42 protein-coding genes and 1 pseudogene (2 of these 43 only partly in view) are annotated in these 57,671 nt (G+C 59.5%); 20 read left to right on the top strand and 23 right to left on the bottom strand.

What is annotated here, in order from left to right:
- Positions 1 to 586 carry the 5' portion of a hydroxyectoine utilization dehydratase EutB gene (gene eutB / locus FP026_RS06810; RefSeq protein ID WP_188112522.1) on the bottom strand. It extends 401 nt beyond the left edge of the window, so only the first 586 of its 987 coding nucleotides appear in the window; the start codon lies at positions 584 to 586; its stop codon lies beyond the left edge, outside the window.
- Between the two features lie 269 nt (positions 587 to 855).
- Complete coding sequence (locus FP026_RS06805; protein WP_149633864.1) at positions 856 to 1,698, bottom strand: oxidoreductase; 843 nt, start codon at positions 1,696 to 1,698, stop codon at positions 856 to 858.
- Positions 1,699 to 1,856: 158 nt separating this feature from the next.
- On the opposite strand from FP026_RS06805, the gene FP026_RS06800 reads away from it, so the two are divergent.
- Positions 1,857 to 2,720 (top strand): AraC family transcriptional regulator, encoded by an 864-nt coding sequence (locus FP026_RS06800; RefSeq protein ID WP_149633863.1) that lies wholly within the window; start codon positions 1,857 to 1,859, stop codon positions 2,718 to 2,720.
- A 247-nt stretch (positions 2,721 to 2,967) separates the two neighbouring features.
- Here the strand turns inward: FP026_RS06800 and FP026_RS06795 are convergent, their stop codons facing one another.
- Positions 2,968 to 4,608: an FAD-binding dehydrogenase gene (locus tag FP026_RS06795; RefSeq protein WP_149633862.1), complete on the bottom strand. Its 1,641-nt coding sequence runs from the start codon at positions 4,606 to 4,608 to the stop codon at positions 2,968 to 2,970.
- A 111-nt stretch (positions 4,609 to 4,719) separates the two neighbouring features.
- Entirely contained in the window at positions 4,720 to 7,746 is a 3,027-nt protein-coding gene (locus tag FP026_RS06790; protein WP_149633861.1) for an alpha-mannosidase, read from the bottom strand.
- A gap of 402 nt (positions 7,747 to 8,148) precedes the next feature.
- Between FP026_RS06790 and FP026_RS30925 the strand changes: the two are divergent.
- Both FP026_RS30925 and FP026_RS06770 read left to right on the top strand, forming a co-directional pair.
- Positions 8,149 to 8,369 (top strand): annotated as a pseudogene (locus FP026_RS30925) (IS30 family transposase); the annotation flags it as partial.
- Between the two features lie 687 nt (positions 8,370 to 9,056).
- Positions 9,057 to 10,193 carry an ROK family transcriptional regulator gene (locus FP026_RS06770; RefSeq protein ID WP_149633859.1) on the top strand — a complete coding sequence of 379 codons (1,137 nt, stop codon included), beginning with the start codon at positions 9,057 to 9,059 and terminating at the stop codon, positions 10,191 to 10,193.
- 115 nt (positions 10,194 to 10,308) lie between these two features.
- Here the strand turns inward: FP026_RS06770 and FP026_RS06765 are convergent, their stop codons facing one another.
- Positions 10,309 to 11,355: a Gfo/Idh/MocA family protein gene (locus FP026_RS06765; protein ID WP_149633858.1), complete on the bottom strand. Its 1,047-nt coding sequence runs from the start codon at positions 11,353 to 11,355 to the stop codon at positions 10,309 to 10,311.
- A 276-nt stretch (positions 11,356 to 11,631) separates the two neighbouring features.
- Between FP026_RS06765 and FP026_RS06760 the strand changes: the two genes are divergently transcribed.
- The 6 genes from FP026_RS06760 (at position 11,632) to FP026_RS06735 (ending at position 18,019) form a co-directional block, all read left to right on the top strand.
- Positions 11,632 to 12,930 carry an extracellular solute-binding protein gene (locus FP026_RS06760; protein ID WP_149633857.1) on the top strand — a complete coding sequence of 433 codons (1,299 nt, stop codon included), beginning with the start codon at positions 11,632 to 11,634 and terminating at the stop codon, positions 12,928 to 12,930.
- A gap of 67 nt (positions 12,931 to 12,997) precedes the next feature.
- Entirely contained in the window at positions 12,998 to 13,927 is a 930-nt protein-coding gene (locus tag FP026_RS06755; RefSeq protein WP_149633856.1) for a carbohydrate ABC transporter permease, read from the top strand.
- A complete protein-coding gene (locus tag FP026_RS06750; RefSeq protein ID WP_149633855.1) occupies positions 13,924 to 14,766 on the top strand; it encodes a carbohydrate ABC transporter permease in 843 nt (280 codons plus the stop codon). Before FP026_RS06755 ends, FP026_RS06750 begins: the two co-directional genes overlap by 4 nt.
- A 37-nt stretch (positions 14,767 to 14,803) precedes the next feature.
- Positions 14,804 to 16,042, top strand: a complete 1,239-nt coding sequence (locus FP026_RS06745; protein ID WP_149633854.1) for an ROK family transcriptional regulator — start codon at positions 14,804 to 14,806, stop codon at positions 16,040 to 16,042.
- A gap of 44 nt (positions 16,043 to 16,086) precedes the next feature.
- Positions 16,087 to 16,941 (top strand): sugar phosphate isomerase/epimerase family protein, encoded by an 855-nt coding sequence (locus tag FP026_RS06740; RefSeq protein ID WP_149633853.1) that lies wholly within the window; start codon positions 16,087 to 16,089, stop codon positions 16,939 to 16,941.
- Positions 16,942 to 16,963: 22 nt separating this feature from the next.
- Entirely contained in the window at positions 16,964 to 18,019 is a 1,056-nt protein-coding gene (locus FP026_RS06735; RefSeq protein ID WP_149633852.1) for an ABC transporter ATP-binding protein, read from the top strand.
- A 27-nt stretch (positions 18,020 to 18,046) separates the two neighbouring features.
- On the opposite strand, the gene FP026_RS06730 is transcribed toward FP026_RS06735, so the two are convergent.
- Positions 18,047 to 18,679, bottom strand: coding sequence for an invasion associated locus B family protein (locus tag FP026_RS06730; protein WP_188112521.1), 633 nt, complete (start codon positions 18,677 to 18,679; stop codon positions 18,047 to 18,049).
- Positions 18,680 to 18,844: 165 nt separating this feature from the next.
- On the opposite strand from FP026_RS06730, the gene FP026_RS06725 reads away from it, so the two are divergent.
- Positions 18,845 to 19,186 carry a hypothetical protein gene (locus tag FP026_RS06725; protein WP_149633850.1) on the top strand — a complete coding sequence of 114 codons (342 nt, stop codon included), beginning with the start codon at positions 18,845 to 18,847 and terminating at the stop codon, positions 19,184 to 19,186.
- A gap of 178 nt (positions 19,187 to 19,364) precedes the next feature.
- The gene (locus tag FP026_RS06720) at positions 19,365 to 19,655 is read left to right on the top strand and encodes a hypothetical protein (RefSeq protein WP_149633849.1); all 291 of its coding nucleotides are present in this window, start codon (positions 19,365 to 19,367) and stop codon (positions 19,653 to 19,655) included.
- Between the two features lie 14 nt (positions 19,656 to 19,669).
- On the opposite strand, the gene FP026_RS06715 is transcribed toward FP026_RS06720, so the two are convergent.
- From FP026_RS06715 to FP026_RS06695, 5 genes are all read right to left on the bottom strand, one after another.
- A complete protein-coding gene (locus FP026_RS06715) occupies positions 19,670 to 20,563 on the bottom strand; it encodes a CsgG/HfaB family protein (RefSeq protein ID WP_246665274.1) in 894 nt (297 codons plus the stop codon).
- A gap of 142 nt (positions 20,564 to 20,705) precedes the next feature.
- Positions 20,706 to 21,014 carry a curli assembly protein CsgF gene (locus FP026_RS06710; protein WP_246665273.1) on the bottom strand — a complete coding sequence of 103 codons (309 nt, stop codon included), beginning with the start codon at positions 21,012 to 21,014 and terminating at the stop codon, positions 20,706 to 20,708.
- A 40-nt stretch (positions 21,015 to 21,054) separates the two neighbouring features.
- On the bottom strand, positions 21,055 to 21,558 hold the full coding sequence (locus tag FP026_RS06705; protein WP_149633847.1) for a hypothetical protein: 504 nt from the start codon (positions 21,556 to 21,558) through the stop codon (positions 21,055 to 21,057).
- Complete coding sequence (gene csgH / locus FP026_RS06700; RefSeq protein ID WP_149633846.1) at positions 21,555 to 21,995, bottom strand: curli-like amyloid fiber formation chaperone CsgH; 441 nt, start codon at positions 21,993 to 21,995, stop codon at positions 21,555 to 21,557. The genes FP026_RS06705 and csgH overlap by 4 nt, the downstream gene beginning before the upstream one ends.
- Before the next feature lie 27 nt (positions 21,996 to 22,022).
- A complete protein-coding gene (locus FP026_RS06695) occupies positions 22,023 to 23,117 on the bottom strand; it encodes a hypothetical protein (RefSeq protein ID WP_149633845.1) in 1,095 nt (364 codons plus the stop codon).
- A gap of 327 nt (positions 23,118 to 23,444) precedes the next feature.
- Here FP026_RS06695 and FP026_RS06690 point away from each other — a divergent pair, with 327 nt between their 5' ends.
- From FP026_RS06690 to FP026_RS06680, 3 genes are read left to right on the top strand one after another with little or no spacing between them, the layout of a single operon-like run.
- A complete protein-coding gene (locus tag FP026_RS06690; protein WP_149634105.1) occupies positions 23,445 to 23,930 on the top strand; it encodes a hypothetical protein in 486 nt (161 codons plus the stop codon).
- Positions 23,914 to 24,357: a helix-turn-helix domain-containing protein gene (locus FP026_RS30920; protein ID WP_149633844.1), complete on the top strand. Its 444-nt coding sequence runs from the start codon at positions 23,914 to 23,916 to the stop codon at positions 24,355 to 24,357. The genes FP026_RS06690 and FP026_RS30920 overlap by 17 nt, the downstream gene beginning before the upstream one ends.
- Before the next feature lie 5 nt (positions 24,358 to 24,362).
- On the top strand, positions 24,363 to 24,788 hold the full coding sequence (locus tag FP026_RS06680) for a DUF6941 family protein (RefSeq protein ID WP_149633843.1): 426 nt from the start codon (positions 24,363 to 24,365) through the stop codon (positions 24,786 to 24,788).
- A 400-nt stretch (positions 24,789 to 25,188) separates the two neighbouring features.
- On the opposite strand, the gene FP026_RS06675 is transcribed toward FP026_RS06680, so the two are convergent.
- From FP026_RS06675 to FP026_RS06660, 4 genes are all read right to left on the bottom strand, one after another.
- A complete protein-coding gene (locus FP026_RS06675) occupies positions 25,189 to 25,956 on the bottom strand; it encodes a response regulator transcription factor (protein WP_149633842.1) in 768 nt (255 codons plus the stop codon).
- Positions 25,957 to 26,216: 260 nt separating this feature from the next.
- Entirely contained in the window at positions 26,217 to 26,888 is a 672-nt protein-coding gene (locus tag FP026_RS06670) for a Crp/Fnr family transcriptional regulator (RefSeq protein ID WP_188112520.1), read from the bottom strand.
- A 257-nt stretch (positions 26,889 to 27,145) separates the two neighbouring features.
- Positions 27,146 to 28,366 carry a polysaccharide pyruvyl transferase family protein gene (locus FP026_RS06665; RefSeq protein WP_149633840.1) on the bottom strand — a complete coding sequence of 407 codons (1,221 nt, stop codon included), beginning with the start codon at positions 28,364 to 28,366 and terminating at the stop codon, positions 27,146 to 27,148.
- Positions 28,363 to 29,778 (bottom strand): hypothetical protein, encoded by a 1,416-nt coding sequence (locus FP026_RS06660; RefSeq protein ID WP_246665271.1) that lies wholly within the window; start codon positions 29,776 to 29,778, stop codon positions 28,363 to 28,365. The genes FP026_RS06665 and FP026_RS06660 overlap by 4 nt, the downstream gene beginning before the upstream one ends.
- Positions 29,779 to 29,982: 204 nt before the next feature.
- Between FP026_RS06660 and FP026_RS06655 the strand changes: the two genes are divergently transcribed.
- From FP026_RS06655 to FP026_RS06635, 5 genes are all read left to right on the top strand, one after another.
- Positions 29,983 to 30,789: a glycoside hydrolase family 16 protein gene (locus tag FP026_RS06655; protein WP_149633839.1), complete on the top strand. Its 807-nt coding sequence runs from the start codon at positions 29,983 to 29,985 to the stop codon at positions 30,787 to 30,789.
- 314 nt (positions 30,790 to 31,103) lie between these two features.
- Positions 31,104 to 33,017, top strand: a complete 1,914-nt coding sequence (locus tag FP026_RS06650) for a non-ribosomal peptide synthetase (protein ID WP_149633838.1) — start codon at positions 31,104 to 31,106, stop codon at positions 33,015 to 33,017.
- Positions 33,014 to 41,092, top strand: coding sequence for a non-ribosomal peptide synthetase/type I polyketide synthase (locus FP026_RS06645; protein ID WP_149633837.1), 8,079 nt, complete (start codon positions 33,014 to 33,016; stop codon positions 41,090 to 41,092). Before FP026_RS06650 ends, FP026_RS06645 begins: the two co-directional genes overlap by 4 nt.
- Positions 41,089 to 43,572, top strand: coding sequence for a condensation domain-containing protein (locus FP026_RS06640; RefSeq protein ID WP_149633836.1), 2,484 nt, complete (start codon positions 41,089 to 41,091; stop codon positions 43,570 to 43,572). The genes FP026_RS06645 and FP026_RS06640 overlap by 4 nt, the downstream gene beginning before the upstream one ends.
- Positions 43,573 to 43,597: 25 nt before the next feature.
- Positions 43,598 to 45,199: a glucosamine inositolphosphorylceramide transferase family protein gene (locus tag FP026_RS06635; RefSeq protein WP_149633835.1), complete on the top strand. Its 1,602-nt coding sequence runs from the start codon at positions 43,598 to 43,600 to the stop codon at positions 45,197 to 45,199.
- Here FP026_RS06635 and FP026_RS06630 read toward each other — a convergent pair.
- Positions 45,169 to 45,906, bottom strand: coding sequence for a 4'-phosphopantetheinyl transferase family protein (locus tag FP026_RS06630; protein ID WP_149633834.1), 738 nt, complete (start codon positions 45,904 to 45,906; stop codon positions 45,169 to 45,171). The genes FP026_RS06635 and FP026_RS06630 overlap by 31 nt on opposite strands.
- A gap of 1 nt (position 45,907) precedes the next feature.
- Positions 45,908 to 47,092: a DegT/DnrJ/EryC1/StrS family aminotransferase gene (locus tag FP026_RS06625; RefSeq protein ID WP_149633833.1), complete on the bottom strand. Its 1,185-nt coding sequence runs from the start codon at positions 47,090 to 47,092 to the stop codon at positions 45,908 to 45,910.
- A 213-nt stretch (positions 47,093 to 47,305) separates the two neighbouring features.
- On the opposite strand from FP026_RS06625, the gene FP026_RS06620 reads away from it, so the two are divergent.
- A complete protein-coding gene (locus tag FP026_RS06620; protein ID WP_149633832.1) occupies positions 47,306 to 49,036 on the top strand; it encodes a GMC oxidoreductase in 1,731 nt (576 codons plus the stop codon).
- Here the strand turns inward: FP026_RS06620 and FP026_RS06615 are convergent.
- The 6 genes from FP026_RS06615 to FP026_RS06585 form a co-directional block, all read right to left on the bottom strand.
- Positions 49,018 to 49,854 carry a methyltransferase, TIGR04325 family gene (locus FP026_RS06615; RefSeq protein ID WP_149633831.1) on the bottom strand — a complete coding sequence of 279 codons (837 nt, stop codon included), beginning with the start codon at positions 49,852 to 49,854 and terminating at the stop codon, positions 49,018 to 49,020. The genes FP026_RS06620 and FP026_RS06615 overlap by 19 nt on opposite strands.
- Positions 49,855 to 49,891: 37 nt before the next feature.
- Positions 49,892 to 51,409: an oligosaccharide flippase family protein gene (locus tag FP026_RS06610; protein ID WP_149633830.1), complete on the bottom strand. Its 1,518-nt coding sequence runs from the start codon at positions 51,407 to 51,409 to the stop codon at positions 49,892 to 49,894.
- A 433-nt stretch (positions 51,410 to 51,842) separates the two neighbouring features.
- Positions 51,843 to 52,535, bottom strand: a complete 693-nt coding sequence (locus FP026_RS06605; RefSeq protein ID WP_149633829.1) for a sugar transferase — start codon at positions 52,533 to 52,535, stop codon at positions 51,843 to 51,845.
- Between the two features lie 131 nt (positions 52,536 to 52,666).
- A complete protein-coding gene (locus FP026_RS06600; protein ID WP_149633828.1) occupies positions 52,667 to 53,974 on the bottom strand; it encodes a glycosyltransferase family 4 protein in 1,308 nt (435 codons plus the stop codon).
- A gap of 4 nt (positions 53,975 to 53,978) precedes the next feature.
- Complete coding sequence (locus FP026_RS06590; protein ID WP_246665270.1) at positions 53,979 to 57,233, bottom strand: GNVR domain-containing protein; 3,255 nt, start codon at positions 57,231 to 57,233, stop codon at positions 53,979 to 53,981.
- Between the two features lie 28 nt (positions 57,234 to 57,261).
- A protein-coding gene (locus tag FP026_RS06585) for a polysaccharide biosynthesis/export family protein (RefSeq protein WP_149633827.1) crosses the window boundary here: on the bottom strand, positions 57,262 to 57,671 show its final stretch. 931 nt of this gene lie beyond the right edge of the window; the window shows 410 of its 1,341 coding nt (coding positions 932-1,341); the start codon falls outside the window, past its right edge; the stop codon is at positions 57,262 to 57,264.

The raw sequence follows: 57,671 nt of genomic DNA, 5'->3' as shown, positions 1-57,671 counted from the left end.
GACGGCCCTTGATCGCGGCGGCGACGCCTGAGGCCAGCCCGCCTCCCGACAGCGGCACGAGAACAAGTGTCGTCTCCGGCAGATCGTCGGCGATCTCGAGCCCGAGCGTGCCCTGGCCGGCAATGACGGCGGCGTCATCGAAGGGTGGTACGAAACACATGCCCTCTTCACGGACCAGACGTTCGACCTCCCGCATGGCGTCATCCTGCGAATGCCCAACAATACGGATGTCTGCCCCAAGGCTTCGGATGGCCTCGACCTTGTTGGCAGGAACAAGCGCAGACAGGCAGATGGTCGCGCGTGCATCCATTGCCTTGGTGGCATGGGCGACAGCCCGGCCGTGGTTGCCGGTCGATGCCGTCACCAGGCCGCGCAAGCGTGCTTCGGCGCTCAGGCATTGAAGCGCGTTGGTGGCGCCGCGAAGTTTGAAACTGCCGGTCTCCTGATGATTTTCCAGCTTGAGATGGATGGGGACGCCCATGCGCTGAGACAATGCGTGTGAAGGCAGCAGCGGCGTGCGCTGCACATATCCGGCAATGCGCCGCTGCGCTGCCTCGATATCCCGCAGCGTCACCATCGTCGTCATGGCGTGCACCGGTGCTTCTCTGTGAGCGATACCATCACGATTTTCATTCCTCTCTCGCGCTGGATGTTCATGGCATCAGCGTGAAAGAGGTAATGGATCATGTCAATCTGTATATTGTTTCATTACAATTATAAGCGTTCTTTTCGACGCAGGTCATAGCGGTAACTCCCGCAAAGCGTTGCGCAGCGGCAAATTATAGGAGGACATCACCCACGCCGTTTCCAGCGAGGCACTATCGCACGACCTTAAATGGCCGGTTGCGCAAGCCATCAGCTTTCGAAGTCAACGCTTGTCGTCACCTCGGCCAAGGCTTCGAATTCAGCCTTCAGCGTCTCCATCCGTGCCTTGGCGACCTTTAGCGCGGATGTCCCAAGGAGAAGCCGAAGCGGCGTTTGCTCGGCTTTGACCGCGTTCAGGATCGCTTGCGCTGCCTTCTTTGGATCTCCCGGCTGCGAACCAGAGACCGCGCGCGTTGCGGTCCGCCTCATCCCCGCCGTATCGGCATAGTCATCGATGATGACGGGGGACTCGATCATCGAACGCCCAGCCCAATCGGTGCGAAAGGCACCGGGTTCCACGATCAGAACCTTGATGCCGAGCGGCCCGACTTCATAAGACAACGATTCCGAGAGCGCTTCGACGGCAAATTTCGTTGCATGATAATATCCTGTTGCCGCGAATGCGACCAATCCTCCGAGCGATGAAAGATTGACGATGCACCCGCACCGCCTTGCGCGCATGCCCGGAAGCACCGCCTTAGTGACATCAAGCAGACCGAAGACGTTGGTTTCGAATTGGCGGCGTATCCCAACATCCTCTCCCTCCTCGATCGCCGCGAGATAGCCGTAGCCTGCCGCATTAACGAGCACATCGATCCGACCGAAACGCCGCTCGGCCTCGCCGACCACCTGCTCGATGGTTGCGCGATCGGTTACGTCAAGCCGCGCGGCAACGACCTGATCCGGAAATCTTTCAACGAGTTCGCGGATTGTCGACGGGTCGCGTGCGGTTGCAATCGCGATATCGCCCGCCTCCAGCACCGCCTGAGCAATCGCGCGTCCAAGTCCTGATGAGGCTCCGCTGATGAGCCATATCGATCGGTGATCTCTCATTCTATTATCCTTCCAAATGCTGCGATCATGGTGATCTCGCTTGCGGAAGAGATACGCTCGGCAATGACGGTGGCTTAGGCCGATCCTTTCGAAGCTTTGCACAATCCTACCATCCTGGCCTATCTTGATCTCGACGACGCGAGAAGACGGGAAAAGCGATGGAAACCACACGACAAAGCTTGATCGAGTTGATGCGCTTTCATTGCGCCGCGCCCAAGCAAAAAACGCCGGTTCCGGGTTTGACGCTCTTTCGCAGCGAAGCACCGACCGAACCGGTCCGCAGCCTTTATGATCCGCGCCTTTGCGTCGTCCTGCAGGGTCGAAAGGAGCTCATCCTGGATCGGCAGCACATTGAAATCGGGCCGCACGACTATCTCGTCGTCGTACTCGATCTTCCGGTGACGGCGCGTGTTGCCGAGGCGAGCCCTGGTCACCCGCACTATGCGATAACGTTTGACCTCGATCCGGCGATCATTGCCGAGCTGGTGGCAGGCAAAAGGGAGCGCAGATCGGTGACCAGGACAAAGGGCGCCGCAATTGCCGGCCTCACCGCCGACATTTTGGAGCCTCTTGAGCGACTGGTACGGCTGCTGGATCGGCCCACGGACATCGAGACGCTGGCGCCGCTTGCTCAACGCGAGCTTGTCTATAGGCTCGTCCAGGGCAGCCTCGGCGACATGGTCATCGAAAGCGGAATAGGACATTCCCGCCTGTCACGCATCGCCCGCACGACCGCCTGGATCAAAGCCAACTTCGATCAGCCGGTCGATGTCGCGACCTTGGCTGATATCGCCGGCATGAGCCAGACCTCCTATTATCGCGCATTCAAGGCCGCTACCGCGATGAGTCCCTTGCAATTCCGGACACGGCTGCGATTGCACGAAGCACGACGAAGGCTGCAGCTGGGCGTCGACAAGATTGGACCCGTCGCCTTTGCGGTTGGCTACGAAAATCAGTCGCAGTTCAATCGGGAGTACCGAAAACTATTCGGGAAACCGCCCGGTGCGGACCTGTCTCGCTGAGACGCAGGCCAGCCGTCCATTCGGGTAGGTTCACTAAACCGTCGTGGCCGCTATTGTTTCCGCTGTCGGCTCGGACGCCACCCCCGAACCGATCACTACAACGTCCGACGAGACTGCATGCCCTCGCAGTGTCGTCGGACATCCCATCGACATGGATGCCACTGACAAAGGCTGCAGAGACCATCGATATCGATGGCATTGAGCGGATTGCCTCTACCGGAAAGAACCGCGCCCAATAGGCTGATCCTCATGCCGCGCGCCCGGCATTGCGTCCCGAAAAAATGCAGCCCCCTAGGAACGTTCCCTCCAACGCATTGTAGCCATGATATCCACCGCCGCCGAAGCCTGACGCTTCGCCGCAGGCGAACAGTCCCGGTATGAGCGCGCCGCCCTGACCGAGCGCCTGGCTGTTCAGATCGGTTTCGAGCCCGCCAAGGGATTTGCGGGTGAGAATATTGAGACGCACGGCAATCAAGGGACCCGCCTTTGGATCCAGGATCCGGTGCGGCGGTGCGGTACGCATGAACCGATCACCGAGATAGCCACGCGCTTGTCTCAGGGCAACGATCTGGGCATCCTTGGCAAAGGGATTGTCCAATTCGCGATCACGGGCTTCGATCTGGCTGCGCAGATGGACAGGGTCGACCGGACAATCCCCGATGCGGTTCATGCCGCCGACCAGTTCTTCCAGCGTTTCGGCGACGATGAAATCCTCGCCCTTCTCCTTGAAGGCTTCCACCGGCGGAGGGGCCGAGCGGCCGAGCCGGCTGCGCAGGAGCAGGCCGATGTCACGGCCAGTGAGATCGGGATTCTGTTCGGACCCCGAAAGCGCGAACTCTTTCTTGATGATCTTCTGGGTGGTTACGAACCAGCTATAACTATGCCCGAGCTTGCAGATATGCTCTAGCGTCGCAAGACTGTCGAAACCCGGCAGGCAGGGGGCGGGCATACGGTTGCCATTGGCGTCGAACCAGAGAGAGGACGGCCCTGGCAGGATACGAATGCCATGGTTCGGCCAGATAGGATCCCAGTTGCGGATACCCTCGGTATAGTGCCACATCCTGTCGCCGTTGATGAGCCGTGCGCCCGCCGCTTCGGCATGGCCGATCATCAAGCCGTCGACATGGTGAGGCACCCCGCTCAGCATCCGTTCCGGCGGTGGACCGAGGCGTTCGGCAGGCCAGGCGCGGCGAACCAGTTCCGGATTGCCGCCGATGCCGCCGCTCGCCACGATCACGGCGCCCTGAATGCGAAAATCCCCGACGACATCGCGGTTCGATTGTTGACCGCGCCGAATATTGTCCTCGGCCAGGATCTCGCCTTCCACGCCGGTAATGCCGCTGCCGTCGCCGATCAGCCGCGTCACTCGTCGGCGGAACAACAGCTCGATCTTTCCCTCCCTCTCGGCGGCCAGCACCCGCTTCACAAATGGCTCGATCACCCCCGGACCCGTCCCCCAGGTGACATGAAAGCGCGGCACGGAGTTGCCGTGGCCATGGGCAAGGCGTCCGCCGCGCTCGGCCCAGCCGACGACGGGGAACCAGCGCATGCCGAGCCCATGCAGCCAGCCACGCATCTCGCCGGCGGCGAAATCGAGATAGGCGTCCGCCCAGGCGCGCGGCCAGAAATCCTCGGCCCGGTCGAAGGCGGCGGAGCCCAGCCAATCCTGGCGGGCAAGTTCGATACTGTCGCGAATTCGCATGCGCCGTTGCTCTGGCGTATCGATCATGAACAGCCCGCCGAGAGACCAGAAGGCTTGGCCGCCGAGGCTTGCCCGCGGTTCCTGATCGACGAGGATCACCCGTTTTCCACGCTCAATCAGCTCCGAGGCAGCTACAAGACCAGACAGGCCCGCCCCAACGACGACGACATCCGCGCAACTGCCCATTCGACCTCCCCAGCGAATAGTTATTTGCCAGGAACTTTAGCGACACTTACGTAAAAGTAAAATGGAGAACAACATCCATCCCGGCTGGTCCATAGAGGCCGATTTCCGCTATCAGCTTCTCTGCAGCCTCCACGTCCGGATCTCGAACGGCATGATGTCGGTGGGTCCCTCGCGTTCGATAGGCTCTTCGAGGATATTCAGCGGCCTTGATGCCTTCCATCCCGGCGCCAGGTTCAGCGACAGGCGGCCACGCCGGCCGGCAGGCTCGTAGAGCCGCAGGACAAGGCCCTCGCCCTCCTCCGCCGGTTTCAAGCCCGAGAAGGCAACCGGTATGCCCTCGACGCCAAGAGGCGAGAGCGTGCCCTGCGAAAGCCCGCTTGCCTCCATGGTGACGAGCGGTTGGTTGAGATCGATCGCCTCCGGCAGAACGCCTCCTTCATGCCAGGCGCCTTCATGCGGCATCAGCGCATAGGTGAAACTCTGCTGGCCTTCGTCGGCAAGCGGATCGGGATAGATCGGTGACCGCACGAGGCTCATCCCGATGACATTGCCGCGGGAACTGTGCCCGTATTTGGCGTTATTGAGCAAGGCGACGCCGAAGCCGGGTTCGCTGAGATCGACGAAGCGATGGGCCGCTGCCTCGAACATCGCCTGCTCCCAAGGGGTGTTCGTATGCGTCTGCCGCTCGACGATGCCGAAGGCACATTCGAACGTCGCTACGCGCGAACGCACGGCGACCGGATTCAGGGTCCTAAGCAGGGTGCGCCGGTCGTGCCAGTCGATCGTCGTCTCGATATCGAGCCGGCGGGCATTGGCCGTCAAAACATAAAGCTGAGTGACGGCCGAGTTGCGATATCGATAGACGACGCGGATCGCAGCACGATGCTGCCCTTCCTCGACCAGAGCGATGCTCTCGGGCTGATCGAGGCGGATAGCTTTTTCGGCATAATCGGCGTCGACATCCCAGGCATCCCAGTTGCGGGGCTTGTCGGCGGGATAGGCCCAGAGCTGATTGGCAGCCCCTTCGATTGCCTCCCGTCCCGTCGCCTTGTGAACGAGGCTCGACACGGACCCATCCTGGCCGATGACAACAGATAGATGCTCGTTCTCAAGGTGATGGGCGTCGGCTTTCAGCATGCCGGCGGGGTTGAGCACCTTGCGGTCGAAGATTGCGACGGAAAGAGGCGCGACAAGATCGGCGGATGACAGGTCCGTTCCGTCGGACAGTGTGGCGGTGAGTGGCCGCGGTGAAAGGGACGGGTTGACGACAATCAATGCGTCCGTGATGCCGCCTGTCGGAAGATGGACCGATAGCGCCTTGAGCGCCTTGCCCTGCTCCGCCTTGGCATTGTCGATCACACCATCAAGTTCCCGCTCGGCATCGACGTAGACCTCGCGAATGCTCGATCCGGGCAGGATGTCATGAAACTCGTTCTTCAGGACGGTGCGCCAATCTGCTTCGAGGCTTTGCGGTTTTGCAGCTCCGAGCATGTGGGCGAGCGAAGCCAGCGTCTCGGCCGTGATCAGCGCGCGTTCGGCCTGGCGGTGCTTGCGCTTGACGCCGCTTTGCGTCGTCAGCGTGGCGCGATGCAGTTCGAGGTAGATTTCTCCGTCCCATACCGGCAGGTCCTTTTCCGCCGCCGTGCGATGCGCCTTGTCATAATAGCCCTTCACCGTGCCCCAGCGTGCTCTAGGGATTGCCGGAAAATCGCGCAGCTGTACTTCGCGCTCGACCATTTCCGGCGTGACGCCGCCGCCACCGTCGCCGTAGCCGACAGCCAATAGCGATGTGTCGTGCTTAGTCTTGCCGCGGAAATTCCTCCATGTCGGCACGAAGCAATCCGGCTGCACGAAGCCATTATAGCCTTGCATGGGATTGTCGAAGGTATGCGTCAGTACCTTGCTGCCGTCGAGCCCCTTCCACCAGAAGAGGTCGGACGGGATGCGATTGGTCTCGCTCCAGTTCACCTTTATCGTGAAGAAGCTATTCATGCCTGCGAGCCGGAGGATCTGCGGCAGGGCACCGGAAAAACCGAAGCAATCCGGCAGCCAGCAGACGGTATGGCGCAGGCCGAAATGCTTTTCGAAATAGCGCTGCCCATAAAGCACTTGGCGAGCGAGGCTCTCACCCGTCGGCATGTTGGTGTCGGGCTCGACCCACATCCCGCCGACGGTTTCCCACTTGCCTTCGGCCACCTTCTTTTTGATCCGTTCGAGGAGCTCCGGATCATCCTCTTCCATCTGCGCGTAATAATGTGCGGTCGATTGATTGAAGCGGAAATCGTCGGAGCGTTCCATCAGCGAAAGCGCCGTATTGAAGGTGCGGCGCATCTTCCGGCGCGTCTCGCCATAGGGCCAAAGCCATGCGAGATCGATATGGGCATGGCCGGTCAGCAGCAGTTCGCCGTTTTGCGGAAAGCGCTTCTGAAGCTCTTTCAATTGCTCAAGCAGCCGATCATGGGCGGCTGAGGCAGAAGCGCTCTCAGCTTCGCTCAGGCCGGCTGGATTGTCCTGAAGTTCCGGCAACTCCCATATCTTTTGCTGCATTTCCGCGCCTGATACGCGCGCGATGTAGGCAGCCGTGTCGGAAGGCCAATCGAGGCTGCGCAATGCCCGTTCCGCCGCATCGATGAGATGTGGCACGGCTTCGTGACCGTCGAGCACATCGGCAGCCTCGGCGATCTGTTGCAACAGGAGATGCAGCCGGTGGACCGGCTCATCCAGCCAGATCAGCCGCGCCTTGTTCAACCGTGGAGCCCGGTTCGGCTCCCCAAAAGGGAACCGAGCAACGCTCTCGGTCGCGATCGAGAAGGCCCTATCCCTGATCGGAAACTCCTGGTGATAGGGATCCAGTCCGAAGGTCTCGGTTCGGTCATCGAGATAGCGCAAGGTCAGCAGGCTTTCGCCGCCAAGATCGAGCTGCAGACGGGTCTGCTCAAGTGGCCAGTCATGCGGAGCCTTTGCCGCCGCGGCGAAACGAACCATTCCCTTGCGGTGCGGCCAGTCCTGACGATGCGCGATCGGCTCGCCATCAAACGTCCAGCCGTCGATCTCTCGGCTCTGTCTGTCGCGCCAATGGGCGAGCTCGGCTATGCGGACCTTGAGGCGATCGAGGCGTTGGGCAATGGTGAGAGACATGGCGGGTCCTATCGGAAAATCGGCAACTGATGGCGGGGAGAACATATCAACGCGAACAGGTCGCAAGCGCCACGTCCCGTCTCCTCCAGGAGGGATCGCATCACCGAATTTTAGATTAAGTAACTTTGTTTTCGCGTCAAGCGGCCAAGAATAAGTTGCTAGAGTTTTTGGCTGGCGGTATCTCGGTCAATCCTCCAAAAACTTCCATATTCCGTCGGAATGCTCCCTTAAAGCTTCCTCTGCTCTGGGCGCTTCGAGTGCTTGCCAGCCTATGCTCCGCATGCGCTTTGCACGCTTGCGCAGTCCGAGAGATCCCGCTTACCTTGGGGGCACATCATCACGCTTGTTTTTGGGGGCTGCGCCCGGGAACAGGTGATAGCTAGGAGATAGGATTTGCGGTTCGCCGTTGGGATCATCGCCGAGAAGCTCGGCCGGCAGTGCTCTAAGATGCTTCGGGAGATCAGCGCAACATGTTCGTTGACAAGATCATTCCTGAGCTCGACGGCCACTACCGTGTAACGGCGCATGACATGGCTTACGAACGGTGGGCGAAACTTCGGAAGCTGGCGTGCTTCTCGCATGTCCGGCAATCCGTGGTCGACTGGATAATGCACGGTTGGTCGAAGCATTGCTCAGAGCATGCATTTTAAGTTCGCAACTGTTGCAGGATGCGGCGTCGATGGTGCGGATCGCCAGACTGCGACCGGACAGGCTCGGGAACTTCCACCACCTTTCGCTGCGTCAGACCTCAGCTAACTAGCGGCCGCTCTCTCAACATAGCGCAAGATTCTGGTTACGGTCGCTCGGCTGACACCAGCCTCTCTTGCTATATCATCGGTTGATCTGCCATCAGCTTTTAAACGCAGCACGTTTTCGGATTTGCGTCTTGTCGTGGCGGCACACGGATGGGTTAAAGGGATCATGCCTGGGGAAACCATATGTTTTCCGGCCGATGTTTCGAAAAGCTCACTATCAACAGGCATGGTGACATCCTCCTGCAAATCGCTATCGACAGGAAGAATGGCGCCAACCCAAGACTGAGTAAATTCCCATATAAGCAGTATGTGAGCTAAGCCAATTTACGATGCCACAGCCACATGGGCAGAACCAATGGGTCAATAGACAGACAAATCGTCCGATTGGCTAGCTCTAAACCCGCTCCAATTCCGGATAGCTCGAAAACGCTGGATCTGGCGAAAAGCCCGACTCGTTGGGCTTTTCCGCAGCTTGCAAGAGCCGATTGGAAAATAGTTAGGGGCGTCGACATTTGCCGTGTTACACAAGCATGAAGGCGCTCAGGGAAGTCGGTTATGCGGTATCTTCGATCCGGGCCGCGGCGGCGTCCGCCGGAGGAAACGGACGTTACGCGGGGGAAAACACTTGGTCTGCGGTCGGGAGAAATCGCCGACAGAAATATCCGCGTCATCCTGGAGGCAATCCGCCGCCACGGCCCATTGACCCGCATGGAGCTTGGCCGGCACTCCGGGCTGACTGGTCCGGGGATTACCAACATCCTGCGCCGCCTTGGCGAGGAAGGATTGGTGACGTCGTATCGCCGCAACGGTGCGGGCAGCGGCGCGACCGCGACCGAATTTGCCCTGCGGCCCGAGGGCGCCTTCTCGATCGGCGTCCGGGTCCGTCAAAGCCGGGGCGAGGCCGTCCTCGTCGATCTCAGCGGCCAGGTTCACGACCGTGTTTATTTCACCCTCGTTCGAACGACGAGAGTAGAATCCGTCCTTTCGACCATCGAAGCCATGATCGGCCGCCATGCCGGCCTGCCGATCATCGGCGTCGGGATCGGCTCGAATGACTGGACCGCGGAAGAGACGGGCGCGCTTGATGCGGCGTTAAAACTTCCGCGCAGTTATGTCGAGAACGAGTGCACGGCAAGCTTGCTCGCCGAACGGACGATCGGCACGCCCGCCCCCGAAGGGGGGCTGGCGATGATCATCGTCGATGACGATGTCCAGGCCGGCTTCCTCGTTCGCGGCATTCCCTATTCGGGTGTCCACGGGCGCGCCGGCAATATCGGCGACATGCGCACCGGCCCCGACAATGTCCCGTTGAGCACCGTTGTCGGCTTCGCCGCCCTGCGCGCCCTCATCGGTGATGACGAATTCGCCCGCCTTTTGGAGGGCCAGGAGCCGTCTTCTCCGCTGCTGGCACAATGGATCCGCGAGGCGGCAAGCCACCTGCTCGACCCGATCATCGCAATTGCCGGCTTCATCGCGCCGAGTATCATCATGATCGGCAGCGACCTGCCGAGAGGCGTCATCGAAGCGCTAATCCATCAGCTTTCCGTCGAGCGGCGCGACACGTCAAAGCGGCCCTTCCTGACGCCATGGATTTCGCCGATGAAGCCCGCAAGCTTCCGTGGCGGCGGCGTGGCGCTTGGGGCAGCATTCCTGCCATTCCTCAACACCCTGCTGCCGCCGGTCTCCGCCTGACCAGACATGCCGGCTTAGAGCAATTCCAGGAAAAGTGCGTAGCGGTTTTCCGTCCGGAATTACGCAAAAACAAAGGATGGAGCGTTTCCGCGATTCGAAGAAATGTGGAAAGGCTCTAGGCAAGCGCCTCGTCCGCATGGCTGATGTCCGAGGCGATCGCCTTGTCCAGAACCTTCTGGATATTCGCGGCACGGCGAAATGAAGGTTCCTGCGTCTTGCCCATCCTGACCGCCTGGACGAACCGCTGATAATTTGTCTCCACTTCGTCGAAGGGAACGTCGCGCCATGTCGCGGTATGGACGTCGTCGCCAAGGCAGGCGCGCAACGTCGACTTTCCGGTGTCATAGATCATCTCGATCGAACCTGTCTCGCCATAGACCCTGAGACGAAGCTGGTCCATCTGGCCGGCGGCGGTGCGTGACGCCTGGATGGTACCGATCGCTCCGGTCGCGAAATCGACGTTCATGGTAAAGCTGTCATTCGCATCGAGATCATAGTCGCCGATCTTGTGACCCGGTGCCTTGTTGAAGGTCTTCAGCCGCGCAAAAACATGGGCAGCGTCGAGGCCAGAACCATAGGAGGCGAAATCGACGATATGGATGCCGATGTCGCCGAGTGCGCCGTTCGAGCCATGTTTCTTGCTCAGGCGCCACAGCCATTTGCTTTCGGTCTTCCAGTCTCCCCAATGCCGCCCGACGAGCCAGCTCTGCAGATGGGAAGCTTCCACATGTCTCACCTCGCCTATCTTGCCGGCAAGCACCATCTGCCGGCCCTTCTGCAGGGCGGGAGAGTTGCGATAGGTGAAGTTCACCATGCCGACTTTGCCCGCTTTCTCGATCGCCTCGGTCATTTCCATCGCCTTGATCGCATCGGTCGCGAGCGGCTTTTCACAGAAGACGTGCTTGCCGGCCGCAATCGCCTGAAGCGTCGTGGCATGATGGACACTGTCGGGCGTCACGTTGGCGACGGCGTCGAACTCGCCCCAGGCAAGGGCCTCCTCAAGCGAGCTGAAATGATTGGGGATGCCATGTTCCGTACAAAAGGCAGCGAGCCGCTCGGGAACGACGTCGACTCCACCCACGACGCTGACGCCTTCGATCTCCTTGAAACTTGCAGCATGCTTATTGGCCATTCCGCCCGTGCCGAGAATGAGTAAGCGCATATGATCCTCCATAGATGTCAGGGTCGGCCGGCTCTCGCCAACCAAATCAAACCTCCCCGCCCATCGCGGACGCCCACGATGGCTCGATTCTTCCGTAATCGGGAAATGCGGCTGCACGCCGCTAGCTGCTGTTGAATGTCGCCGGCATCTTGATCCTCCGAAGCTGCGGCTTGACATCAAATCAAAGTAACTTAATCTATTTAATGCACCATGGAAATGAGGAGAGGTCAACCGGCCACCAGGCTGTATCCGTTTAAAATGGGGAGGAGACCCATCATGAAGAGAGCGTTCGTCAGCGCGCTAGCGCTGAGCACGATGTTGTTTTCAGTGCCTGCCGCATTTGCCCAGGAAATCGCGACAAAGGATCGGATCGGCCTTGCCGATGCGCCGAAAACCCTCACCGTCCGGCTGACGAACGATAGTCCCAACAACGCCAATCCGGAGATCGCCAAGGGCTATCAGTCGCTGTTCATCGACTTCATCAAGAAGCATCCCGACTGGAAGCTGCAGATGCAGTTCATGTCGACGGATATCGGTACCGAACAGGCAAAGATGCTCGAGCAGGCAAAGGCCGGCAACGCTCCGGACTGCGCCGCCGTCGACTCCTTCGTTCTCTCTCAGTTCATGGTCAACCACGTACTGGCCGACTTCACTCCCTATTTCTCGAAGGACGAGGTTGCCGACCTGTTTCCCTTCATCCGCAGCGGCATCACCGACAAGGACCAGACGATCCGTGCCTGGTGGTGGGATACCGATCTTCGCGTCCTCTACCGCAACAAGTCGATCGTCCCGGATGCGCCGCAGACCTGGGACGATCTGAAGAAGGCCGGCATCGCCTCCGTCAAGGAGGGCATGGAAGGCATCCTCTTCAACGCCGGCCGCTACGAGGGCTCTACCTTCGACTGGCTCGCGAATTATTGGGCGCTCGGCGGCAAGCTCGTCGACGATAGCGGCAAGCCGGTCTTTGGCGAGGCCGAAAACAAGGAGAAGTTCCTTAAGGCCCTGACCTATTACAAGGATCTCGTCGATTCCGGCGCCGCTCCCAAGCGCGTGACCACGATTGCCAATTATGACGACCTGAATGCGGCCGCGGCCGCGGGAACCACGGCACTCTTCATCGGCGGCAACTGGCAGCTTGCCCAGTTGAAGGTCACGCTGGACGAGGATGAGTTCGCCAACTGGACCTTCTCGCCGATCCCCGGCCCGACGGCCGATCAGCGCTCCACTGGTACCGGCGGCTGGACGATCGCCTCGTTCAGCAAGGACAAGGATAAGATCGAGATGTGCGCCAATCTTGCCCGCGACATCTATATGGGACCGGGTAACGCGCTTCAGCAGCAACTGCCGACGCGTAAATCTCTTTTCGACAAGTATCAGGTCTTCGCGACCGACGCCAACAAGACCTTTGCCGAAGCACTCGCCAACGGTCAGGCCCGCCCGGGAGCTCCGATCTATCCGGAAATCTCCAACCAGATCCAGATCATGATGGGCGACGTCCTGTCGGGCACCAAGCAGCCCGAACAAGCGCTCGACGCCGCCTTCAGCGCGACGATGGAGGCTTACAAGCGTCTCTAACGATTGTGATCGCGGTGGTGCCTGCAACGGGCGCCACCGGTAGCGTCAAACCCGGACAGAGAAGCCCATGACCCCTATCGCCATCGAGGCTGCCGACCGGCCGCACAGCAGATCGTTCATGCGTCGTTTCGCCGGGGCACCCCTGCCCTGGATGCTGCCCGTGATCATCGTCATCGGCATCTTCTATCTCTATCCGATGGTCGACGTGTTCCGACTGTCGTTTACCAACGCCACGCTCATCGGCAACAATCAGGACTATACGCTCGGCTCGATCGCCAACATGCTGAGCTCGCCGCAGCTTCCCGATATCCTATGGGCAACTCTGGTCTTCGTCGGCGGCAGCGTCATCGGCCAGCAGATCCTCGGCCTTGCGGTTGCCGTCGTCGTTGTCCGTGGAGAAAAGCGCGGCCTGTTCGGCACGACGATTTTGCGAACCACGGCGCTTGTTGCCTGGGTGGTTCCGGGGATTGCCGGAGGCATCATCTGGCAGATGCTGTTTTCGGAAGCTCCCTATGGTGCGCTGAACAGCATCTTGCGGCTCATTCACCTGCCCGTCGTCGCCTGGCTGTCTGATCCGGCAATCGCCCCCTGGTCGGCCCTGATTTCGAACATCTGGCGCGGCACAGCCTTTTCGATGGTGGTCATGTACGCCGCTCTCAAGGCGATCGATCCCTCGCTCTACGAAGCGGCTGAGGTCGATGGCGCAACAGGCTCACAGCAGTTCTTCTTCATCACCATGCCGCAGTTGCGCGCGGCTATTCTCGTCAACATGATCCTGATTACGATCATGACGTTGAATACTTTCGACGCGATCATCACGCTGACGGGCGGCGGGCCTGGGCGCGCGACCGAAGTCATATCGCTCTATGTCTTCAACATCGTCTTTCGTAACTACGACCTATCAGGCGGAAGCGTGCTTTCCGTGCTGATGCTGATCATAAGCCTCGGACTGGCGCTTGTTTATGCATCGTTCCTGCCGAAGGAGGAAGAGAAATGAGCAGGCGCACCGGCACACGTTTCGGCGATTTCCTGAGCTACCTCTTCATGCTGGCGATGTTCATCTTCTTCGCCGGCCCGCTCACCTATCTCCTGTCGATGGCACTGCGTGACCGGCGGGAGATCTACCGTGGCGTGGCGCGCTATATCCCGCATAATCCGACCATCGACAATTTCGTCACCGTTCTCAACAATAGCTATTTCCCGCTCTATCTCTGGAATGGCCTGAAGCTTGCAACGCTCAGCGGCTTCGGGGTTCTGATCGTCGCATTGCCGGCCGCCTATGCCTTCTCCCGCTTCCAGTTCCGGGGCAAGGGCCTGTCCATGATGGGTCTTCTGCTGTTCCAAATGATTTCGCCGCTGGTCATCATGGTGCCGCTCTACCGCTACATGAACCGTCTCGGCCTGCTCGACACGCATTTCGCCGTGACTATGGTCTATATTGCGCTCGGCGTGCCGCTTGCGACATGGCTCCTGAAGAGCACGGTGGACGGTATCCCGCGCAGTCTCGACGAGGCGGCGATGATCGACGGATGCAACCGGTTTTCTGTCTTCTGGCGTATCGTCCTGCCACTATCGGCGCCGGGCATAGCCTCCGTCTTCATCATCACCGTGATTGCCGGCTGGTCGCAGTTCCTCGTGCCTTTTCTGCTCTTGACGCAAAACAATTTGATGCCGATCGGCGTCGGAATCTTTAACTTCCGTGGGATGCAAACCGACTCGTCCATCCAGTTGCTGGCGGCCGCCTGCCTCATCTCCGTCGTACCGGCGATCGTGGCGTTCCTATCTCTCCAGCGGTTGATCCTTGGTTCCATGACCAGCGGCTCGGTGAAGGGTTAAGGCGGTTGCGTGGCATGGCTGACAGAGGATCCCGACCATGAACCAAACGACCGGCGTCAAACTCTCTCCCGACCTGACGGGCGCCAATGTCGGGGATGCGGGCGAGTACAACAGGGCCGTTGTTCTGCGCTGCATTCATCGGCAAGCGCCGATCTCGCGGGCCGAGATCGCGAGGCAGACCGGCTTCACCAAGCCGGCGATCGCCCGGATCGTCGACCGCCTGCTCGATGAGGGCCTGATCATAGAAGCCCGCCGGCGTCACGGCCTCAGGGGACAGCCGGCGATCGAACTTGAGATCAACCCGGATGCATTCTTCGCCATCGGCATCAACATCGATCGCGATCATCTGACGATCCTCGCCGTCGATGCGGTCGGCAATGTACGCGCCCGCGTGCATCACGAGAAACGCTACATCCTGCCCGCCGAGTTCATGCAGCTGACGGCAGACGCGATATCGCACTTCCAGCGAAGCCGTCTGATCGACGATGCGCATCTGGCGGGCATCGGCCTTGCCATGCCCGACTGGCTTGGCGAGATCGCCTTCATGGGCAAGCCTGACGACTACGGCGAGTGGATGGAATTCGACGTTAGGGCAGCACTGGAAAACCTTACGCCGCATCCGGTCTTCATCGAAAACGAAACCAATGCCGCAGCACTCGCGGAGCTCGACTATGGGCTCGGCGCCGAAAGCCGCAGCTTCTTCTACATTTCGGTCAATGCCTGCCCCGGCGGCGGGCTCGTGCTCGATGGCAACGGTCATCGCGGCGCCATGGGCCTCAGCGGCGAAATCGGCTGGCTTCCGATCGCGAACCCAAGGGACAAGAAGGCGCAGAAGGTCGAACTCCTTGGCGAGATATTCTCGCTCTTCTTCCTTTACAAGTTTCTGGGAGAGCATGGCATCGAGGCAAGCGTACCCCAGGACCTCCTCGCGCTGGACGCCAGCGGCAGGAAGCTGGTGTCCCAATGGCTGAAGACCATGAGCGCGCATCTCGCCGTCGCGGTAAAGCACATCGGCATGATCGTCGACCCCGACGCCATTATCCTTGGCGGCCGGTTGCCCATCCGCATGGTCGATGAGCTGCTGCGTTACGTTCACGAGCATCTCGATACCGGAGACGCTGCGCTTCCCACGCTCCATCGCGCTTCGCTCGGAGAGGACGCCTGCGCGATCGGTGCAGCGGCGATGCCGATGGCAGCGGCCCTGATGCTCGCATCGGCCGACCAGGTTCAACGCACACGTTCACCACTCAAATTCATGGATCGCCTGAACAACTGAACATGAACGACTGAATTGGCCGTCAAGGCTCCAGGGAGGTTTTGATGAAGATTGGGTTTTATACCTCGACGTTCAACGACAGGCCATTCGAGGAAGTCGTCGAGTTTGCCGCTTCTGCTGGCTTCGATGCGATCGAGATCGATGTCCGCGGCCACATCAAGACCCCGGACAAGGTCCAGGCGGCCGTCGCGCTGGCCCGCAGCCACAATCTCTTCGTTTCCTCCATTATCTATTTCGGCAACCAGCTCGATGCCGATCGCGACAAGCGCGGCGAGCTCAGGACTATCACCGAGGCATTTGCCCAGGCGATCGGCGAAGCCGGGGTGCCGATCTTCGTGATCTTCCCAGGCCGCGATGACACCGCGGATGACGAGGCCAACTACGATGATTTCGCCGACTTCGCCAACCGGCTGATCGCGAAAACGATGTCGAGCGGGCTCGTCTTCGCGATCGAGAACTGGCCGGGTCCCAAGGACAATTTCATCGGGACCACGCCAAAAGGCTGGCAAGAGCTCCTTAAACGGATCCCGGACCGGCGGTTGGGTCTCGAATTCGATCCCTCCCACCTCATCCGCATCGGCGTCGATCCCTATACCGCGATGGACGCGGTCAAGGATCGCATTGCCATCCTTCATGCCAAGGATACGGCGATCGATGCCGCCGTGCAGCAGGCCGTCGGCTACCACGGCAAGGGCTGGTGGCAATACAAGCTTCCGGGCCATGGCCTTCTCGATTGGCCCCGCTTCCTACGCCAGGCCCGCGCCAACGGCTTTGACGGCACTCTCTCGATCGAGCACGAGGATGTTGCCTACGGCTGGCCGGGCAAGGATCTCGCTCAGCGAAAGGAAGGCGAACGCCTCGGCCTTGCCTATCTCAAAAACGTCTTGGACACGCTTTGACCGCAGCCGGGGAGGAGACGAAATGGCCCATGTGAGAGTGAACAATGCGCGCAAGGACTATGGTGCGTTCAAAGCCATAAAGGGCGTGTCGGTCGATATCCGCGACGGTGAGTTCGTCGTGCTCGTCGGCCCCTCCGGCTGTGGTAAATCCACCCTGCTCAGAATGATCGCCGGCCTGGAGGGGATCACGTCAGGCGATATCCAGATCGGCAAGCATATCGTCAACGATCTCGCACCGAAGGATCGCGACATCGCGATGGTGTTCCAGAATTATGCTCTCTATCCCCACATGACGGTTGCCAAGAACATGGGCTTCTCCTTGCGGCTGAAACGGATGCCGAAGGCGGAAATCGACCAGCGTGTCGGCAATGCCGCGAAAATCCTCGGGCTTGAAAATCTTCTCGAGCGGTATCCGAAGCAGCTTTCCGGCGGACAGAGGCAGCGCGTTGCGATGGGCCGGGCGATCGTTCGCGATCCCGCCGTCTTCCTCTTCGACGAACCTCTGTCCAACCTCGATGCCAAACTTCGCGTCCAGATGCGATCCGAGATCAAGGAGATGCACCAGCGGCTGCAAACCACCACTATCTATGTCACCCATGATCAGATCGAAGCGATGACGATGGCCGACAAGATCGTCGTCATGAAGGACGGTCTGATCGAACAGTCGGGATCACCGCTCGAACTCTATGACCGGCCGAACAACCTCTTCGTCGCGGGCTTCATCGGCTCTCCCTCGATGAATTTCGTCAGGGGCAACATGACGAGCGAAGGCTTCCGCACGGCAGACGGGCTTTTCCTGCCGAGCGAACGGCGCCCATCCGGCGCCGTCACCTACGGCCTTCGCCCGGAAGATATCAGGCTCGACCCCGATGGCATCGAGGTGGAAACCGTCGTCGTCGAACCGACGGGATCCGAGACCATGGTCATTACGCGTCTGGGCACGCAAACGATCACTTGCGTTTTCCGCGAGCGGATCAGGGCCGCGCCGGGCGACGTGCTGCGGATTGCGCCGGTCCACGACGCCGTCCATCTGTTCGACGAGGCTGGACAGCGCATGACCGCCAAAGAGGCCAATTAGACGGATTGGTGCAAATCGCCTATGCCATCACCCATTATTGGCTTCCATCGCCCGATACGCCGCGCTGAAACCGCCAAGAGATATGGGTAGCTCCGCCGTATTCCCCTGCATCATCCGGATTGAAACTTTTCCCGACTTTTCCTTCAACAAAGCATCGAGCATTCCAGGCGGACACAGCCCCTCCACGAGGCAGCCCTGGTTGGTGCAGCGCGACACCTTTGCCATGGTCGAATATTTATCGCCAAAGCCGATCTTGACCCCGGCCTGGATGGAGAAGCCGAGTGGAAGCGCCATCTGCATGCCGACCTTGTTTTCGGCGGAGCGCGCCATGCTGATCACCAAGAACACCTGCTTTTGGTCCGGCGACGTCAATCGGTACATGATTTGGCAGGGAGGTTTCAGCGCTTTGTCCGTGCTGCATTGCAGCGTCCACGCGTCAAACTTCTGTTCCGTGACCTGCGGGCCGCCGGACGAAGCCGCCGGTGAGCCCGTCGACGGCGCCGGGGTAATGGGTGCCGGATTGCCCTTGTCGGGTTCGGCCGCTTTGGGGGGATCGGATTGCGGCGGCGCCGCATTCTCGCCGCCGAATGCCGAGGGCGCGACGACCTGTAAAAGCAAAAAAGCGATACAGCCTATAGCTGACTGCCAAGATTGACGCATGCGCTCCTCCATAATTTAGTTTGCAATCCTACAATAAATGAACAATAATGTCGAATAAATCGCGGGAAGATTGCATTTCAATAAAGTAAAATTGTTGTATAGATTCAATTTTATCGCGGAAATTTGCATTTCTTATCTTAATATACCCCCAAAGGATTAATTCGAATGGCGCAAATGATCATTGCAAACCACGCTCTGGTCGTGTTGCTGGCACTGAGTGAAAGCGCTGTATTTGGTGAAAGCTATCTGCAGCAGGCACCTCCTGTGGAAACGAATCCCGCTTTCGTCGAGCAGCTGCCGGAGACTTCCGTCGTGCCCGCGCCGCGGCCGCTTGCCGACAACCGGAAGCTCTCGCATAGGCCAAAGCAGCAGCCGCGAGCGCGGCCGCCGGCCCTCTTGGCAAACAGCATCTTTCCCAGTGTGGGCAGCGGCGTCACGGAGCGATCCGCGCCTGGGCCTGCGGACAATCGCCTGCCGACAGTGGGGCAGGGCACTGTGGGACATTGACGGCATTGCGATGGCAGGAAGGCATAAATGCGCTAGGTCAAAGCCCGAGGTGCCGGCCAGGGACTTCCCGGTGAATACGGAACCGAAAAGCGGGCATCCCGTTGAATTTCGTGAGCGGCATGTCCGAGGCCAATAGCTCAATTTCGGCTCACAGCCATGATCCAGGAGCAGCATCGAAATGGTAAATCCCAATAAAGTCATTGTGGCCACAGCCATCATGCTGATTGCGGGCGCCCTCGGTTCGGTGGATGCCTTTGCCACGGACCAGCCCATCATCCGACGCCCTGGATTTTCGGAAACCCGTATTCCTCAGGTCAATGGGCGTGTTCCCATCCGAAAGAGCGGCAATCTCGAAAAAGGAACAGCCGCCAAGACCGCGGCCAAGCCAGGCCAAAGCGGAAACGCGCAGGGCGGAACCGCCACCTGCGGACCCGATAACGCTCAATCCGAATTCTGCCGGAAAAAATGACGCGGCGGCGGCCATCACGAATTCGTCGGTTTATCCTTGATCATGGCCGGTCTTGATTCAGCCTCGACGGCCGGTTGCGCAGCGCTGACCACGGGAGGATCAATGACCGGCGCGATCGGGCGGCCGTTCGCATCGAGCTTGTACGTCATGGCTCTTTGATGTTGCTCCAGATACCGCATGAATGCGGCTCCAGCTGCGGCATCCTCGAATTCCCAAAGGCCGTTCTTCACACCTTCGAAGATCAGCGAATAGACTGCGAGCTGTATTCCTTCCTGGACCCCGAGCGTCGTCGGCGCATTTCGTGTAACGCCGCCTTCGATCTGGAGCAGCTGATCGACGCCGACGAAACGGAACGCCGAGCCCTGCACCTGAACGGAATAGATGGTCTTGGTCGTGCTCACGGATGCAAGCACACGGCCCGTGCTGACACTCACCGCCCGCAGCGATACGGTTACGATATCCTTGCGGTATTGCGTGTTTCCGCCGATCCCAAGGTAGTTGGCGCCGACGCCGCCGGTCGTTTCATTGGAATCATAGCCTATGACGCCGCCGTCGAGCAGGACGCCGGCAAAGCGAAGCGGCGGTATGCCGCCGGCCTTTGCGCCATAGACGGCGGCCCGCGTATTCTGGATGATCTGTCGCTCCTGCAGAAGCGACTGCAGGTCGGTGCGCTCGACGACGCTGAACCAGTTGCCGTTTCCGGCCCTGGTCAGAACGTCGGTCAACAGTTGCGCACCGCCTTGCGTCAAAGCACGAGAATACTCGGCAAAGTTCTCATTGGGCTTGTTTTGCCCGGTCAGATCGGGAAAGGAGTAAACGGCCACATCGAGCTTTTGCCTGGGCCGTGGCAGGCTTTCCAGCGCCACGCCTGTCTTCGTCGAGGGCATCAAGGTCGCTGGAGTACTCATCGGATCAAGACTGCTGCCGGCAGCAGCGCAACCGCCCAAACCTAATCCGCACAAAATGGCTGCAACGGGAAAACCGATACGTGACATCGCCGCTCGAATAAATCGCCCCCAACAAAATGAAATTATTGCGCAATCAATTGGCTTAAGGATTGGCCGGCACCTGGCCGTTTCCAATCACGATGATCGGAGACGTTCCGGTCGAGGCCGTACCTTGATTTACGTTTCCGAGATTGCCCAGCGCATTGTTGAGACCAGAGAGATCCGGCGTCTGTTGTTGACCGGACTTGACGCCAGCGCCTTGCGTCTGCGCCGTCGATAGCAGGAATGAGCCATTCAACGGGTTGCCGCCAAAAGTTGGGTTGGTCGGCTGATAGACCAATTGTCCCGCCAAAGCCGGCACCGCCATGATAGCAGCCAAACCGATTGCAACTGCAGTCACACGCATCATCATTGCCATTCCCCTCCCTTGTTTCCGAGCGCCGCTGCGCCGCTCAACGCTTGATAAGCAAACCACCGCCCGGAAAACGCGCGATCAGCACATTGACCGGCGCGGAACCGGCAGGCTGAAGAACGCTTACGCTCAAACCCGCTCCATTCAGCAATACGACATTTGACTTGAGATTATTTCCGGCCTGAAGCACATTTATATTGCCGTAGTTCCCGATAATTCCCGCAGTTGAAGTATTGTTGGCTCCAGACTGAAGATGATACACGCTGTTGCGCATGCCTATTTCCAGCGTCTGCGCCAGGTTGTTGCCATGCGTCGCGACGGGAGCCTCGGGCAAGCGGGCGACGCCGGCCGAAGCATAATTCGACGAGTGGTGATATTGCTGTGGCGGCTGCTGGGGCATCGCGCCGCTGAATGGCATGCTTGTCCTCACATTGGCCGGAATCTGGGCCACATATGCGGTTTCGGCCCGGCATTCCGCGGCCGTCAGAGCAATCAACGCGACAACAGCGCCGAGCGCGAGCCTCGAACCGTTCAGGCATTTCATTCTGGTAATCCGCCTCGTATTCCGCATTGTGATGTACCTCGATCGGTTTCGATCAATAGCCTTGCAGTCAGTTCCGTCTGGTCTGCCGCATCGACCATCGTCGTGGCAAGAAGGCCGTCCGAACCGGGCTGCAAATCAAAACTGCCCTGCTGAATGCTCTGGCTCGTGCCGGCGGCGCTGTGCTTGACGAGAACCAGCCTGTACCTTCCGGACACCGCCGCTTCGGATCTCGCGATCGCCTGAACGACAAGAAGCTGTTCCTTCCTGTCCGTCTTTATCAAGCACTCGACGGCGGTCTGCGATGCGGCCGGAACGGCATGTGAGAACAACAGGATCAACAGGAAGAAAGGCTTCAGCAGCAAGGTGAACACTGATCGCCCACGATCGATTCCGGCGCACGGAACTGGCTCAGTCGATGTGTAGGAGGAGGCGGACATTTGCTCTCGCCTCCTCCTTGGGCTCACTCAGTGCTGGACCGTAACGGCCATGTTTCGATAGCCGAATTGCGCCGTGACTGACGTGTTCGTCAGTGCACTCGCGCTGGTCTGGGAGGTAACGGCATAGTTACCCGTACCGATCTGAATGGTCCCCTGGAGGTTGGAGCCTCCGTAGGGGAATACGGTCTGCACGCCGGTCTGAGATGCGATCGCCGTATTGCGATAGCCGGCCTGCACGATCAGCGAATCGTTGGAGCCCAGCGGGTTGGCGATCTGAGAGGTCAATGCGGTGTTGCCGACGCCGAACTGCGCCGTCGCCGACTTGTTCACGCCGAAGAACGAGGATTGACCCGTGACGGCGAAGTTACGCCCGCCGGCCTGGAAGGTGTCCTGCGAGTTATTGCCGCCCGCCTGATCGGCAAAGGATATGTTCCCCCAACCAAACTGTGTTGTCGAAGAGGAATTGCCGTTGCTTCCGATAACGCCCCCCTGGGAGGTTGCGGCGAAGTTCCCCGTGCCGACCTGCAACGTCGTCTGATCATTGTTGCCGCCGTCCTGCCCGACGATAGCCCCGTTGCCCCAACCGAACTGCATGACATTGGACGTATTGGAGCCAGGCTTGCCGTCGGTCTGGGTCGTCGAAGCGAAATTCAGGCCACCGACCTGCAGCGTATCCTGGGAGTTGTCCCTCTTGGACTGATCCGCGAAAGCGGAATTGCCAAAGCCGAACTGGCTGATCGTCGAGTTATTCTCCGCTCCGTCGCGCTGCCGAGTCGAGGCAAAATTCAGGGTGCCGACCTGGAGGGTGCTCTGGTCGTTGGTTTTGCCCTTCTGGTCGGCAATCGCGAAGTTGCCGGAACCAAACTGCAGGACAGCGGACGTATTGGACTTGGCCGTATCCTGGTTGATGACCGCGAAATTGCCGAAGCCGTTCTGCAATGTCAGCGCTTGGTTATTGCCGCTGTTCTGGCTGACGAAAGCGCCATTGAAGGCGCCCACCTGGCCGATAAACGATTCATTTTCCGCCGGTGTCGGTGGGCTTCCGCCATGCGGGCCACCGGGGCCGGCAAGAGTCAAAGACGTACTTGCCAGCAAAATGGAGAGAGCTGCAATCGTCCTCATATGATCCTCCCTGTTGTCCAAGACGGGGCAAGCGGTCATTCGCCGCCCTCGAGCTTGTTAATAAGCCGGCAGCAGACAGCCGAACAAGAGAACCGTTCGTATTAGGACGACAACGTCGGATAGCATCAAATATAAATGCCATACCTCAAAATGAGTAACGGATGAAACATGTATCGACATGGCGCATCCGCTATACTCTTCTTTGCCTAGAAGGAACTACGCCATCGGAAAGGCAAATAAATACAATCCAAATGCGTGGCAATTCATGATACCCTCAAGGAGGTCCGGCGAAAGGCTTGCTACATTATAATGGATTAGTTGACAGGCATGACTACGTTTGACAGTCTCGTAGCATCCGAAGCAATCGTTAAAGTTGAGATTCAGCTTGGTGAAGGGCAGCTGCCTAAGCGGCTGCTTTTCGCGACCCCGAGCTTTGCGGAATGGTTGAGTGAGCGCGTCGCCAAGAACGAGCCATCGTCGCTTGGCGCCGTCCTCACCCCGATCGAACAGCTGGATTTTCTCTTTTATACGTTCGTCTCCGGGAAGCCGCTTATTCATTGCAGACAATTCCGGGCAATCCGGATCGAACGAAATGCAGTTTGGGAATTGAAGACCGTCGATCTGCGCATATTCGGCTGGTTTGCCATGCGCGATTGCTTTGTAGCGGTTTTCGGAGACTGGGCCGACCATGTGAAGGATCATGATCTTTATCGTGGCTACCGGCTGGAGGTGCGCCGACTGCGCCGCGAGCTTGGTGTGGGTGATGCGTTGTGCGTTGAGGGAGTAAACCCGGAAGATGTCATTTCGGTTTGACATAGGCGCGCGTGCGCGTGCGGCCAGTCGCTTCATCGCAAACGTTCGCGGCGATCTCATTGCCGCCGCCATCGAAAGGCGATCCCAAACAGGTTTTACGCAGCAGCAGCTCGCGGAATTGGTGGGCGTCAGCCGACAGGAGTTGAACCGCTATTTTTGCGGGCAAAGAGAGCTTCCGCTTCGTTCGCTCGCGGACCTGGCCTGGGCGCTCGACAAGGAGATTCATGTCGAACTGCGCGATCCGGCGGGTTCGACGCAAAGCGGTGGCCTTGCTCAATCCAAGATACGCACCGAGATACCGGCCGATATGCGGATCGAGACGCGAGCAGCCGTTCATTTCATTAGCTTCAGAGAGGTCGTCTCCTGGAGCTCTTCGCGGGCGATCCGCACCATTATCGCCCGCGCCACTGTTGATAGGGACGAGTGAAACGCATGCGTTACGGATATTGCATCTTTTGCGATGACATTCGCACCGAAATCGGCGAAAAGCTGAGCTTCATCGGCGTCTACAGCGGCGTGCTGATGTTGCCGGAATTTCCCATTTCGCTGGCCAAGTTTTGCGTGCATGTGAATTTGGTCACCTTGGCGACGCAACCTTACCAGTCTATCGTGCTGCGTTGCGTTGCCCCGGGAGACCAACAGCCGCTTCTCGAGGAACGCTTGGAGTCGGCCCAGCTCGACGAACAGAGCAACCTGACGGATGGGTCCGAAACGGGCGATGACCCGATGCACGTCGTGGTCGGCGCCAGCCTTGTCTTTTCACCATTGAGGCTACGCCGCCCTGGGCTGCTGACCGTAAGCGCGATCATCGACGACAAGCCGGCGGAAATCGCCTCGCTGCGCGTCGCCCAGCGCTGAGCAAGCTCTCAAATTCCCTGGTCAATCGACACCGGAATCATCTCGCTGGTGTCCGTCCTTGAACCTTGTTGTGCTGGCGCTTGAGACGATATTCGCGCCCCTTTTGGCGCCAACTGCTGATCAGGGCCAAATACGAGACGGCCATATTGCGCGGCCGGCTTGCCGGATCGCTCGGATCCGGACCGGATGGTTCAAGCTTGGCGGATGTCAGGGGTTTCGCGATATTGTCTTTCAGCGCCCGGGCGGGTGCCATTACTCTTTCGCGATCGGCCAGCACATGTGTTGCCGGCCGATATTTCGGATTCCTGCCCTGCCCCGCTGCCGGGGCTGGTAGCTGCGAAATACATCAGGCGGGCTCATCATATTGCTCCCGCGACGGGTGACCGACATAGCGGATGTGTTAGCGGACGAGTTCCCGGATCTTATAGGCGACTTCCGTTCGGTTCGTCGCATTCAGCTTCTTCATGATATTGCGGATATGAACTTTGACGGTGCTTTCGCAAAGATCCATCTCGTAGGCGATGATTTTGTTCGCCTTTCCTCGCCTCAGCGCTTCCGCGACCACGACTTCACGCGGCGTGAAGAGGCTGTCGAGGCAGTCATTGCGGCTGGCCACGGGCGTAATCGCTTCCTTGGCCGCAAGCAGGCTGCTTGCCGGCACGAAGACGCCGCCTGCACGAGCAAGAGCAACGGCTTCCGCGGCAACCCTTATCCCGACGCTGGTCGGGATATAGCCACGAGCGCCACACTCCAGCGCATGCAGGAGCTGTGCAAGCTCGTCGCCATCTGCGCCGACGATCACAGGGCTTGGCTGGAATCTCTCCACCAAGGCACAGATCTTCGCGCTGACGTCGGTGTCGGAGACTTTTCGGCCGCCGATCATGAACAGAACCGCGGATGGCAGCACCTGCATATCGCGCATCTGCCATTCGTCGAGCGATCCCACCGTGACGACATGCATGGCGTCGTCGTACTCGCTCAGGCCTTTTGACAGGCATTCGCGATCCAGGGCACGGGAATCGACGAGAAGAATGTAGTCTTCCCATTCGTCGACGCCGGGCGTGCCGGATGCGATGAACGGCCGCAACGTGTCGGACGTCCGAACCGAAATAACGCGCGCGCCTGTATCGGAGGTGAATTTTTCACTTGTGAGCATTTGTCCATTCATGGCCGGCATCCCCAACTCTTAAAGTGGCCTCTGTATTTCTTGTAACCAACTCAGTATTGACTCCATACGGACAGCAAGAACTTTGTCTAAATTGAAACTTTTCTTTCTTTCTCATATCGTTCCCCTTGTTTTAGGTTTTTCTTACTGCAGTAATTGCTTATTTTGTTTTTACGCGCATTAACATATGTTAATAGTAAATTTAAATATTGACTAAAAGAATTCTTTTCAGACTTTAGTCTGAGTTTGATTCGCTCTATTCTTCAAATCATAGTTGTGTCGAAATAAGATTCGTCGAAATCGACGAGATCCATGAGGCGTGGGCGGTCAAGAAAAGCAACGACACCGTTGCGGAACGACAGGAGACCGGCTTCGCGCATATCCCTGAGCACGCGATTGATATGAACCGTCGACAAGCCGACGGCATCTCCGATGTCCGATTGGGTCAACGGACAATCGAAGCATTCCGAATTGGGGTCGTCTTGCGAGGTCCCGATCCGTGTCCCGAGCTCGAGCAGCAGGTAGCCGGTCCTCTCCAGCGCATCACGCCGTCCTATGTTGGCGAGGCTTTCCGACATGCGAGCCTGGCGTCTCACCAATTCGGCAATGGCAATGCGATAGAACAAGGCCGGCGTATCGATTTTGGGAATGGAGGCAAAATCCGGAAAGGCCATCACGGATACATTGGTAATGGCTTGCACGGTCTCGCGTGAAAGTACCGTCAACGACGTCGAGATCATATCGCCGCGCAGAAGGAATTCAGTCACGAAGCGCGTGCCGTTCGGCAGCATCTTGCTGGACGCTGCCCATCCATCCAAGAGAAAGAGAAGACGGGGCGCATTGCTCTCGTAGTCGCAGATCACGCTACCGGCGGCAAAGGTTCGCGCTATGCCACCCATGCTCTGGATATGCTCGATCGAAATCTGCCCCGCCATGCTGTGGTCCCCTCGGTCGGCAAGCATATTCCGAATGCTCAAATGGCCGCCCCAAAATATAAATTTCACTCTCTCCAAGTATTAGATATCATCTAAACACGGTGACGTCTCTAATGCAAATCAATATTCGTCACTCTGCTAACGTATGCCGTTACCATCTACACACTAATGCAACTTTAATGTATCAGTAATAATACTGAACTCGTCTGCGCGTTACATATATTTCAATCACGCAGTATCTTTCGAGAGAGAGCCGGCTATATTCCCGACATGGCGCATTCGTCGCTTCCGACCAGATGGCGGCGCATGTTCGAGATTCCCGCCCGAGCTTCCGCGATCGTGACACGGTGCCGGAGTGCGTCTATCCCTTCCTTTTCAGCCGCTTTCAGCAGCAGGGCGACATGAACGACCGGCGACAGTGCATCTTTTATGAAATAGGTCTCTCGCCCGACGGAATTGAAGAAACCTTCGACCTTACTGTCCCAACCCAGGCCCACATGCGGGATTTTGAGGGCATAGGCCGCGATACAGGCATGCAGCCTATGAGCCAGGATCACATCCATCGACTGAAGCGTCTGAATGAGATCGGCCGGAACCTGCGGGCGACTGGCAATATCGAGCGCGCCGGCTTCAACGACGCGATGTTTGCTGACCGAATTCCGGATGCGCTCCGCAAACAACTGATCTTCCCTCGCGCCGTTGCAAAACAGGACGACGCGCTGGCCGTCATCCAGGAGCACACCGACCAGATCCCTGTAGGCACCGATGCTGGAAAATGGGATGTGGGAGGCGTGATCCCCGCTATGCCTGTGCAGGATGACGGGATCGGTCACACATAGACCAACGGTCAGCTGGCGCTTGGAGGATGAGGCGGGTTTTTCCGCGATCGGCATCGCATGGACCAACAATCCAGGATCCCGTACGATTTTCGCGCTCGGGCCTTCGGGAAAGTGTTCCTGCCAATTGTCCTGGGCAAAGCCGTCCCGCACGGAGAGATGAACAAGCCTTGTCCGCCTCAAGCGCGCAAAGAGGTCATAGGCGGGCTCCGACCATTGCTTGCTGACACCGACGGCATAAACCGCCAGGGGGCGATCGTGCCGAGACACGCAATCGAGCACCTCGCCGATTTTCAACGGAAAATTGAGGTCATCGTCCTGAAACAAATTGCCGCCGCCGATAATGACGGCGTCCGCAAGCGCGATCTTGTCGTCCCACAAGCCGCGCAGCTTGTTCAGCCTGCGCTCCAGCACCAGGCGGACAAGCCGCCGCCGGGCAAAAAAGGGCAGCCGACGGAGCAATCCGAGCGCCAAGCGTCTACGGCCGCCATTGCTTGCGGCATAGGCCCTGCGCCCGGCAAGATCGATCGTTTCCACCTCGATCCCGTCTCCGCTTTTCATCAAGGCACCTTCGACGCATTCCGCCAGCAACCCGTCGCCGAGATTCTCGCTGTATTTGACGTTGAAGACGACAATCTTCATCTCAAACCTCCAGCGGTGCTCAAGTGTGGGCTATATTCACCCTTGGCCTCGCGCACCCCGGCGGTGAGTGCTGAAACGGTGCCCGCGAGGATATAAAACATCAATCCGAGATCGTAGACCGTGCCTGAGATAACAGCGGAAACAAGGACGGTGATGAAGCCGGCCTTGGCTGCGCGCACGATCGCGACGGCCTCGCGTGACGACGGATACCCCGGTCGCGTATCGGCCATCAGCACGCGGGCGACAAAGAGCGCAAAGAGCAACGTGCCGAAGATGCCGATATTGGACAGCAGGACGAGGCCGAAGCTCGATGCACGGGCACTTCCGAGGCCCGCGCCGAATCCAATCGTATCCACGAACGCCTCATAGGCCATGGCATTCCACATGAAGCGCTCGCGCCCAGACTGGCTGCCGGCCTTCGAGAACAGCATTTCATCGAGAAAATCCTGCAGATTATGCGCAAGATCCGGCATGACGATCAGAACGAAAAAGATGACGAGCGGCATGCTGGCGAGAATGGATACGATCAGGACAGGCCGGCCGGCACCCGGGTCGCGCCGGGAGGCCAGGAATGACTGCAGGCTGAGGACAGGCAGGATGATCGCGAGCCCGACAAGTGCGGTCGCCGATGTCGACAGGATCAGCGCCACGAGAAGTAAACTCGCGACGAGACCGGTTACGCCGGAGCGGATGCCGCCGAGCCACAGGCTCGTGACGACCGCAAAGAGGACGAGCGTGAAATCGGCAAATGCCGAGGCCTCGGGAAAGGTCCCGGAAATGCGTTTCAGCCCACCTTTCTCGGCGTTGGTCAAAAGCGCGTAATTGGCCGTTCTCACGAAGTCGAGCAGGAAATCCGTGTGCGTGAAATGCGTGATGATATCGGCAAGCGCGAAACCGAGGTTGACGCCTGCCACAATCAAAATCCCGTTGATGAATATTTTTGGAATGCCGTTGCCACGAAAGAAGGCGAAGGTGGCAATGAAACAGACGAGCCCTCCGGCGGCATAGACCGATTGGGTAATATTGTTTGAAGAAAAGCGCAGCGGCACCAGCGCGATAAGGCTACGCGCGCCGATCGAGCGCTCCACGGTCATTGTCTGCACCAGGCCCTGAAACAGTCGCGGGAAGAAGATCGCGGTGAAGATGCCAAATGCCGTTAGAAGCAGGAGGAAAAAGCCCGGACGCCAGGGTGCCAGGGCAGCGAGAAAAGGCGCTTCGCCATAGGCTGCGAACAACCGGACCGCGAAGAATAGTAGAAAGAGGCTTGGCACCAGCACCGATGCTCCGCCAAGGCCGGGTACGCTGAAGGCGGCAGCGGCACCGAAGACCGTCGACAGGATCATGATGATGAATGACAGTCGAACAGGTACGATCAGCGTCACAATACCGACAATTAACGTTAAAAGTCCCATGACATTCATAAGTGGCAACCTAGTGTTGTCTAATGTTGTTCCTCTTTATTGCCAAAAGGTAGCATGTGGACATGAAGCTGTATTTCCGCCGAACCTAAGCCTTTCGGGGGACATGCTGGCCGAAATACGCTCTATACCCTGTACGTTGTGCCGTTCATGCTTATGCACATGGATCGCTTCTTAAAAACATGTCGCTCTCGATGCATGTACAACCGCCGCGGATTCCTTCACGCATCCGTTGCGGCCGCACTCATTGCGATCGTAGACGTCGATGTTGCACGCGCTGGCGATACGGGAGATACGCTCGATATCAGCGGCATGACACTGACATTCGAAGATCCTTTCGATGATATGAATATCTCTGCCTGGGGGCCTGGCACCCGATGGATTGCCCACACTCCTTGGAATGGTGATTTCGGAGGTGCCCGCTTCTCCAATCCGGGTACCGACTTTCCCTTTGCGATACAGGATGGCATGCTGCGTATTACCGCCGCGCGTGATGACAAAGGTGCGTGGCGCTCCGGCCTGATTGCTTCCGTCGATCGAAATGGAGATGGCTTCTCTCAGCAATATGGCTATTTCGAAATGCGGGCGCGTCTACCCGACGGCCCCGGTGTCTGGCCGGCCTTCTGGCTGATCGGCAAGGATCGCTCAAAATCGACAGCCGAGATAGACGTCATCGAATATTATGGTGATAAGCCGGGAGCTTATTCTTCGACGGTGCATGTCTGGCACCGGGATGGACGCCACGATTCCGACTATGCCCGCATCGATGCATTCGGTTCTGCAAGTCCCGGTGACTTGCACACCTATGGCGTGAAGGTCGATTCCGATTTCATACGAATGTATTTCGATGGAAAGCTCGTTTGGAAAACCAAGGCTTTACCGGAACATCGCCAGCCGATGTACATGCTCGTCGATCTTGGTATCGTCGAAGGCATAACGAAGATGGCCGCGGCCGATCCATCCTTCATGTTTGTAGACTATGTCAGAGCCTACCAGTTCAGGTAGCTGCCTCATCACCAACCCCAACTCATTATCATCTCGATCGGCGTGATCGGGAATATCCTGTGCATGGTTCATGGCGACAGGTGCCCGACGTTCCCGTCGCCGCCATGCGTAATGCTTTTGGCCGAGTTGTTGCCGCCTTATCGGATGTTTCCGACGAATTGGCTACGCACCCTCAGGACTTACGACTTTCGGTGGTGAACGCGATCATCCCAATGATCAACTGGTGCTTTTGCCCCAGCGTGAAATTCTGCGGTGGACGATCGGGCACCGCATGTCGTGCCGTCGTCAGTCGCAGGATGACCCGGAGGGTGATGATGATTGACCGCGAGGCCCAAGCAGAAGCAGGTGGCGCAGCAGGCCTGCACTACGATCGCAACCTTTGCCTTCACGAAATGCTGCGCATGCAGGCTCGGGCGACACCGGAGGCAACCGCGCTCGTGTTTGACGACACTAGGCTCAGCTACCGTGATCTCGACCGCATATCCGACGCGCTTGCGTTGCATCTGGTCAGGATCGGCGTCCACAGGGCCGATATTATCGGTCTCTTCCTGCCGCGCAGCGCCAACGCCATCATTTGCAAGATAGCGATCCTCAAGGCCGGCGGTGCCTATCTGCCGCTTGATCCCGCCCTTCCGGTCGACCATCTCGATTTCGTCATCGGCGAATGCCTGCCGAAGGTCATCTTCGTCGATTCGGCCTTTGGCGATAAGCTTTGCAGTGTGCCGAGCATGAACGCCAAGGTCATCGAGGCAAATGCCATTATCGCCGAGATGGCAGGACAGCCACGGGTTGCCCTGCCGGCAACGACGATCACCGGCGCCGATCTTGCATACATCATGTACACGTCCGGCTCGACCGGGCGCCCCAAGGGAACAATGATCTGCCATCGCAGCATTGCGCGGGTGGCTCTCGACCAGAATTATGCCGATTTTCGCCGCGACGACGTCATTCTTCACGCCGCCACTATTTCCTTCGACGCGTCGACCTTCGAAATCTGGGGCGCGCTTCTCAATGGTTGCACACTGGCAATCATGCCCGATAGTGAGTTTTCCATCTCGCGCTTGTCCGACTTCATGCGAACGACGGATGTCAGCATCTCGTTCCTCACGACGGGGCTGTTCAACCTCTTTGCCGATCATGCCCGCGCATCCCTGCCGAAGCTTCGCCATATTCTTTTCGGTGGCGATGTCGGATCGGTCGTTCATGCCCGGCGCTTTCTCGAGCACCATCCCGGCTGCAAGCTCACCAATATCTATGGTCCGACCGAGACGACGGTCTTTGCCACCGCGTTCCCGGTCCTGCCCAGTTTTTCAGGCGGAGAGCTGCCAATCGGCAAGGCGATCGCGCATACAGGCATCGCCATATTGGACGAGGAGCTGCGCGTCGTTCCGCCGGGGATCGAAGGCCAGCTGGCAATATCGGGCGATGGCCTGGCCATCGCCTATTTCAAGCGCCCGGAACTGACCGAGCAGAAATTCGTGACCATTGCCACGAAGGAGGGCGCGACACGCTTCTATCTGACCGGCGACGTGGCCTGCATGAAGCCCGATGGCACCGTTACCTTCAAGGGACGGCGCGACCGGCAAGTCAAGATCAACGGCAAGCGCATAGAACTCGATGAGATCGAAGCCGCGCTCAGGCGCGATCCGCGTCTTGCCGACGGCATCGTCCTTTGCCACGTCCAGGGCGAAAACCTGAAACGCATCGTTGCCTATCTGTGCCCCAAGGAAAGCCACGTGGGCGCAGGCGCCGACCTCGTGCAGGGTGTCATGGCGACGCTGCGCATGGCACTTCCGGCCTATATGATCCCGAGCGCCGCCGTCATCGTCGATACTCTGCCGCTCACGGCAGCCGGCAAGGTCGACCGTTCCAAACTCTTGCCGCCGCCCGTCGAAATGCAGGCGAAGCCCATGGATACCAGGAACGGGACAGAAGAGCTGCTGATGACGCTGTGGCAGGATGCATTGAGCCTTGCCGGCGTCGATGTCGACCGAAACTTCTTCGACCTTGGCGGCACCTCGCTGCAACTGATGGAAATTCATGCCGGTCTCGAGGAAGGGCTTGGTCGAACGATCGATGTGGTTGCGCTGCTGCGCCATCCGACCATCCGGGAACTGGCCCTTTACCTGGACGGCAGGACGGCCGGCCCGACGCGGATCGCGGCGGCGGCCCAGCGCGCGGCCCTGCAGAAGAAGGCAATCTCTCACATCCGCAGGAGCTCCTTATGAAACGAAATCACCAAGAGATGGGCGAACAGCGTGATTTCGAAGAGAATGAGGATCTGAACGGGCAGATTTCCGGGCACATCGCCATTATAGGCATGTCCGGCCGTTTCCCCGGCGCCTCCTCCGTCGATGAGCTCTGGAAGCTCGTGCTCGAAGGAAAGAACGCCTTTTCCCGCTTCTCACCGGATGAAATCGAAGACGCGTTCACCGACGAGGAGCGGGCGCAGCCGAACTATGTCGCGGCAAGGCCTCATCTCGATAATGCCGATATGTTCGACGCCGAATTCTTCGGCATGTTTCCACGCGAGGCTGCCATTACCGATCCGCAGCATCGCATCTTCCTGGAAATATGCTGGGAAGCGCTGGAGGACGGGGGATACGATCCGCAGCGCTATGCCGGCCCGATCGGCGTCTTCGCCGGCTCCTCGATGCCGACCTATCTGATCAACAATGTTCTGCACGATCGCGCCAAGGCGGAAGAATTCACATCGAACTACCAGATCGGCTCGTTTCACGAACTCGTCGGCGCGCTCAACGATACGCTCGCAACCCGCGTCGCCTACAAGTTCAATCTGCGCGGCCCGGCCTTCACGCTGCAGTCCGCATGTTCAACCTCGCTTCTCGCCGTTTCACAGGCGTGTCAGAATCTGCTTACCTATGGCTGTGACATGGCTCTCGCGGGCGGCATCTCGGTCACCATCCCGCAAAAGAGGGGCTACATCTATCAGGAAGGCGGCATGGCCTCGCCGGACGGCACTTGCCGGCCTTTCGACGCCGACGCCGCCGGAACCGTTTTTGCGAGCGGAGCCGGCGTCGTTCTCCTGAAGCGCTACGAGGAAGCGCTTCAGGATGGCGATCACATCTATGCGCTCATTCGCGGCTACGGCATCAACAATGACGGCAGTGACAAGATCGGTTTCACGGCACCGAGCGTGGACGGACAAGCCGAGGCGATCGCCACCGCGATCGCCAATGCGGGCGTCGATCCCTCGACGATCGGCTATATCGAATGCCACGGCACCGCGACGCCGCTCGGCGATCCCATCGAGTTCAATGGCCTGACGAGAGCCTTCGCGGACGGCGCGCCGGGAGCCGCCAGCTGCGCACTTGGATCGGTCAAGGGCACCATCGGCCATACGGATGCCGCAGCCGGCGTAACCGGGCTCATCAAGACGGCGCTGGCGCTTCACAGCGCAAAAATCCCGCCGATGCCGAATTATCGTCAGCCCAATCCACGCATCAATCTCGAAGGGAGTCCTTTCTACATTCCGACCGCAATGATCGACTGGCCGCAGGGGCAAGTGCCGCGCAGGGCCGGGGTGAGCGCCTTCGGGGTCGGCGGTACGAATGTCCATGTCGTTTTGGAGGAACCTCCCCATCCATCAACTAAGTCCAACGAGGTAGAGGGGCATTACATCTTACCTCTTTCGGCGCGCAATAAACCAGCTCTTGCGCAGATGCGCACCAATTTGAGTAATCATCTCGCCGAGAATCCGAAGCTTTCGATCGCGCAGCTCGCCTGCACGCTGCAAACGGGACGGCGCGAGTTCGGCCATCGGCTGGCGGTTGCCGCCGGAAGTGTCGAGGAAGCGATCATCAAGCTGACAACGGATAGCTATCAGCCCCTTGTCGCCGTGGATCAGCCGCCGGTTGCATTCATGTTCCCCGGTCAGGGTGCACAATATGTCGGCATGGGTGCCGGCCTCTACAGCTCCGAACCGGAATTCGCCCGCTGGATCGATCGTGGCTCCGAGCTTCTGAAAATGACTCTCGGGCTCGACCTGCGTGACTACATCTGCCACACCGGCCCCGTGACGCAGGCGATCGCCGATGAACAGCGCGAAACCCGCATCGCTCAACCCTGTCTTTATCTTGTCGAATATGCACTTGCCCGATTGTGGCTCAGCCGCGGTGTCAAGCCGTATGCCATGATCGGTCACAGCGTTGGCGAATTTGTTGCCGCTACGCTCGCCAACGTCATTTCCTTCGAAGACGGACTGCGCCTCGTGGCCAATCGCGGACGGCTGATGCAGCATCAGCCGCAGGGCGCGATGGTATCCGTTCGCGCCGACGCCACCACGACGGCTTCCTATCTGCAAGGCGATGTCGAAATTGCTGCGATCAATGCTCCGAAGCTTTGTGTTATCTCCGGCCCGTTCGGCGACATCGACAAGGTCTGCACGGCGCTTGAAGCCGCCGAGATAGCCTTCAGTCGCCTGCACACATCACACGCTTTTCATTCGGTCATGATGAAGGATGCGGCGCTTGCGCTCCGCCATGAAACGGAAAAGGTAACCTACGGCACCGCGACGATCCCCTTCATCTCCGGCGTCACCGGCGACTGGCAAACCGCCGAGCTGATGACATCTCCCAACTATTGGGCCATGCATTGTCGCGATGCCGTCCACTTTGCCGATGGCCTGGTCACGCTTTGCCGCGACCGCAAGCCGCTTCTTCTCGAAGTCGGGCCGGGGCGGACGCTTTCGGTATTTGCCGCGCAGACGATCGCCCGTGATGGTCTTGCCGCCGTCGTGCAATCCCTGCCGGAGCATGACCGGGCCTCCGCTGCCGCCGAAACTCTCGCGGAAGCGCACGGCAAGCTATGGATGACGGGCTGCCGGCTCAGCTGGCCGGCTCTCCCGTCGGTCGCCCGGCAGCGTCTATCTCTGCCCACCTATCCGTTCCAGCGCCAGCGCCATTGGATCGATGCGCCCTCGTCCGCGCGTCGCGCATCGAGCCGGGGCGCCCTTGCCAACCCGGCGAGCGCTCCTGAAAGCGAACCCCTTGTCTCTGACGTCAACCTCACCGAGGAGAAACGAGCAATGAATGTTGCAGCATCAATTTCCATCTCCAGCCGCCTGCCGCAATTGGAAACGGCTCTTCTGACGCTATTGAGCGACATGTCGGGTGAAACGCTGGGGCCCGACGAACGGGCGACGACATTCCTGGAGCTCGGCTTCGATTCGCTCTTCGTCGGTCAGTTTGCGCAACGCATCGAAAAGGACTTCAAGGTCAAAATTTCCTTCCGGGAATTGCTGAGCGATATCCCTTCCGTTGCCGATCTGGCCATCTACCTCGATCAGCAAATGCCACCCGAGGCAGTGAAGGCGGCTGAACCCGTGCCATCCCCCGCCGCGGCCGCGCCGATGCCGGCTATGTCAGCGCCAAGCGTGTCAGCGCCGATCATGCCTGCCGCTACACAAGCGGCAGGCATGCCAGCGGCAGCATCGGACCTCGCCACCGTGCTGCAATCCCAGATCCAGATGGCGCAGACTCTGTTCTCTCAGCAGCTGCTGATGCTGCAGGCCATGCAGGGTGGCGCCCAGACCTCCTCTATGCCGAGCGCGATGCCCGTGGCAGCCATTGTGCAGACGCCGCAACCGGCAACGAGTGCGTCCCCTGCCCCCGCCCCCGCCGCCGCCGCGGACAGCGATTTCGGCACCGAACGCATCAAACTCTATCGTCCGAATGCCAAGAGCCTGGCGCCAGAGATTACCGCGGCCAAGCAGGACTTCATCACCAGCCTCACCAAGGCCTATGAAACCAAGAACGCCAAATCGAAGAGCTTTACCCAGGGACATCGCGGACATCTGGCCGATCCCCGTTCCGCTTCGGGCTTCCGGGCAGATTGGAAGGAAATGGTGTTCCCGATCGTCTGCGACCATTCCAAGGGCGCCTATATCTGGGATATCGACGGCAATCAGTATGTCGATCTGGTCAACGGCTTCGGGCAGACGGCCTTCGGCCATGCACCTGATTTCGTCATCGACGCCGTCAAGGCTCAGGCCGACCGGGGATTTGCCATCGGCCCGCAGACGCCGCTTGCCGGCGACGTCGCAAAGATGATCGCCGAAGTGACCGGACACGAGCGTGTCACCTTCTGCAATACCGGTTCGGAAGCGGTCATGGCTGCAATGCGGCTTGCGCGCGCCGTCACCGGCCGTGATCGGGTCGTGGTCTTTGCCAATGACTATCACGGCCAGTTCGACGAAGTACTGGTCAAGGGCCGTAATCGCGCCGACAAGCCGATCGCCCTGCCCGTCGCCTCAGGCATTCCGATGGCCTCGGTGTCGAATATGACTGTGCTGCGTTACGGCGCGCCGGAAAGCCTCGACTTCATCCGCGCCAATGCCGCCGATATAGCGGCTGTCATCATCGAGCCGATCCAGAGCCGTCATCCCGAATTGCAGCCGCGCGAGTTCGTCCTGGAACTGCGCGACATTGCCACCAAGTCCGAATTCGCCCTGGTCTTCGATGAGGTCGTCACCGGCTTCCGCGTCGATCCCGGCGGCATGCAGGCGATCTGGGGCATCAAGGGCGATATGGCAACCTATGGCAAGGTCGTCGGCGGCGGAATGCCGATCGGCGTGCTTGTCGGCAGCCCGCGCTTCATGGATGCGCTCGATGGCGGCTATTGGGATTACGGCGACAGCTCCGTGCCCATGACGGCGCCGACATTCTTTGCCGGCACCTTCGTACGTCATCCCCTGACGCTCGCAGCCGCAGACGCCGTGTTGCACCACATCAAGGGAGAGGGATCGGTTCTCTACAGCCGTGTCGCCGAGCGAACCGAAGCACTGGTTGCGGAGATCAAAGCCGATCTTGCCAGACGTGGCATTGCCGATGTGGTTCATGGCTACAAGAGCTGGTTCGCCACCGACTTTTCCAGCCAGGATCCGCTCGGCGCGCTGTTCTATGCCCAGATGCGGCTGAATGGCGTCCACATACAGGATGGGTATCCCTGTTTCCTGACGACAGCACACAGCGAAGACGATTTCCGCACGATCGCGAAAGCGTTCCGCGACAGTCTCGACACCATGCAGGGCGTTGGAATATTCACGGCAAAAGAAGAACCATCGATATCGGCAAAGCAGATACAGGCATCCGTCGCGAGGCCGGAATCCGTGCCGTTGACGGAGGCACAAACGGAAATATGGCTCGCAGCCCAGGCGGGCGACGAAGCCTCCTGCTCATTCAACGAGTCCTTTTCGCTGACGCTGAAAGGAACCCTGGACGAGGCGGCCATCCGGAAGGCTATCGATACGGTCATTGCGCGCCATGACGCGTTTCATATTCGTTTTGACCGCGGCGGTGAGTATTTCCGCTTCATTCCGGATTTCAAGCTCGACCTGCCGATCCTTGAGGATATCGACGACCAGGGCCTTGCCATTCTCATAGACGATGATGCCAATACGCCCTTCGATCTCATCAACGGCCCCCTGGTTCGCGCAAGCATCGTCAAGCTGGCGCCCGAAAAGCACGTGCTGGTCTTCACGGCCCATCACATCATCTGCGACGGCTGGTCGATCAATACCTTCGTCGAAGAGCTCAGCACCGCCTACGAGGCCTACAGGACGGGCAATGCTCCCGAATTCCAGCCGGCCCTTTCCTTCGCCACCTATTCGACGGATCTTTCCCCCAGGCCGGAGAAATCCCAGGCGACCGAACAGTTCTGGCTCGATCAGTTCAAGACGGTTCCGGACCTTCCGGACCTGCCGCTCGATCGGCCGCGTCCAGAATATCGCAGTTTCGCGGGCGGCAGCTGCACCGGCTATATCGATGCCGACGTCTATAAGGCGCTGAAGAAGAAGGGAGCCAAATCGGGCGCTACCCTGTTCTCGACTCTGCTAGCAACCCTCCAGGTCATGATATCGCGGTTGTCGGGTCAGGACGATATCGTCATCGCCATTCCATCGGCCGGTCAAAGCCTGCTCGATGGCCAGATCCTCGTCGGCCATTGCGTCAACCTGCTTCCGCTGCGTCAGGCGGTATCGCCAACGGAGCCGTTTGCGGATCACCTGAAGGCAACGCAGCAGCTCGTCTTTCAAGCCTTTGAACATCAGGATTACACCTACGGCACGCTGGTGCGCAAACTGGATACGAAGCGCGATCCGCGCCGCCTGCCGCTCACCGAAATACAGTTCAACCTCGAACGCATGGCCGGCGGATCATCCTTCGGCGATCTCAAGCCGACGATGGAGCCCAACGCAAAGGCCTTTTCCAACTTCGATTTGTTCTTCAACATGATCGAGGCAGCCGACCACATCCGCATCGACGTCGACTACAACGCCGATGTCTTCGATCGTTCGACCGTGGAGCGATGGATCAGTCACTTCTCGACGCTCGCAGCCACCTTGGCCAAAGATATGGATCACAAGGTCGGTGAACTGTCGCTGCTGTCGGCGGAGGAGAAATCCTGGCTGGTCGACGATCTCAATCGGACGGCTGCACCATATGACCACGATCAGTTCGTCTTCTCGCTCTTTTCCAAACGGGCAGCCGAACAGCCGAATGCCGTCGCTGTCCAACATGACGGCCAGGCACTCAGCTACGGCGAGCTGGAGACGCGCTCGAACCAGCTTGCTCTTTACCTGCAGATGGCGCTTCCCGATCCCGGTCAGCGTATCGCGATACTGGTCGAGCGATCGCTGAACATGATCGTCGCCCTGCTCGCGGTCATGAAGGCAGGACATACCTATGTCCCGATGGATCCCGCTCACCCGGAACCCCGCCTGCTGCAGACGCTGGATATCGCCCGCATCGGCGGCCTGGTCTGCGACAGCGACGACATGGCCCGGCTTGCAAAGGATGTTCCCGTTATCCGGCTCGACCAGGATGCCAAGGCGATCAGCTCGATGACCGGCCTTGCCCTGAAGACCCTGCCTGTCGATACGACCGCATCCGCCTATATCATTTTCACCTCCGGCTCGACCGGCATGCCGAAGGGGGTCGAGGTTTCGCATCGATCCCTGACCAACTTCCTTCTCTCCATGGCGAGGGAACCCGGCTTCGGCGCGGATGACACGCTTGTCGCGGTCACGACCATCTCGTTCGACATAGCCGGTCTGGAACTCTACCTGCCGCTGATATCGGGCGGAAAGGTCGTCATCGCCAGCCGCAGTCAGGTCCAGGACGGCTTTGCACTGGTCAAGCTCATCGACGAACATGATGCCACGGTGCTGCAGGCCACGCCGACGCTTTGGCAGATGCTGGTGGAAGCCGGCCTGAAGGAGCGGCGGACGCTGAAAATGCTCTGCGGCGGCGAACCTCTGCCCAAGGAACTGGCGCGCTCGCTGCTTGGTATCGGCGGCGAACTCTGGAATATGTACGGCCCGACGGAAACGACGATCTGGTCGTCGCTGCAACGCATCACGGATGCCGATCAGCCGATCACCATCGGCCATCCCATCGCCAATACCCAGCTCTTCATTCTCGACCAGAGCGAGAATATCGCGCCAATCGGCGTCATCGGCGAGCTGCATATCGGTGGCGACGGCCTGGCGGAAGGCTATTTCGATCGCCTCGATCTCACAGAAAAAGCCTTCGTCCCGCATTGCTTCGCCATCGGCAGGCCGATGCGGCTTTACAGGACCGGCGACGTCGGGCGGCGGCTGGCAGATGGTTCGCTGCAATTGCTCGGGCGGCGTGACCAGCAGGTCAAGCTGCGCGGCTTCCGTATCGAGCTCGGCGACATAGAGGCCGTCATATCTAAAGCGGAAGGTGTGCGCCAATGTGCCGCCGTTGTCGCCGAAAACGCCAAGGGCGATCGGTCTCTGGTCTGCTATATCGTGCCTCAAACAGGCGGCAATGACGCATTGACGGCCGATATCGCGACGCATGCCAAAGCCCATCTGCCCGGACATATGGTCCCGAGCTTCTGGGTGCTGGAAAGCGAGCTGCCGCACACCGCCAACGGCAAGCTCGACCGCAAAGCTCTACAGCAGCGCGGCGTGCCGCAGCGGGGAGCCGCGCCGACCAAGGTCCAGCCAAAAACCGAGATGGAACAGCGGCTGCTGGCGATCTGGCAGGACGTTCTCAACCTCGGCGATATCGGCATCGATGACAATCTCTACGCGCTCGGCGCCGACTCGCTTGCCATCTTCCGCATCGCCGCCCGCATGCGCGACGACGGCTTGCCATTGGAAGCAAAGCATCTCTTGCGTCATCCGACGATTGCCGCATTGGCTGCCTTTGCCGACAGCCAGGCGGAGGCTCCGTCCGATCCCGTTCAGCTGCACATACCATCACTGCGAGATTTTCGTAACGGCGCACGCCGAGGCCTGGGGGCATCTCTATGAGTACAGTCGACAATAGTCCAAGCGGTACCCTTGCCGAACCGCAGATCATCGGCGAATTTCCCTGTACGCAGACGCAGTTGCGCTGCTGGATTCTCGATCAGCTCAATCCCGGCAATCCGGCGCTCAATGTCGCGGTCCGGTGGGAAATCCGGGGTTCATTCAAGGTCGCGACCCTCGAAGCGGCCTTTCGAAAAATCATCCAGCGTCATGAAATACTAAGAACCCGTTTCATCGAAAAAAGTGGTCAGCCATTCCAGCAGGCCGTCAGCGATGTCAATTTCAAGATGTCGGTGATCGATCTGCGCGGCATGCCGCCGGAGCAGCGCCAGGCAAGAATCCTGTCGATCGGCGAGGAGACCGCGCAGGCGCCTTTCGATCTAAGCATTCCAGGCCTCTTTCGCGTCACCTTGCTGATGGCCGAAAACGAGCGCGGCTTTCTGTTGATCACCGCGCATCAGAGCTGCTTCGATGGCTGGTCCATCCGCGTGCTCGGGCGCGAAGTCGGCGAGATCGCCGCCGCGATCGATGCGGGACGCCCGCCGGTCTTGCCGGAACTGCCGCTGCAATATGGCGACTATGCCCTCTGGCAGCAGGAATACCTGCAAAGCTATGGCTTCGAGACGGAGAAGGCCTTCTGGCGGGAAACCATGCAGGGTGCCCCCTATTTCGAGGTCGTCTCCGACCGACCGCGCGGTCAGGTCAAGACCAATCGCGGCGACATCCTTTCCATCGCCCAACCGTCCGCTTTCACCGATCGCATGGATGCGGCGGCGCGCGCGCATTGCGTTTCGCAATACAGCTTCGGGGCGGCGGTTTTGAGCGCGGCCCTCCATCGCCTGACGGAGGCTCCGACCGTCCTGTTCGGATCGCAGATCGCCGGTCGCGAACAAAGCGATCTGGAGGACCTGATCGGCGTCTTCATCAACAATCTGGTTCTGCGCTTCGATTTCAGCTCCGATACCAGTTTTGCCGAGCATATCCGTTCCGTCAGCGCGACGATCGAAGGCGCACTGAACCATCAGCGCATGCCGTTCAACAAGCTCGTGGAACTCGTCAATCCGGTGCGCGATCCGGCACGCAATCCGCTGATCTCCGTCAATTTCAACCTGCAGAAAGCGTTTCTCGAGGATCGGCGCTATGGCGGTTTCGAGCTGATCAGCTCGCCCTCGCAGTCTCCCGGCGTCATCTACGATCTGAGCTTCATCATGATCGGCCGACCGACCGGCTGGCGCATGTCGATCGAATACAATGCCGACCTTTTCGAAGCCAGCACCATCGAAAGCCTCCTGCAACTATGGAGGAACGCTTATGAAATTGCTCTCGATCACCCTGAGGCGCCGCTTTCTTCGCTCGCTGCGCCGGAACGACACCTGGCAGCTTCCGCCGAGGCTGCGCCGATGGATGGCGCCGTCACAAGCAAATCGCCTGCGGATACGCGGATGGAAACGCTTGCTGAGCTTTGGAAAGAAGTCCTACAGGTTCCGCAAATACGTCCGGATGATGATTTCTTCGCACTCGGCGGCCACTCGCTCCTCGCGTTACGGCTCCTATCGGAAATACGCACTAGATTCGAAGCAGCACCGACATTGCAGCTTCTATTCAAGCAGCCGACGTTTGCAGGCTTTGCAGCGGCGATCTTCAATGTCGATGCGACGCCGGCAGCACAGGAGAAGCCGGTAAACCCGTGGGAACTGATCACCTGCAAGCATGGTACGGGGACCAGTACGGTTTATACGCTCAATCATCCGTTTCTGTATTATCGCCTTGCCAACGAGCTGCCGGACAGCGTCTCGGTGCAGAATGTCAACATGTTCCATGCGGATCTGGCGAACGGCCTGGATCGCCTGAGCATCGAAGATATGGCCAGCCGCGCGATAGACGCCATGCGGATCGACAAGGCGGTGGGCCGTGTTGCCATCGTCGGGCTCTGCGTCAATGGCGTCCTGGCACTGGAGGTCGGACGGCAATTGCAGGAAAGAGGCGTCGATGTCGGCACCACGGCAATCATCGACGCATGGGCTCCGGGCTATTTCGTATCCCTGCCGAAGCGGGAGCAGGCACGCTGGAACCGTGAACGGCGGCGCAAGCGGCTCGCCTATTTCACCCGAAAACTGTTCTCCGGCCGTATCCGGCTGATCGACTATCTCAAGGAGTTCGAAATCTCGCTGTCGCTCCTGAGATTATTCGGTGTCAAGGCTGGGCAATATTCGGCTGAAGAGGAAGCGAACGAGGCCGTTACCAAGTTGCTCGTGGCAGCAGCGCGCCACTACAAGCCGCCGCAGACGAAGGATCCCAGCGTCGTGCTGCTGCGAAGCAGCGCGACCCATCCTCGGGCACGCAAATTGCGGTTCGGATGGGGTGACGCGATCGGGGACGACTGCACGGTGGTCGATATCGATGGCTGGCACGAGGATTCGCTCACCAGCAACGGCATCCGCGACCTGGCGTCGACACTCGCCGGAAAACTCGCCGGCGGCTAGAGCCGAGCCCTAAAAGGAAGCAGTGATGAACGAGACCAAGCCATTGAGGATCGGCATCCTTGTCGCGCGCGGACGTGCGCTCGAGAATTGGGAGCTGATGATCCTGGACCGAATCCTGGCGGAACCCTCCCTGGAGCTCGCGGCGGTCTTCCCGCATCCCGATCCGTTCGAAGATGGCACGACGTCGAAGCTGTTATCCTGGGGCGCGCGGCTGGAGGCCGGCACTCTTGCACGCCAACCGGCCTACTTGCCCAAATATTTCCATAGCCACCGCCATTTTATCGATTGCTACGATGCCGACGGCGACAAGGGATGCGCCGCCGAGACCATCACCGGGGAGATGCTGCGCCGTCTGAAGCTTGACCTTGTCATCCGCACGACCCCGAAAGGGATGGCGGACGAGGCGATCGCCGCCTTGCCTTTCGGAGAATGGGCTTTCAATTTCTCCGACCAGCGATCCGCCGAAGCGGATTGGTTCGGATATGCGGAGGTTCTGGCACGCGCTCCGACCGCGGAAATCGCTCTCTATGCAAGATGCGGCGGCAAGGCCGACAAGCGGGAGATTGCAAGGGCGGCATTCAACATCAAGCCCAGCGCGGCGAGATTGAGCGCCTTCGTGCGGGAGCGAAGCGTGACGCTTCTGATGCGAGAGTTGGCACGGCTTGCCGACACCAGACAGTTCGATCCGCCCGCATTCGTCGAGGCCGCCGACACGCACGCGCCGTCGTACGGCGACCTCGTTCGCTACGGTTGCATTGTCGCAGGCTCGGTCTCCGCCAAGGCATTCAGATCGATCAAGGCGAGGCTCCATGCCGATTCCGCTGTGTGGACCCTCTATACGGGGCACGGTCAGATCGATGACTTCGATCCGAGCGAGGCGGTCGAGATCCCTCCTTCCGACAATAGCATCAAGGCCGATCCGTTTCTCTTCCAGCACGAAGGCAAATGCTATCTGTTCTACGAGGCCTACGCGCGCGGCGACCGGAAGGCGCATATCGCGGTCGGCCGCTTTGACGGCGATGCCCTGACACAGGTCGGGGTCGCGCTGGAGCGCCCCTATCATCTTTCCTATCCGTTCATATTCCGTGACGGCGATCAGATCTTCATGATACCGGAAACGCATCAGGCGCGGCGCCTCGAGATCTGGCGGTGCTCCCAGTTCCCGTTGAAATGGGAGCTGCATGCCACGGCCTTCGAAGGCCAATCGCCCGCCGACAGCATTCTTATCCGTCACGGCGGCAAATGGTGGCTGTTCACCAACCTGTCGGATTTTCATGCTTACGAAGATCATTGCAGCGAGCTCTATCTGTTCGAGGTCGATGGGCCGGCGCTTACGGGCATCAAGCCACACAAGCGAAATCCCGTCGTGATCGGTAGCACGGAAGCGCGCGGCGCCGGCCGCATCTTCGAACATGACGGCAGGCTCCTGCGGCCCTCGCAGCACAATGCGCACGGCATCTATGGTTATGGGCTCAACATCATGGAGATCGAGACGCTGACGCTCGACGACTATCGCGAGCGCCGCATCCGCACCATAACGCCCAGCTTCAAGGCCGGACTGCACGGTTGCCATCATTTCGATGCGACTGGCGGCCGCTACATTCTCGATGCCAGGCTGACCATCTGACCTGTGCCCTCGTTGCGATAGCGCAAGCGAAGCCGGCGTCCTCCAGTCGAGGCAACAATCGCACCAGCAAAGTTGATCGGCGTCGCAAGCTCCAGAACGATCCAGTTTTCCGGGGCGTCGGGCTCTCCTTCCAGTCGTTCCAATCGCGGTTCAGCCGAGCCGTCGACGGTGACGTCGAAGCTATCCAGCGGTAAAGACAGCCCGGCGCCATGCGCCTTGATGAAGGCCTCCTTGCGCGTCCAGCAGCGATAGAAACCATCCAGATAACATTCCGCCGGCAAAGACCGAAGTGTCTCATATTCCTTGCGTGAGAAGAACCGCTTCGCGACGTCCTCCTTCAAAAACCGGATTTCCTCGATGTCGACGCCAAGCTCGTAACGATCGGACACGGCAAGGACGGCCAGGTCGGCGCTATGGCTGAGATTGAAGTGAATCGGGAGAATGCCGCAAGCCGACACGGAAGGCTTTCCGTGGTCGCCATAGGTGAAGTGGATCGCTTGCGGTGGAAGGCCGAGATAACGCCCCAGTATAAGCCGCATCCCGCTTCTTGCCGCAACGAAGCGAAGCCTATGACGGTCATGAATGAAGCTATCTGCCCGCGCGCGTTCGTCAAAGGACAGCAATGTCGTGGACGCGCCAAGATCGGTCGGCGGCGCGTCCAGGCTCCAGCTCCAGACATCGATGACGTCGGGACCGATACTCTCCATGCTAGATCGTTGCATAGAAAAGATTGGAGGGTATGGATTTGGCCTGTCGCGACATGCGCCGGGCCATGTGGGCAACCAGCGCCACGGGGTAGTTCTCCCCGAGACTGATGCGGCAGCTGCGCTTCAGAATATCCAGCGTCTGCGCGCAGAGCTCCGGCGTGTACTCGATTTTCCGATCCGTCCAATGAAACGGATTCATCGCCGGATGACCGGTGCGCTGCTGCAGGATCGGTTGCCAGTTGGTGTAGACATGGCGGCTGGAATCGAAGAGCCGATAGACGCCGCGCTTATTTTCCTCGGCAAATCTCTTTGCTTCTTCCGAGGTCTCGAAGATGACGTGAAGCCCCGCCGCATTGCCGACATCGTTATGCGGCCCCACCATCAGCCGCGTGTTCTTGCCAAAGATTTCGCTCATCACGTCATAACGCTCGCGCATGCGGGCAATCATCGGATCGAGCTTCTTCAGCTGCACGTTAAGCATCGCCCCCTGGATCTGGCTCGCCTTGAAATTCACGCCCAGCATGGGCGGCTCGTTGGCATTGTCGAGATGGCCGCGAAACATGGAGCCGATGTCGTGATACATGCGGGCGCGCGCGAACAGCCGCGCATCGTTGGTGGCGACCGCGCCGCCCTCGCCGCAATTTATGTTCTTGAACTGATTGAAGCTGAACGCCCCGAAATCGCCGATCGCGCCGACCCGCTTGGTCTTGTAGCGCAGTCCGACGGCCTGGCAGGCATCTTCGATCACGACGAGATTATTCTCGCGGGCTATGCGCATGATGCTGTCCATGTCGCAGACCATGTTCGACATATGGACGGGAATGATTGCCCTCGTTTGCGGCGTGATCTTGCGCTGGATATCCTGCGGATCCATGGTGAGCGTATGGTCGACATCGACCAGAACGGGCACGGCGCCGGCTGCCAGGGGCGCAGCAGCGGTTGCGATCCAGGTATAGGCCGGCACCAGCACTTCATCACCTGGCCCGACGCCAGCGGCCACCAGGGCCGAAATCAGGGCTCCGGTGCCGCTGCTTGTCGTAAGCGCATGCCGCACGCCGAACTTGGTACAGAAATCGGCCTCGAACCGCCCCAACGGGCCGCCGGTCTCGTCGCTGTATCGTGCCAGCTTTCCAGAAGCAAACACCGGCGCGAGCGCCAACCATTCCCGTAACCCAACCTTGGCCATAGTTTTCGCTCCCCAGGAAACGCGGCATTTGCAGGAGAGCCTAGCGTGTGATCGGCCCATTTTCAGCATGGCTTTCCGACTGAAAAAGAACATCGCAATCGATCAAAACACCTATCCGAAATCGGTAGATGTCATCCCCGCCTATGCCAATCGAACAATTATCCGAGCGCTCGCGATACTGGTAAAAATGGGAAAAGCGGATGGAAAACGACCATGATGAGCCGCGACTTGAGCTCTATGCCACATGGCATTGAAATATATGCAGATATCGCCATTATCGGCGGCGGGCCGGCAGGCATCGCGATCGCGCGCGAACTTGCCGATACGCAAATCCGCGTCCTCGTCATCGAAAGCGGCGGCCACGACTACGAGGCCGAGGTTCAGGCTTTGAACGCCGTCGAAAATATTGGGCAGCCGTTCGCTTCGGCAAAGGGCACGCCCGAGGGGCGAGGCTATAATGGCAGCCTGGCGTGGCTGAACGATATTCCGGCATTCGAGCTGCGAAATCGCATGCTTGGCGGCAGCAGCCATACATGGATCGGCAAATGTGCCGCCTTCGATGACATCGACTTCACCAGCCGGCCCTGGCTGTCGCTGTCCGGCTGGCCGATCGAGCGTCGCGAACTGTTGCCGGCCGTTGACCGTGCCGGGGAGCTGCTCAATCTCGGGCCTAATCTTTATGATGAAAACCTGTTTGACCTGTTGCACTCGCGCCCAGATGATCTCGGTCTGGACACGCAGCTGCTGCGGCCCTTCTTCTGGCAGTTCAGTCATATGCGCCATGCGCGCGCGGAGCCGACGCGTTTCAATCGCCTTGCCCTCGACATCAGGGCAACGAATATAGATTTTCTGATGCATGCCACGGTGGTCCAGATCAATCTCGACAGCCCAGGCCGGCGAGTGACCTCCTTGGATCTCAAAAGCCCGAGCGGCCGGAGCGCGAGCGTGCGCGCGGATACGGTCATTCTTTGCGGCGGCGGTGTCGAGAATGCGCGCCTCCTGCTTGCATCGAATTCCGCCCAGCCCGCGGGCATAGGCAACGCGCACGGCGTCGTGGGGCGCTATCTCTGTGATCATCCCCGTACGTCGCTCTGCCGCTTCACAGGGCGCGATATTGACGCCATTGCGCGGCATTTCAATTTCTACGGCCTTGGCCATGGCGGGCGGACGCATTTCTATCTCAGGGGCCTGTCTCTGAGCCCGGAAATGCAGGCGCGCGAAGGCCTCACCAATTGCGCGGCCTATCCCGTGCAGGTTCATGCCGACGACGATCCCTGGGCGGCACTCAAGCGTTTGACGAAGGGAGCGGGCAAGACATTCAAGCGCGATCTGCTGGCCGTCGCGAAATCGACTGATATGATCGCCTCAGGTCTGTATAATCGCTTTATCCGTAAGCGTGGACTTCCGCATCGTTCGACCGAATTGCGGTTCGACGTCATGGTGGAACAGCAGCTCGATTCCGAAAGCCGCATCACGCTTGCGGACCAGTGCGATCCTTTCGGCCAGCCCCTGGCGCGCGTCGACTGGAAGATCGGCTCGCGCGAAATAGACAGCGTCAAACGGCTTGCACTGACAATCTCGAATGAGTTTACTCGCGTCGGTCTGCCGAAACCGCGGCTGCCGGATTGGATCGTTGCGGATGACAATGCCGGCGCCCAATTCATGGACATGGCACATCCGTCTTGCACGACCCGTATGGGAACCGATCCGCGAACGAGCGTCGTCGACATCAACGCCATGGTTCATGGCATCGACGGCCTGTTCGTTGCCGGCAGTTCCGTGTTTCCGACGCCCGGACAGGCCAATCCGACATTGATGCTGCTTGCCTTGGCGATCCGGCTCGCCGACCACCTCAAGCAGAGGCACGCGGCCGCGCAAGCGCGCAAGCCGCGTGTCAACGAGCTGGATCTCTCCCTCCTTCAAGGCTACCCAAGCCGGAAATAAAAACCCGCGCTTTCGCTGCGTCCGAGTTCGGGATGCGTGTCGATTGCATGCGACAGCGAGGGAATGGACCAGCGATCGACCTGCCTGTATCCGAGCCTTGTGACATCCGCGATGAATTCAGCCTCGTTGCGCATGTGGTAGGGGACGTACGATCCGCCGATCCGTTCAAGCGTGACGACGGTGCTGTCTTTTCGGAGCGCGACTTTATTGAGGATCAGGTGATGCGGCCGAGAGGACATTTTCATCAGGAGGCCGGAGAGCGGCATATCGAGATATTGCATGAGCCCCGATCCGAGGAACAGCGGCATCTCGCCCGCATCCTCGATCCGCTCGACAAAGCCGAGACCGGTCAGGCCCTCCTTTTGAGCAAGATCCTGTCCGGCCTGAACGATGGCGGGTAGATCATAGACGACCCAGCGAAATGAGCTTTCCAGCGGCAGCAACGGGCGAAAGGCGCGATATTTCGTTCCCATATGCCCGCCTGCATCGATGAGGCCGTCGATCTCGGGCAGCAGGCTGCGAATCCAGAACAGCACCGGATAATCCCACGGCGTCACTTGGCACATCTTGGCAAAGGCGACGCTTGCGATCTCCTTGTGATCGTAGCCGGCCAATCTCCGCCTGCCGGCGGCTGCCATGGCCGCGTCGTAGGAACCATAGGCGCCGGTAAATCGTCGCGGAAAGGGGGAAAGGTAGTTCAGCCGTCCTCTTACGAGCCTGAGGGGCGAAAATCCCTGAGCGGCAGTTTGCTTCGCTCCCCTGAAGACCGTGCGCGCATGGTTCGACCACGATGAACTGGACCACAACGACGTTGCCATCATTTCCCTCCTTGTCCGTGCGAGCCGGTCGCCGCCATTATCGCCTGACCGGTAGAATAGAGGCCGCGCCCCCAAACATCTTTTCCAAGGCGAACAGCGTGCAGGCATAGATCGCGCTGCCCGCGGCCACCTGCAGCAGCACGGTCAAGATACGCCGCATGCTGAGCGTCTCGGCAAAATAGCCGAGCGCATAGACCGCCGCCGCCATCAGGACGATCGCGACCACGACATAGCCGCTCTTGCGCAAGACCTTTCCCCAACCAAGGCCCCCATAATTCTTCTGCAGATGCACCGAGGTCAAAAAAGAGATCAGCGATGCGGCGCATTGGCCCCATGCCGCTGCCGTGACGCCGAAGGGCGCCAAAAGCAGAATGAGCGAGACGGAAACCAATGCGTTGAGCAGCAAGGTCGCGGGCATGCGCCTGATATTGCCTGACAAGGACAGCAGAGCCTCGGTCACATAGCCGGGCGTCAGCAGGACCTGCTTCATGGAGAGGATTGCCACCAGAACGGCGGCAGGCGCCCATTTGTCACCGAGCACGATCTCGATCAGATTGGACGAAATCAGCGAGAGGCCGAGATAGATCGGCGTGGAAATTGCCATGAGAACCATCATGAAAACCGTCGCGGCGGCCCCGGCGTCACGAACAGGCCTTCCGTCCGAACTCATCACCATCGCCGACCGGCGAAACAGCGTCCAGGCAAGCATCCGCGCCGGCTCGCCGATGAGCTCGGAAAATGCCGCAATGATGCGCTCCGCCACACGATAGTAGCCTGCCTCCGCAAGCCCGAGAAAGCTGCCGATCGCCAATGTTCCGGAATAGGAGCGCAGAAAGACGATCAGCCGGTTCGACAGAATGTGGCGCGAGAATTCGAGAATCTCGCGCGCAAGCGGCCAGGTCAAATATAGTCTGGGAAACCAGCCGAGCACGACCGCGGAAGCGCCAAGGCAGACCAGCTGCGACATGAGCCGGCCGGCCACGAGCGAAAATACGTTCCACCCCAGCCACAGTCCCAGCATGGTGCAGCAAAGCCCGGCTATCTCGCTCGCCATCCGGATGACGGCCTGCCGGCGCAGGAGACCTCGGGCAACCAGCAGCCCGTCATAGACGGCATAAAGCGCCGACGGCAAGAACCAGCAGCTGAAGAGAGCCAAAAGCGCCGCTTCGTGCGGCCGCCGAAAGACGAGCCATGCAATGGCCGCCGCCGCCAGGCCGACGATCGTTACGAGCATGCCGGCAACAATCGAAATCGTGCCGATCTGGTCGAGCTCCCGCGCGCTGCACTCGGCCTTCATGACGAACTCGCCCCATCCGCCCTCCGCAACCACGACCAGCATGATCACGATGGCGGAGCTGAAGGCATAAAGGCCGAATTCCGCCGATTCCAGCACGCGAGCGGCAACGAGGAATATGAGGAGCTGGACGACTTGCGCGACGATTTTCGAAACGAGGGTCGATGCTCCATCGCCGACCGCCGACGGCAGGCGGGAGCGGAGCCAGTGCCGCAGGCCAGTCCAGCCAACGTTCTTCCGGCCAAGCGAGAAATTGTCCATCAGCGCACCATCTCAGCGGCTGGATATGGCGCGAAACTCGTTTTCACGCCAGTTGATGGAGAAATTTTCGCGAAATATAGCAAGCAGTTGCACAGTCTCACCCAGTTTTGCACAAGATAAAATGTGTAGTGTTCCCATTCAGGACATGATTCCGTGCGATGAAGCGCTGCCTGCAAGCGGGGAAAGCCAGAACTATACGATCTTATTTCACAAAGACTTCTGCCCTGCCCTTCAGGGTCGGATCGAAATTCTCGGCAATAGAAGAGGAGCTTGCCGGCAAACGTCATGAAACACCACGCAGAGCCCCTTATGAAAGACGAGAACCATGATCGCATCGCCTCAGGACAGCTGGGCAGATCGAGACAGAAATACCTCCTTCGGTGGATGCTGGTACTCTTCTGTGTCGTCGTATGGGTTGCTGTAGCAGCGTTCTTCATTTGGTGAGACGTTCTTTTTCATTCCGCGCGAGCAGGACGACACCGGCGGTTTTGACGAGAATGGCGAAGTCGGTACGCATTGAACGGCTGTGGAAATAGTCCACATCGAATTGAACGCGCTCTTCATAGGTGGTGTCGGCGCGGCGACTGACCTGCCAAAGGCCGGTGATGCCCGGTCGCAGGCCCAGATAGCAATAGAGATCGGATCCGTAGCGCTCGAGCTCCGAGGCGACGACGGGGCGAGGCCCAACCATGCTCATGTCGCCACGCTGGACATTCAACAACTGCGGCAATTCGTCGGCACTGCTTATGCGCAGATATTTTCCGAACCAATGAACGCGCGGATCGCTCGTCAGCTTCTGCGTCGACAGCCATTCCAGCCTTCGCTTCTCGTCGCGGGCAAGCAGCTCCGCCAGCTGCCGGTCGGCATCCTTGCGCATCGTGCGGAACTTCAGGCATTCGAACGGCCGACCGTCGCGGCCGATGCGCGTGTGGCGATAGATGATGGGCCGGCCGTCGACCAGGAGCAATATGATCGCGATCGCGAGCAGCGCCGGCGCCAGAAACAGCAATGCCGCTCCGGAAAGAAGAATGTCGGCAATGCGTTTGGAGCGGCCCTGCCGTTCCGCCCGCTTCACGTCGCGGCGAGCTCTCTCGCCGTGGGCAACGCCGTCAACAGTCGATAACATGGCTCGGACCCCTCACCACTCGTATGCTTCGTTCAGAGGCTGCCAGCTGCCCTCGTCATTGACAATTGACCCTGCGGGCATTGGGCTAGTCCCATTGGCGTAGGGGGAGAACGCACATCTAACCACAAGCGTCAGCTCGTCTCATCGATCAGCCGGCCCGCGGCCGGAATGTCAGTGTCCACGGCAATCCCTGGGCGCATCCTGACCGCATTTGCGCGCTTCAGGACCCCATCGTATAACGTCAGCAGCGCCTCGAGCCACGAAGCCGGCGTGTGGGCTAGGTCGCCCGACCGGCGGATGCAATTCACACTCATCAAACGGAGTAGCATATCGTCGCTGGCGAGCCTGCGAATGCCGCTTGCGAGCGTCTCCACCTTGCCGCTCTGAAAGGTAAGGCCACAGCCGAGCGCTGCAAGTTCTTCGCCCAAAAGTGCCGCGTCGGGTAGAATGACGGGTATGCCGCTTGTCACAGCCTCGAGTGCCGCCAGGCCAAATGGTTCGGGCACCCGCGACGAAACGACGACCGCGCGCGCCTCCTCGAGGAGGACGCGCATCTCGTCCTTGGATTTCCAGCCATGAATGACGACCTCCGGAAAATCCTTTTCCAGGCGCGCCCGGCCAGCGCCATCACCTATGATGTGCAATTTGACGCCGGCGAGCCTTGCCGCGATCGCCGCGTCTTCGAATCCCTTTTCCGGCTCAAGCCGGCCGACGAAGAAGAAATCGCGCTTTTTCCATGGATCCGCCGGACGCGCGAGGAAGGGTTCGACCGGATTGCGGATTGTTTCTATGTTGCTCGTCTGTACTTGCCCGCGCACGAAATATTCATGCATGCGCTGATGGACGACCACGATATTGGCGGCAACCTGCCGGACGGGATAATAATGCTCCCGCACCAGATGGCGCGCGGATCGCCAGATCTTCTCGTGATAGCCGCGCTTGTCGCAGTTTGTCGTCAGACATGCCATCGACATCGGCGCCAGAGGGCAGACCTGGTTTTTGCGGTAGTTGGCGAACCCTCCATTCGGACAGGAGAGAAAATAGTCGTGGGCATGCAGGACGACGCGCTCACGGACAGGCCACAGGGCGCGAAAGATCGAAGGCGACAGGATCTTCGACCAGCCATGGACGTGATAGATGGTGCCTTCGGTGTCGACGCGCGAAATAAGATCCTTCAGCGAGGCATGGGCTTGGCGGCTGTAAAGACCGCTGGCGAACGCGCTGAGACGCGTCTGCTGCATCAATGGCTGCGCCGCCAGATTGATGGTTTCGGGTGCCGGCGGATCGGAGCCGGCGGCATCGCCGGCGAAATAGGTTACCGCAACCCCCGCGTTCTGCAGCAAATTGGCCGAAAGAACCGCAAGATTGGATGCTCCGCCCACCCGGACGGAGCGATCGTTAATGACGACGACGCGATCGAGGCCGGACGGGCGCGTCACCGGACTATTCCAATGCTTCGATATTTTGTGGCGCCAGCCTGCCCTTAAGCAGATCGCGAAATGCGATGACGTTGCCCTTTAGCCGTCCCTTGCGATCGACCCAAGGTTCGGGCCGCCAGACCTTGATGAGATTGGCGGCAAGATTGCGGCCGATCTGCGCTGCCGCCTGCGGCACGCTCATGGTCCGCTTGCGCATGAGATAAAGCGGGTTGGCGATCTGCGAATAGCCGAGACGGACGCCGCCCGCCCGGCCGCCTTTCGTGCCGAGATGAACACCTTCCAGCTGTTTAGCGCTGACAACCTGGCCATAATGGGCAACCAGCCTGCTGAAATCGACATCCTCAAGCCAGCCATAGAAAGGCAGGTTCTCGTCGAAGCGCAAAGCTGCGGCCCTAACGATCGACATGCGGATTGCCATGTTGCAGCCATAGGCATTGTAGATCGGCCGAATTTGCATGGCTGGCTCGGATCGCCGCGGGCGCTTGCCATCGACCAAGCGCAAGCCATCGCGAACGGAGATACCGGGGCCGGTTATTCCGTCCGCCAGGACCTTGCCGCTGCACATTGCAACGTCAGGCTGGAGCTGGAACAGCCGTTCGGCCTCCTCGACATAGGTCGAGGTCATCAGAAAATCGTCGTCAAGGAAAACAACGACGTCGGCATCCCGCACATTGTCGAGGATCCTGTTGCGCTGGCGGCAAAGGCCGCGTTCCGAGATCAGAACCTGGACGGGAATGTCGAGATTTCGAAGGCAGCTTGGATCGATATCCTCCGGCGAGGACAGGCAGACAACGATCTCGTCCGGCTTGCGCGTCTGATTGGCGATATGCGGAAGGATGGACGACAGGATATCGCGGCGGCCCGAGCTTGCGATGCCGATAGCGATCTTCAAGGGACGGCTCGTCGCGTGACCCGTGAGGCGCCTTGCGGACGCGCGCACCTGGCGCCCCTCCAGCCTGCGGCGCCAGAGGCGTTTCGGCTGGCGATGGCGCGTCTCATGGCTACGGTTGGCAATGATGCCGAGGATATTGATCGCCGACGTGCCGAAGCTTGCAAGCGCATCCGACAATCGTTCGACGGTCATCTTGTTCGTCTGGCCGACGACCACGACGATACCTTCGAGATAGCTGCAGATGACGCGGGTATCGGCGGAATCCTCGAAAGCCGACATATCGACGATGACGACCTTGTATTGCCGCCGCAGCAGGTCGATCTCGGTCTTCAGTGCCGGCAGATGCCCATAGCGCTGGGAGGCGGCGACGGATTTTTCGGTCTCGTCGACGGTGACGACCGGAACGCCGCCATGACCCTGCACGATTCCCGCCTCGGGCTCGTGATCGGCCTTCGCGACGAGCAGGCCACCCTCCTGGGCAACAGCATAGCGGCGCGGCACGTCGTTAATGCTCAGCGCCTCCATGCCGAATTCCATGCCGGCCTCGGTCACGACGCAGCTCAGTCTGGCATTGAGGAAGTCGGCATCGATCAACACGACGGATGCGCCTTCATGCTGGTAGAGCTGGGCGAGATTGGTGGCGATCGTGGTCTTGCCTTCGCCGGTACCGACCGAGGTGATGCCGACCACCATCGGCGCGTTCGGCGGGAAAGCGGAGTCGATCGAATGCTTGACGCCGCGCAGCGCCTCGGAAAATTGCGAATAGGGCGTATCGAGCACGGATCTGAGCGGCAGCATCGTTCGTCGCCAGGTGGCATTCGTCGCCACCATGCTCCCGGGCAGGAACGACGGGCTCATATAGACGGGAACATGGCCCAGTGAGGTGATCCCCAGTTCGCGCCGCAGTTTCTCGCTGGAGCTGACGCGTCGGTCCAGGCCATCGCGCAAAAGTGCCGCCATGACGCCAGCAGCAAGACCAAGCATGGCGGTAAAGGGCAATACGAAGGAGGATTTCGGCCAGGTCTTCGAAAGCGGCACCGATGCAGCCGTCACGATGCGAACATTGCCAAGCGGAAAGGATTCCTTCTGCAGCGCGCCGATCAGCTGCTGCAATATGCTTTCATACATCCGGCGATAGGTGGTGGCCCGGCTTTCCATCTCCGACAGCTCCACCCGGGCCAAATTCTTGTCGGTGCCGGCATCCTTCAATGAGGTCAACTCGTCGCTCAGAAGCCTTTCACGGGTCTTGGCGACATCCAGATTTGCCCTGTAGACCGCCTGGATGCGCTCGAACTCCTTGCGCATGTCACCCTTTACCCGATCGATTTCCTGCTGGGCGGCGGCGATGGCGGGATTGTCGGCATCATATCGGCTTTTCAGATTGTTGAGCTTGGTCGTTGCTGCTCCGAGATCTTCCTGCAGTTTCTGTATGCGTGAGTTGTTCATCGTCTCGTCGACATTTCCCTCGATCTTGCTGCCCACCATGAGCTGGTTGAGGGTCTCGAGCTTGGCCGATTCGGCCGCGGTCTGCGCGCTGGCTGCAACGGCCTGACTGCTGATCTCGGACAATTGCTGCTGATCGAGGGACGAGGAGGTACTGATCTCCATGATGCCGTTCTTGGCGCGAAACTCCTCCACGCTCATGGATGCTTCGCGCGCCTGCCTGCCGACTTCGATCAGGCGCGTCTCCAGCCATCTGGCGCCGCTCTGCGCGGCGGAAGCGCGTTCAGACAGGCCGGTGCTGATATAGGCTTCCGCGATGGCATTTGCCGCCCGCGCCGCCTTTTTGGGATCGACCGAGCTGTACCCGATCTCGAGAATATAGGATTGGCCGACGCGATTGACGGAAACGCGAGAAAGGAATGATGCCATGGTCCTGCGCATCACGTCGTCGTTACTGGCCTCGGTCTTCGCGCTTTCGTCATCGCGCCTGAAATAACTGACGATTGCGCGCATCTTGTCGCGCAGAGCCGCCTGCCATGAGATGCCGCCTATGATTTCGGGATCTTCGGTGAGGTTGAGTTTCTGGACGACGGCGCGTGCGGTCGCCTCCGATTTGACGATCTCGACCTGGCTTGCGATTTCAGCCGCCTCGATGATGACCGTGCCGGTGAATGCATCCTGCGAGACGATGCGCCCCTGGTCCGGATCCATGACGAGGCGCGTGGTCGCCAGATAGATCGGTTTGGTTGTGGCCATGTAGAAGACGCCGATGCCAACGCCGGCAGCGGTGAACAGGGCAAAAAGCAGCCAGTGGCGCTGGACGAAACGCCAGACGTCGCGAAACGAAATATATTCACCGTCCCCCATGCTGTTGCTGTCCGACGGCGTGCTGCGCAAGCCTTTGCCGATCTCGTGAACTGCCATGATTATCGCCCCCTTGGCTCACTCATCCTTATTGGGATTGACCGGCATCAGCCGACGAGAGCGCCGCGCCGTCCAGGCTTCCGGAAATGTTGTAGCGCACATCGAGAACATCTCCCGGCTGCAGCTCGGTCGCCTCCGACGCCTTGATGGCGGCGGCCTCGTCGCCGTTTCGGGTGATCCAGTATTCAAGCTGCTGGAGATCGAGCGCCTTCATGCTCTGAGTGCGCGAAAGCGAGGCGCCGGAAATCTGCAGCAGCTGCAGGGTCGTGTTTCGCTTGAGTTTCGTATCCTCGATTTGCGTCTCGGCGATCTGGAGCTGTTGTCCGGCGTCCGTCTTGCGCTGGCCCGTCAGATTGAGTGCATCGCGCTCGGTCTCGCTCAGCTTCTGCTTTGCTTGCATCGATGCAACGACGAGATCCAGCTTGCCGGCCTGCATTT

It is taken from the genome of Martinezella tropici (genome assembly GCF_008370325.1).
In the GTDB taxonomy this organism is placed as follows: Bacteria; Pseudomonadota; Alphaproteobacteria; order Rhizobiales; family Rhizobiaceae; genus Rhizobium; species Rhizobium tropici_B.
This window is presented reverse-complemented; position numbering and strand designations above follow the sequence as displayed.

Bases quoted from the DNA above. Each gene is read 5' to 3' on its own strand.
- FP026_RS06805 (WP_149633864.1), bottom strand. From the start codon at position 1,698: ATGAGAGATCACCGATCGATATGGCTCATCAGCGGAGCCTCATCAGGA.
- FP026_RS06800 (WP_149633863.1), top strand. From the start codon at position 1,857: ATGGAAACCACACGACAAAGCTTGATCGAGTTGATGCGCTTTCATTGC.
- FP026_RS06795 (WP_149633862.1), bottom strand. From the start codon at position 4,608: ATGGGCAGTTGCGCGGATGTCGTCGTCGTTGGGGCGGGCCTGTCTGGT.
- FP026_RS06790 (WP_149633861.1), bottom strand. From the start codon at position 7,746: ATGTCTCTCACCATTGCCCAACGCCTCGATCGCCTCAAGGTCCGCATA.
- FP026_RS06770 (WP_149633859.1), top strand. From the start codon at position 9,057: ATGCGGTATCTTCGATCCGGGCCGCGGCGGCGTCCGCCGGAGGAAACG.
- FP026_RS06765 (WP_149633858.1), bottom strand. From the start codon at position 11,355: ATGCGCTTACTCATTCTCGGCACGGGCGGAATGGCCAATAAGCATGCT.
- FP026_RS06760 (WP_149633857.1), top strand. From the start codon at position 11,632: ATGAAGAGAGCGTTCGTCAGCGCGCTAGCGCTGAGCACGATGTTGTTT.
- FP026_RS06755 (WP_149633856.1), top strand. From the start codon at position 12,998: ATGACCCCTATCGCCATCGAGGCTGCCGACCGGCCGCACAGCAGATCG.
- FP026_RS06750 (WP_149633855.1), top strand. From the start codon at position 13,924: ATGAGCAGGCGCACCGGCACACGTTTCGGCGATTTCCTGAGCTACCTC.
- FP026_RS06745 (WP_149633854.1), top strand. From the start codon at position 14,804: ATGAACCAAACGACCGGCGTCAAACTCTCTCCCGACCTGACGGGCGCC.
- FP026_RS06740 (WP_149633853.1), top strand. From the start codon at position 16,087: ATGAAGATTGGGTTTTATACCTCGACGTTCAACGACAGGCCATTCGAG.
- FP026_RS06735 (WP_149633852.1), top strand. From the start codon at position 16,964: ATGGCCCATGTGAGAGTGAACAATGCGCGCAAGGACTATGGTGCGTTC.
- FP026_RS06730 (WP_188112521.1), bottom strand. From the start codon at position 18,679: ATGCGTCAATCTTGGCAGTCAGCTATAGGCTGTATCGCTTTTTTGCTT.
- FP026_RS06725 (WP_149633850.1), top strand. From the start codon at position 18,845: ATGGCGCAAATGATCATTGCAAACCACGCTCTGGTCGTGTTGCTGGCA.
- FP026_RS06720 (WP_149633849.1), top strand. From the start codon at position 19,365: ATGGTAAATCCCAATAAAGTCATTGTGGCCACAGCCATCATGCTGATT.
- FP026_RS06715 (WP_246665274.1), bottom strand. From the start codon at position 20,563: ATGAGTACTCCAGCGACCTTGATGCCCTCGACGAAGACAGGCGTGGCG.
- FP026_RS06710 (WP_246665273.1), bottom strand. From the start codon at position 21,014: ATGATGATGCGTGTGACTGCAGTTGCAATCGGTTTGGCTGCTATCATG.
- FP026_RS06705 (WP_149633847.1), bottom strand. From the start codon at position 21,558: ATGAAATGCCTGAACGGTTCGAGGCTCGCGCTCGGCGCTGTTGTCGCG.
- csgH (WP_149633846.1), bottom strand. From the start codon at position 21,995: ATGTCCGCCTCCTCCTACACATCGACTGAGCCAGTTCCGTGCGCCGGA.
- FP026_RS06695 (WP_149633845.1), bottom strand. From the start codon at position 23,117: ATGAGGACGATTGCAGCTCTCTCCATTTTGCTGGCAAGTACGTCTTTG.
- FP026_RS06690 (WP_149634105.1), top strand. From the start codon at position 23,445: ATGACTACGTTTGACAGTCTCGTAGCATCCGAAGCAATCGTTAAAGTT.
- FP026_RS30920 (WP_149633844.1), top strand. From the start codon at position 23,914: ATGTCATTTCGGTTTGACATAGGCGCGCGTGCGCGTGCGGCCAGTCGC.
- FP026_RS06680 (WP_149633843.1), top strand. From the start codon at position 24,363: ATGCGTTACGGATATTGCATCTTTTGCGATGACATTCGCACCGAAATC.
- FP026_RS06675 (WP_149633842.1), bottom strand. From the start codon at position 25,956: ATGAATGGACAAATGCTCACAAGTGAAAAATTCACCTCCGATACAGGC.
- FP026_RS06670 (WP_188112520.1), bottom strand. From the start codon at position 26,888: ATGGCGGGGCAGATTTCGATCGAGCATATCCAGAGCATGGGTGGCATA.
- FP026_RS06665 (WP_149633840.1), bottom strand. From the start codon at position 28,366: ATGAAGATTGTCGTCTTCAACGTCAAATACAGCGAGAATCTCGGCGAC.
- FP026_RS06660 (WP_246665271.1), bottom strand. From the start codon at position 29,778: ATGGGACTTTTAACGTTAATTGTCGGTATTGTGACGCTGATCGTACCT.
- FP026_RS06655 (WP_149633839.1), top strand. From the start codon at position 29,983: ATGTACAACCGCCGCGGATTCCTTCACGCATCCGTTGCGGCCGCACTC.
- FP026_RS06650 (WP_149633838.1), top strand. From the start codon at position 31,104: ATGATTGACCGCGAGGCCCAAGCAGAAGCAGGTGGCGCAGCAGGCCTG.
- FP026_RS06645 (WP_149633837.1), top strand. From the start codon at position 33,014: ATGAAACGAAATCACCAAGAGATGGGCGAACAGCGTGATTTCGAAGAG.
- FP026_RS06640 (WP_149633836.1), top strand. From the start codon at position 41,089: ATGAGTACAGTCGACAATAGTCCAAGCGGTACCCTTGCCGAACCGCAG.
- FP026_RS06635 (WP_149633835.1), top strand. From the start codon at position 43,598: ATGAACGAGACCAAGCCATTGAGGATCGGCATCCTTGTCGCGCGCGGA.
- FP026_RS06630 (WP_149633834.1), bottom strand. From the start codon at position 45,906: ATGGAGAGTATCGGTCCCGACGTCATCGATGTCTGGAGCTGGAGCCTG.
- FP026_RS06625 (WP_149633833.1), bottom strand. From the start codon at position 47,092: ATGGCCAAGGTTGGGTTACGGGAATGGTTGGCGCTCGCGCCGGTGTTT.
- FP026_RS06620 (WP_149633832.1), top strand. From the start codon at position 47,306: ATGATGAGCCGCGACTTGAGCTCTATGCCACATGGCATTGAAATATAT.
- FP026_RS06615 (WP_149633831.1), bottom strand. From the start codon at position 49,854: ATGGCAACGTCGTTGTGGTCCAGTTCATCGTGGTCGAACCATGCGCGC.
- FP026_RS06610 (WP_149633830.1), bottom strand. From the start codon at position 51,409: ATGGACAATTTCTCGCTTGGCCGGAAGAACGTTGGCTGGACTGGCCTG.
- FP026_RS06605 (WP_149633829.1), bottom strand. From the start codon at position 52,535: ATGTTATCGACTGTTGACGGCGTTGCCCACGGCGAGAGAGCTCGCCGC.
- FP026_RS06590 (WP_246665270.1), bottom strand. From the start codon at position 57,233: ATGGCAGTTCACGAGATCGGCAAAGGCTTGCGCAGCACGCCGTCGGAC.